The sequence below is a fragment of the Nocardioides sp. NPDC087217 genome (assembly GCF_044744805.1).
Classification (GTDB): Bacteria; Actinomycetota; Actinomycetes; order Propionibacteriales; family Nocardioidaceae; genus Nocardioides.
In genome coordinates this window covers 1-56,797 of record NZ_JBIUZB010000014.1, presented here as the reverse complement: position 1 = coordinate 56,797, position 56,797 = coordinate 1, and the positions used below count along the sequence as shown (strand labels likewise).

At 69.5% G+C, this 56,797-nt stretch carries 49 protein-coding genes and 2 tRNA genes (1 of these 51 cut by a window edge); 19 read left to right on the top strand and 32 right to left on the bottom strand.

The genetic code is table 11. The annotated features are described in order from the left end of the window. On the top strand, positions 1-510 hold the 3' portion of the coding sequence (locus ACIO3S_RS29445) for an LLM class flavin-dependent oxidoreductase (protein ID WP_400470452.1). 345 nt of this gene lie to the left of the window's left edge; the window shows 510 of its 855 coding nt (coding positions 346-855); the start codon falls outside the window, past its left edge; its stop codon occupies positions 508-510. Between the two features lie 66 nt (positions 511-576). Here the strand turns inward: ACIO3S_RS29445 and rpmA are convergent, their stop codons facing one another. Together rpmA and rplU are read right to left on the bottom strand one after the other, a co-directional pair. Next, on the bottom strand, positions 577-834 hold the full coding sequence (gene rpmA, locus ACIO3S_RS29440) for a 50S ribosomal protein L27 (RefSeq protein WP_141803598.1): 258 nt from the start codon (positions 832-834) through the stop codon (positions 577-579). A gap of 36 nt (positions 835-870) precedes the next feature. Next, complete coding sequence (gene rplU, locus ACIO3S_RS29435) at positions 871-1,173, bottom strand: 50S ribosomal protein L21 (protein WP_160024636.1); 303 nt, start codon at positions 1,171-1,173, stop codon at positions 871-873. A gap of 298 nt (positions 1,174-1,471) precedes the next feature. Here rplU and ACIO3S_RS29430 point away from each other — a divergent pair, with 298 nt between their 5' ends. From ACIO3S_RS29430 to ACIO3S_RS29405, 6 genes are all read left to right on the top strand, one after another. Continuing rightward, entirely contained in the window at positions 1,472-2,254 is a 783-nt protein-coding gene (locus ACIO3S_RS29430) for a DeoR/GlpR family DNA-binding transcription regulator (RefSeq protein ID WP_350716332.1), read from the top strand. Between the two features lie 109 nt (positions 2,255-2,363). After that, positions 2,364-3,740 carry an ABC transporter substrate-binding protein gene (locus ACIO3S_RS29425; RefSeq protein WP_400470447.1) on the top strand — a complete coding sequence of 459 codons (1,377 nt, stop codon included), beginning with the start codon at positions 2,364-2,366 and terminating at the stop codon, positions 3,738-3,740. Continuing rightward, positions 3,740-4,699: a carbohydrate ABC transporter permease gene (locus ACIO3S_RS29420; protein ID WP_160024639.1), complete on the top strand. Its 960-nt coding sequence runs from the start codon at positions 3,740-3,742 to the stop codon at positions 4,697-4,699. The genes ACIO3S_RS29425 and ACIO3S_RS29420 overlap by 1 nt, the downstream gene beginning before the upstream one ends. Further along, entirely contained in the window at positions 4,696-5,532 is an 837-nt protein-coding gene (locus tag ACIO3S_RS29415; protein WP_400470443.1) for a carbohydrate ABC transporter permease, read from the top strand. Before ACIO3S_RS29420 ends, ACIO3S_RS29415 begins: the two co-directional genes overlap by 4 nt. Beyond that, entirely contained in the window at positions 5,529-7,004 is a 1,476-nt protein-coding gene (locus ACIO3S_RS29410) for a mannitol dehydrogenase family protein (RefSeq protein ID WP_400470440.1), read from the top strand. Before ACIO3S_RS29415 ends, ACIO3S_RS29410 begins: the two co-directional genes overlap by 4 nt. Before the next feature lie 126 nt (positions 7,005-7,130). Beyond that, positions 7,131-8,033, top strand: a complete 903-nt coding sequence (locus tag ACIO3S_RS29405) for a DUF559 domain-containing protein (protein ID WP_400470437.1) — start codon at positions 7,131-7,133, stop codon at positions 8,031-8,033. A gap of 98 nt (positions 8,034-8,131) precedes the next feature. Here ACIO3S_RS29405 and ACIO3S_RS29400 read toward each other — a convergent pair whose 3' ends face one another. Further along, a complete protein-coding gene (locus tag ACIO3S_RS29400; RefSeq protein WP_400470434.1) occupies positions 8,132-11,692 on the bottom strand; it encodes an Rne/Rng family ribonuclease in 3,561 nt (1,186 codons plus the stop codon). Positions 11,693-12,171: 479 nt separating this feature from the next. Here ACIO3S_RS29400 and ACIO3S_RS29395 point away from each other — a divergent pair, with 479 nt between their 5' ends. Both ACIO3S_RS29395 and ACIO3S_RS29390 read left to right on the top strand, forming a co-directional pair. Beyond that, positions 12,172-13,068, top strand: coding sequence for an ABC transporter ATP-binding protein (locus ACIO3S_RS29395; RefSeq protein WP_400470430.1), 897 nt, complete (start codon positions 12,172-12,174; stop codon positions 13,066-13,068). Further along, a complete protein-coding gene (locus ACIO3S_RS29390) occupies positions 13,065-13,790 on the top strand; it encodes a hypothetical protein (RefSeq protein ID WP_400470427.1) in 726 nt (241 codons plus the stop codon). Before ACIO3S_RS29395 ends, ACIO3S_RS29390 begins: the two co-directional genes overlap by 4 nt. Before the next feature lie 26 nt (positions 13,791-13,816). Here ACIO3S_RS29390 and ACIO3S_RS29385 read toward each other — a convergent pair whose 3' ends face one another. Next, a complete protein-coding gene (locus ACIO3S_RS29385) occupies positions 13,817-15,013 on the bottom strand; it encodes a winged helix DNA-binding domain-containing protein (protein ID WP_400470424.1) in 1,197 nt (398 codons plus the stop codon). Positions 15,014-15,037: 24 nt separating this feature from the next. Beyond that, positions 15,038-15,766: a TIGR03936 family radical SAM-associated protein gene (locus ACIO3S_RS29380; protein ID WP_400470421.1), complete on the bottom strand. Its 729-nt coding sequence runs from the start codon at positions 15,764-15,766 to the stop codon at positions 15,038-15,040. A 100-nt stretch (positions 15,767-15,866) separates the two neighbouring features. On the opposite strand from ACIO3S_RS29380, the gene ACIO3S_RS29375 reads away from it, so the two are divergent. Beyond that, positions 15,867-16,856 carry an endonuclease/exonuclease/phosphatase family protein gene (locus ACIO3S_RS29375; RefSeq protein ID WP_400470418.1) on the top strand — a complete coding sequence of 330 codons (990 nt, stop codon included), beginning with the start codon at positions 15,867-15,869 and terminating at the stop codon, positions 16,854-16,856. A 1-nt stretch (position 16,857) separates the two neighbouring features. On the opposite strand, the gene ACIO3S_RS29370 is transcribed toward ACIO3S_RS29375, so the two are convergent. Continuing rightward, positions 16,858-17,226, bottom strand: a complete 369-nt coding sequence (locus ACIO3S_RS29370; protein ID WP_400470415.1) for a nuclear transport factor 2 family protein — start codon at positions 17,224-17,226, stop codon at positions 16,858-16,860. 48 nt (positions 17,227-17,274) lie between these two features. Here ACIO3S_RS29370 and ACIO3S_RS29365 point away from each other — a divergent pair, with 48 nt between their 5' ends. The 3 genes from ACIO3S_RS29365 (at position 17,275) to ACIO3S_RS29355 (ending at position 18,853) form a co-directional block, all read left to right on the top strand. After that, positions 17,275-17,697 (top strand): GNAT family N-acetyltransferase, encoded by a 423-nt coding sequence (locus ACIO3S_RS29365; RefSeq protein WP_400470412.1) that lies wholly within the window; start codon positions 17,275-17,277, stop codon positions 17,695-17,697. A gap of 51 nt (positions 17,698-17,748) precedes the next feature. Continuing rightward, entirely contained in the window at positions 17,749-18,132 is a 384-nt protein-coding gene (locus tag ACIO3S_RS29360; RefSeq protein ID WP_160024650.1) for a RidA family protein, read from the top strand. Between the two features lie 73 nt (positions 18,133-18,205). Then, positions 18,206-18,853: a hypothetical protein gene (locus ACIO3S_RS29355; protein ID WP_400470409.1), complete on the top strand. Its 648-nt coding sequence runs from the start codon at positions 18,206-18,208 to the stop codon at positions 18,851-18,853. A 118-nt stretch (positions 18,854-18,971) separates the two neighbouring features. Here the strand turns inward: ACIO3S_RS29355 and ACIO3S_RS29350 are convergent, their stop codons facing one another. After that, positions 18,972-20,942: a TIGR03960 family B12-binding radical SAM protein gene (locus tag ACIO3S_RS29350; RefSeq protein WP_400470406.1), complete on the bottom strand. Its 1,971-nt coding sequence runs from the start codon at positions 20,940-20,942 to the stop codon at positions 18,972-18,974. A 97-nt stretch (positions 20,943-21,039) separates the two neighbouring features. Here ACIO3S_RS29350 and ACIO3S_RS29345 point away from each other — a divergent pair, with 97 nt between their 5' ends. Beyond that, the gene (locus ACIO3S_RS29345; RefSeq protein ID WP_400470403.1) at positions 21,040-21,714 is read left to right on the top strand and encodes a class I SAM-dependent methyltransferase; all 675 of its coding nucleotides are present in this window, start codon (positions 21,040-21,042) and stop codon (positions 21,712-21,714) included. Between the two features lie 70 nt (positions 21,715-21,784). On the opposite strand, the gene ACIO3S_RS29340 is transcribed toward ACIO3S_RS29345, so the two are convergent. From ACIO3S_RS29340 to ndk, 8 genes are all read right to left on the bottom strand, one after another. Then, positions 21,785-23,002, bottom strand: coding sequence for a S8 family peptidase (locus ACIO3S_RS29340; protein ID WP_400470400.1), 1,218 nt, complete (start codon positions 23,000-23,002; stop codon positions 21,785-21,787). Between the two features lie 355 nt (positions 23,003-23,357). Continuing rightward, the gene (locus ACIO3S_RS29335) at positions 23,358-25,040 is read right to left on the bottom strand and encodes a S8 family peptidase (protein ID WP_350837412.1); all 1,683 of its coding nucleotides are present in this window, start codon (positions 25,038-25,040) and stop codon (positions 23,358-23,360) included. A gap of 93 nt (positions 25,041-25,133) precedes the next feature. Continuing rightward, complete coding sequence (rodA, locus tag ACIO3S_RS29330; protein WP_378837080.1) at positions 25,134-26,357, bottom strand: rod shape-determining protein RodA; 1,224 nt, start codon at positions 26,355-26,357, stop codon at positions 25,134-25,136. 18 nt (positions 26,358-26,375) lie between these two features. Further along, positions 26,376-28,478 carry a penicillin-binding protein 2 gene (gene mrdA / locus ACIO3S_RS29325; RefSeq protein ID WP_400470395.1) on the bottom strand — a complete coding sequence of 701 codons (2,103 nt, stop codon included), beginning with the start codon at positions 28,476-28,478 and terminating at the stop codon, positions 26,376-26,378. Position 28,479: 1 nt separating this feature from the next. Further along, positions 28,480-29,034: a rod shape-determining protein MreD gene (mreD, locus tag ACIO3S_RS29320; protein ID WP_400470392.1), complete on the bottom strand. Its 555-nt coding sequence runs from the start codon at positions 29,032-29,034 to the stop codon at positions 28,480-28,482. After that, positions 29,031-29,984: a rod shape-determining protein MreC gene (gene mreC, locus ACIO3S_RS29315; protein ID WP_400470389.1), complete on the bottom strand. Its 954-nt coding sequence runs from the start codon at positions 29,982-29,984 to the stop codon at positions 29,031-29,033. The genes mreD and mreC overlap by 4 nt, the downstream gene beginning before the upstream one ends. A gap of 73 nt (positions 29,985-30,057) precedes the next feature. After that, positions 30,058-31,083 (bottom strand): rod shape-determining protein, encoded by a 1,026-nt coding sequence (locus ACIO3S_RS29310; protein WP_160024659.1) that lies wholly within the window; start codon positions 31,081-31,083, stop codon positions 30,058-30,060. 317 nt (positions 31,084-31,400) lie between these two features. Beyond that, positions 31,401-31,805, bottom strand: a complete 405-nt coding sequence (gene ndk / locus ACIO3S_RS29305; protein WP_008358543.1) for a nucleoside-diphosphate kinase — start codon at positions 31,803-31,805, stop codon at positions 31,401-31,403. 102 nt (positions 31,806-31,907) lie between these two features. Here ndk and ACIO3S_RS29300 point away from each other — a divergent pair, with 102 nt between their 5' ends. Beyond that, entirely contained in the window at positions 31,908-34,346 is a 2,439-nt protein-coding gene (locus tag ACIO3S_RS29300; protein ID WP_400470384.1) for a Tex family protein, read from the top strand. A gap of 138 nt (positions 34,347-34,484) precedes the next feature. Here ACIO3S_RS29300 and ACIO3S_RS29295 read toward each other — a convergent pair whose 3' ends face one another. Next, complete coding sequence (locus ACIO3S_RS29295; protein ID WP_400470381.1) at positions 34,485-35,192, bottom strand: pyridoxamine 5'-phosphate oxidase family protein; 708 nt, start codon at positions 35,190-35,192, stop codon at positions 34,485-34,487. A 73-nt stretch (positions 35,193-35,265) separates the two neighbouring features. Here ACIO3S_RS29295 and ACIO3S_RS29290 point away from each other — a divergent pair, with 73 nt between their 5' ends. Continuing rightward, positions 35,266-36,615: a PLP-dependent aminotransferase family protein gene (locus ACIO3S_RS29290; protein ID WP_400470377.1), complete on the top strand. Its 1,350-nt coding sequence runs from the start codon at positions 35,266-35,268 to the stop codon at positions 36,613-36,615. Here the strand turns inward: ACIO3S_RS29290 and ACIO3S_RS29285 are convergent. The 3 genes from ACIO3S_RS29285 to ACIO3S_RS29275 are packed head-to-tail and all read right to left on the bottom strand — an operon-like array spanning position 36,612 to position 38,755. Beyond that, on the bottom strand, positions 36,612-36,881 hold the full coding sequence (locus tag ACIO3S_RS29285; protein WP_160024663.1) for a competence protein CoiA family protein: 270 nt from the start codon (positions 36,879-36,881) through the stop codon (positions 36,612-36,614). The genes ACIO3S_RS29290 and ACIO3S_RS29285 overlap by 4 nt on opposite strands. Positions 36,882-36,891: 10 nt before the next feature. Then, positions 36,892-37,323, bottom strand: coding sequence for a DUF4233 domain-containing protein (locus tag ACIO3S_RS29280; RefSeq protein ID WP_400470373.1), 432 nt, complete (start codon positions 37,321-37,323; stop codon positions 36,892-36,894). Next, complete coding sequence (locus tag ACIO3S_RS29275) at positions 37,313-38,755, bottom strand: bifunctional folylpolyglutamate synthase/dihydrofolate synthase (protein ID WP_400470370.1); 1,443 nt, start codon at positions 38,753-38,755, stop codon at positions 37,313-37,315. The genes ACIO3S_RS29280 and ACIO3S_RS29275 overlap by 11 nt, the downstream gene beginning before the upstream one ends. Before the next feature lie 103 nt (positions 38,756-38,858). Here ACIO3S_RS29275 and ACIO3S_RS29270 point away from each other — a divergent pair, with 103 nt between their 5' ends. Beyond that, positions 38,859-40,661: a M48 family metallopeptidase gene (locus ACIO3S_RS29270; RefSeq protein WP_400470368.1), complete on the top strand. Its 1,803-nt coding sequence runs from the start codon at positions 38,859-38,861 to the stop codon at positions 40,659-40,661. Between the two features lie 102 nt (positions 40,662-40,763). Here the strand turns inward: ACIO3S_RS29270 and ACIO3S_RS29265 are convergent, their stop codons facing one another. Beyond that, entirely contained in the window at positions 40,764-41,633 is an 870-nt protein-coding gene (locus ACIO3S_RS29265; protein ID WP_400470365.1) for a GNAT family N-acetyltransferase, read from the bottom strand. Positions 41,634-41,712: 79 nt separating this feature from the next. Here ACIO3S_RS29265 and valS point away from each other — a divergent pair, with 79 nt between their 5' ends. Then, a complete protein-coding gene (valS, locus tag ACIO3S_RS29260; RefSeq protein WP_400470362.1) occupies positions 41,713-44,340 on the top strand; it encodes a valine--tRNA ligase in 2,628 nt (875 codons plus the stop codon). A gap of 150 nt (positions 44,341-44,490) precedes the next feature. Here valS and ACIO3S_RS29255 read toward each other — a convergent pair whose 3' ends face one another. The 5 genes from ACIO3S_RS29255 to ACIO3S_RS29235 all read right to left on the bottom strand — a co-directional run bounded on the left by ACIO3S_RS29255 (position 44,491) and on the right by ACIO3S_RS29235 (position 49,307). Beyond that, positions 44,491-45,417, bottom strand: coding sequence for a hypothetical protein (locus ACIO3S_RS29255; protein ID WP_400470360.1), 927 nt, complete (start codon positions 45,415-45,417; stop codon positions 44,491-44,493). Positions 45,418-45,533: 116 nt separating this feature from the next. Continuing rightward, positions 45,534-46,826 carry an ATP-dependent Clp protease ATP-binding subunit ClpX gene (clpX, locus tag ACIO3S_RS29250; protein ID WP_160024669.1) on the bottom strand — a complete coding sequence of 431 codons (1,293 nt, stop codon included), beginning with the start codon at positions 46,824-46,826 and terminating at the stop codon, positions 45,534-45,536. 100 nt (positions 46,827-46,926) lie between these two features. After that, the gene (locus tag ACIO3S_RS29245; protein ID WP_091049270.1) at positions 46,927-47,532 is read right to left on the bottom strand and encodes an ATP-dependent Clp protease proteolytic subunit; all 606 of its coding nucleotides are present in this window, start codon (positions 47,530-47,532) and stop codon (positions 46,927-46,929) included. A gap of 4 nt (positions 47,533-47,536) precedes the next feature. Next, positions 47,537-48,199 carry an ATP-dependent Clp protease proteolytic subunit gene (locus ACIO3S_RS29240; protein WP_396982905.1) on the bottom strand — a complete coding sequence of 221 codons (663 nt, stop codon included), beginning with the start codon at positions 48,197-48,199 and terminating at the stop codon, positions 47,537-47,539. 121 nt (positions 48,200-48,320) lie between these two features. Next, on the bottom strand, positions 48,321-49,307 hold the full coding sequence (locus ACIO3S_RS29235) for a hypothetical protein (RefSeq protein ID WP_400470356.1): 987 nt from the start codon (positions 49,305-49,307) through the stop codon (positions 48,321-48,323). Between the two features lie 209 nt (positions 49,308-49,516). On the opposite strand from ACIO3S_RS29235, the gene ACIO3S_RS29230 reads away from it, so the two are divergent. Then, positions 49,517-50,275, top strand: a complete 759-nt coding sequence (locus tag ACIO3S_RS29230; RefSeq protein ID WP_400470353.1) for a hypothetical protein — start codon at positions 49,517-49,519, stop codon at positions 50,273-50,275. 71 nt (positions 50,276-50,346) lie between these two features. Here ACIO3S_RS29230 and tig read toward each other — a convergent pair whose 3' ends face one another. The 7 genes from tig to ACIO3S_RS29195 form a co-directional block, all read right to left on the bottom strand. Next, a complete protein-coding gene (gene tig / locus ACIO3S_RS29225) occupies positions 50,347-51,735 on the bottom strand; it encodes a trigger factor (protein ID WP_400470350.1) in 1,389 nt (462 codons plus the stop codon). Between the two features lie 57 nt (positions 51,736-51,792). Beyond that, positions 51,793-51,865, bottom strand: a tRNA-Pro gene (locus ACIO3S_RS29220). A 35-nt stretch (positions 51,866-51,900) separates the two neighbouring features. Beyond that, positions 51,901-51,974, bottom strand: a tRNA-Gly gene (locus tag ACIO3S_RS29215). Between the two features lie 105 nt (positions 51,975-52,079). Next, complete coding sequence (locus ACIO3S_RS29210; protein ID WP_400470347.1) at positions 52,080-53,156, bottom strand: PP2C family protein-serine/threonine phosphatase; 1,077 nt, start codon at positions 53,154-53,156, stop codon at positions 52,080-52,082. 66 nt (positions 53,157-53,222) lie between these two features. Then, on the bottom strand, positions 53,223-54,065 hold the full coding sequence (locus tag ACIO3S_RS29205; RefSeq protein WP_400470344.1) for an Fpg/Nei family DNA glycosylase: 843 nt from the start codon (positions 54,063-54,065) through the stop codon (positions 53,223-53,225). A 7-nt stretch (positions 54,066-54,072) separates the two neighbouring features. Further along, positions 54,073-54,591, bottom strand: a complete 519-nt coding sequence (locus tag ACIO3S_RS29200; protein WP_141792457.1) for a ribose-5-phosphate isomerase — start codon at positions 54,589-54,591, stop codon at positions 54,073-54,075. A 645-nt stretch (positions 54,592-55,236) separates the two neighbouring features. Further along, complete coding sequence (locus tag ACIO3S_RS29195; RefSeq protein WP_400470340.1) at positions 55,237-56,508, bottom strand: DUF222 domain-containing protein; 1,272 nt, start codon at positions 56,506-56,508, stop codon at positions 55,237-55,239. Positions 56,509-56,797 lie beyond the last annotated feature (289 nt).

Here is a 56,797-nt window from a genome sequence, read left to right as displayed (position 1 = left end):
TTCACGCCTCGCGAGCGCGCCGACCGGTTCGCGGAGTGGACCCGCACCGTCGACCAGCTCCTGCGCGACTCGCCGGTGACGATCGACGGCGAGCACTGGCAGACCCACGAGGTGACCGTCTCTCCCGGTCAGGTGCAGCAGCCTCGCACCCCGCTGTGGCTGGCCGGCAACGGCCCGCGCGGGATCCGGCTCGCGGCCGAGGTCGGCGACGGGTGGATCGCCAATCCGCAGAGCGACGACCCGAAGGCGTACGTCACCCAGCGGCTCGACATGCTCCGTACCGCCTGCGAGAAGGCCGGGCGGGACTACGACGCGATGCCGAAGCTCTTCATGTCCGGCTTCACCGACGAGCCGTGGACCGAGTCGGCCGACGCGTTCGAGGACCTCGCCGGCTCCTACGCCGAGATCGGGATCACCGACATCGCCATCCACTGGCCGCGTGCCGGGACCCGCTGGGAGGTCCCGTGGGACACCTTCGAGGCGATCGCACAGCGCGCGACGGAGCTCTGAGACAAACTAAAACCCGAAAGGGCGCTCCCCCAGCGGGGAGCGCCCTTTCGCAGAAGTGCTATCGAATCAGGCGTCAGCCGGAACGATGTTGATCACGCGGCGGCCGCGGCGCTTGCCGAACTCGACCGCGCCCGGCTGCAGGGCGAACAGGGTGTCGTCGCCGCCACGGCCGACGTTGGTGCCGGGGTGGAAGTGGGTGCCACGCTGGCGGACGATGATCTCGCCGGCGCTGACGACCTGGCCGCCGAAGCGCTTCACGCCGAGGCGCTGTGCGTTGGAGTCGCGACCGTTCTTGGTGCTTGCCGCACCCTTCTTGTGTGCCATCTTCTCAGTCCTTTAAGTGTCTCTAGAACGCCGGAATCAGGCGTTGATCGCGGTGACCTTGACCTGGGTGTACTTCTGACGGTGACCCTGGCGCTTCTTGTAGCCGGTCTTGTTCTTGTACTTCTGGATGATGATCTTCGGGCCCTTGGAGGCACCGACGATCTCAGCAGCAACCGAAGCCTTGTCGAGGCCGGTCGAGGTCACGTTCTCGCCGTCGACCAGGAGGACCACGGGCAGCGAGACGGCCGAGCCGTTCTCACCGTCGAGGCGGTCGATCTCGATGACGTCGCCGACAACGACCTTCTGCTGCTTGCTGCCAGCCTTCACGATCGCGTACACCGCGGTCTCCTTCATTGCTCCGAACTCAAAGTCTTGTGTCGACCCGCGGCAAGGCAGACCGGACCCCGAAGCGATAGGTGCCAGCAGATGCCTGCAGGAACGGCGCACTGCGCACGCCGAGATTCAATCTTACGTACGCGACGAGGTAGCCGCAAAACGCCGCGGCACCGTCGACCCGACACCGTCGCCGTGGGTGCCTGCGACATGGTGCCCCAGAGGGCCCCGATCGCACCAACCGGGCGCCCGATTCAGCCTCAACCCCTACGAACCGGGCACGATTCCGGGCATGATGGCGCCCATGACGTCGACCGAACCGTCGCTCGCGAACCAGGCCCGGCAGGAGGAGATCCTGGCGCGCGCACGCACGACCGGCCGGGTGTCGGTGACCGATCTCGCGCCCGATCTCGGGGTGAGCGTCGAGACGATCCGGCGCGACCTCAAGGTGCTCGCCGACCGCGGCGTCGTGGAGCGGGTCTACGGTGGCGCGGTCGCCCTGGAGAGCGGCAGCTTCGAGACCTCGCTCGAGTTCCGCGCGGGCCGCGACGTCGACGAGAAGCACCGGATCGCCCGGGCCGCCCTCCAGCACCGGCACGGCGCGGAGACGATCTACATCGACGAGGGCACGATGCCGCAGTTCCTCGCCGAGGAGCTGCTCGGCCAGGGGCCCGCGACGATCATCACCCCCTCGCTCCCGGTGGCCACTCGTCTCTCCGCCGATCCGGACCTCACCGTGATCATCCTGGGCGGCCGGGTCCGCACCATCACCCGGGGCGTCGTGGACCAGTGGGCGACCCGGATGCTCGCCGATCTGGTGATCGACCTGGCCTACATCGGCGCCAACGGGATCTCCCGCGAACAGGGTCTGACCACCCAGGACCCCTCCGTCGCCGCGGTCAAGCGCACCGCCATCGAACGCTCCAGGCGGCGGATCTTCTTCGGCGCCCACACCAAGTTCGGGGCCTCCAGCCTGTGCCGATTCGCCGGCGTACGCGACTTCGAGCTGCTCATCACCGGCACCGAGCTGCCGGCCTCCGAGGCCCGCCGTTTCTCGGCACTCGGACCCCGGGTCATCCGGGCCTGAGATCGGGCGGCAACCGGGCGCTTCGGGCGCAGCGACCGGGCTAGGGGGTCCGGCGAGAATTACGCCATCGTGGTCCGTGACGACAGTCACACTGCGAGGAGGCAGATCGATGCGGGTACGGAGACGGACCTCCGCAGCGCTGACAGCGCTCTCATTGACCACCGTGTTGTTGACGGCATGCGGCACCGGCGGCCTGGGCGCCGGCGGGACGAGCGCGGGCGAGCACAGCATCACGGTGCTGATGGTCAACAACCCCCAGATGCTCGAGCTCCAGGAGCTCACCGCGGAGCACTTCACGAAGGAGACCGGGATCGAGGTGAACTTCGTGGTCAAGGTCGAGCAGGACATGCGCGACACCGCGAGCACCGAGTTCGCCAACCAGTCCGGGATCTATGACGTGGCGACGCTGTCCAACTTCGAGATCCCCTACTACGCCGAGGCCGGCTGGATCTCGGACATGGAGAGCATCGCGAACGACCCCGAGTTCGACCAGGACGACATCCTGCCGCCGATGACCGAGGCGCTCTCGGCCAACGGCAAGGTCTACGGCCAGCCGTTCTACGGCGAGTCCTCGTTCCTGATGTACCGCAAGGACCTGTTCCAGAAGCACGGCATCGAGATGCCGTCGAACCCGACCTGGGAGCAGGTCGCCGGCTTCGCCGCCCAGATCGACGAGGCCGAGGCCGACATGCGCGGCATCTGCCTGCGTGGCCTGGCCGGCTGGGGCGACAACCTCGCCTCGATCACGACGGTGGTCAACACCATGGGCGGCACCTGGTTCGACGAGGACTGGAACGCCCAGGTCAACAAGGGCGGCTTCAAGAAGGCGGCCAACTTCTACGTCGACCTCGTCCGCGAGCACGGCGAGGCCGGCGCCGCGACCTTCAGCTTCCCGCAGTGCCTCAACGCCATGCAGCAGGGCAAGGTCGCGATGTGGTACGACGCCACCTCAGGTGCCGGGTCGCTGGAGGCCGAGGAGTCACCGGTCAAGGGCAAGGTCGGCTACGTCGCCGCCCCGCACGACCAGACCGAGAACGCCGGCTGGCTCTACACCTGGGCATGGGCGATCCAGAAGGCGTCGCGGCACCAGGAGGACGCCAAGAAGTTCGTCGCCTGGGCCTCCAGCAAGGAGTACGAGCAGCTGGTGATGGCCGATACCGAGAACGACACCGGCGGGCCGACCAACGTCCCCGCGGGCAAGCGGGCCTCGACCTATGAGGACCCCGAGTACCTCGAGGTGGCCGGCTCCTTCGCGACCCCGACCATGAACGCGATCAAGAACGCCCAGGCCGACAACCCCGGCGTCCAGAAGCGGCCCTACAACGGCATCCAGTTCGTCGGGGTTCCGAGCTTCACCGACTTCGGCACCGAGTGCGCCAAGCAGCTCAGCAGCGCCATCTCGGGCTCGAAGACCACCGACGCGGCACTCGACCGCTGTCAGTCGCTCGCCCAGGCGTACGGCGACGTCCAGAAGGAGAAGCAGTGATGGCCACCGTGACCGCACCACTCCCCGAAACGACCGAGCCGACGGCGACTCGGCCGCCCGCGGCGTACCGGAAATGGGGGCGGGAGTCGTGGAAGCTGCGCGCGCCGCTGCTGCCCGCCCTGATCTTCCTGATCGTGGTGACGCAGCTGCCGTTCGTGGCGACGCTGGTGATGTCGTTCATGAACTGGAGCGCCCAGCCCGACGCCCCGGAGCGCAGCTTCGCAGGCTTCGACAACTTCAAGACCGTGTTCACGACGCCGGCCTACCGTACGGCCGTCCTGAACACGATCGAGATGACCGTGGTCGTCGTCGGGGTCAGCGCCGTGCTCGCCCTCGGGATCGCGCTGCTCCTCAACCACGCCTTCATCGGCCGCGGTCTGGTGCGCACGATGATGATCGCGCCGTTCCTGATCGTGCCGATCGCGGCCGCGGTCTTCTGGGGCAACGGCATCCTGATGACCGGGTTCGGTCTGGTCGACGGTGTGCTCGGTCAGCTCGGGGTGCCAGGTGCCCAGGACATCGCGTTCCTCACCGACCATCCGAAGCTCGCCATCGAGATCGAGCTGATCTGGCAGTGGACGCCGTTCATGATGCTGATCCTGCTCGCCGGCCTGCAGTCGCAGGACCCCGAGGTGCTGGAGGCGGCGAGCATCGACGGCTGCAACGGATGGCAGACGTTCGTGCACATGACGCTCCCCCACGTACGCCGCTATCTCGAGCTCTCGATCGTGCTCGGCACGATCTTCATCGTCCAGAACTTCGACTCGGTCCTGGGCATGACCGGTGGGCTGAACTCCACCAACATCCCGTACGCCGTCTACGAGACGTTCTACTCGGCCAAGGACTACGGGGTCGCCTCCGCGCTGGGCGTCGTCGTGGTCATCGGCTCACTGATCATCGCGACCTTCGCGCTCCGCGTCGTGTCGTCCCTGCTGACCGACGAGGAGGCAAGCCGATGAGAACCTGGAACCGGCAACGGGTGGCGAAGATCGTCATCCCGATCGCAGCGTGGCTGGTCGGCATCATCTTCGTGATCCCGATCCTCTACATGGTCCTGACCTCGCTGCACGCACCGCAGGACGCCCAGACGTACCCGCCGAGCTGGGGTGCCCCGCTGACGCTGGACAACTACACCGGCCTGTTCACCTCCGCGAACCCGATCACCCCGGCGCTGATCAACTCAGTCATCACCAGCGTGATCTCGACGCTGCTGGTGCTCGCCCTGGCCATCCCGGCGGCGTACGCCCTGGCGATCAAGCCGGTGAAGAAGTGGTCGGACGCGATGTTCTTCTTCCTGTCGACGAAGATGCTGCCGATGGTCGCGGGGATCCTGCCGATCTACCTGTTCACGACCCAGGTCATCAAGATGCCCGACAACGTGGTCATCCTGATCCTGCTCTACACCGCCATGAACCTGCCGATCGCGGTCTGGATGATGCGCTCGTTCCTGGCCGAGGTGCCGCCCGCGATCATCGAGGCGGCCTCGATCGACGGCGCTTCGACGTTCCGGATCCTGACCCGGATCGTGGCGCCGATCTCGATGCCGGGGGTCGCGGCCACGTCGCTGATCTGCTTCATCTTCGCCTGGAACGAGCAGCTCTACGCCAAGGTGCTGACGTCGGTCGCCGCGCAGACGGGTCCGGTCTTCGTGAACACGCTGATCCAGACCGAGCACGCCTACCTCGCCGAGCTGGCCGCCGGGGCGACGCTGATCTCGCTGCCCGTGCTCATCGCCGGGTTCGCAGCTCAGGACAAGCTGGTGCAGGGGCTCTCCCTCGGGGCGGTCAAATGACTCACGCTCGACTCACGTCGGCTCGGCTCGGCGAGCTGTCTGCGGCCGTCGCCGTCCCCGCCTACGACCGCTCCGCCGTCACCCCCGGGATCGTGCATCTCGGGGTCGGTGGCTTCCACCGCGCCCACCAGGCACGCTACGTCGACGACCTGCTCGCCTCGGGCGTCCGCGACTGGGGCATCGTCGGGGTGGGGCTGATGCCCCAGGACGTACGCATGCGGGACGCTCTCGCCGCGCAGGACCATCTCTACACGCTCGTCGAGCGGGCGCCGGACGGGGGCGTGCGGGGCCGGGTGATCGGCTCGATCATCGACTACCTCTTCGCCCCCGACTCCCCCGCGGACGTACTGGAGCTGCTCACCGACCCGCGGATCCGGATCGTGTCGCTGACCATCACCGAGGGCGGCTATCACGTCAACCAGGCGACCGGCGGCTTCGACGCCTCCGACCCCGCCATCCAGGCGGACCTGCGGCCGGGTGCTGTGCCTTCGACGGCGTTCGGCTACGTCGTGGAGGCGCTGGCGCGCCGTCGGGCCGAGGGGATCGCGCCGTTCACGGTGATGTCGTGCGACAACATCGCCGGCAACGGAGAGGTCGCCCGGGCGATGCTGTCGGCATTCGCTTCCCTGCGCGACCCGGATCTCGGCGACTGGATCAGGTCCGAGGTGGCCTTCCCGAGCTCGATGGTGGACCGGATCACCCCGGCCACGACCGACGCCGACGTCGAGGAGGTCGGCTGGCGGTTCGGGATCCAGGACGCGTGGCCGGTGGTCAGCGAGCCGTTCTCCCAGTGGGTGCTCGAGGACCATTTCCCGCAGGGACGGCCGCCGTTCGAGCAGGCAGGGGTCGAGATGGTGCCCGATGTGGAGCCGTACGAGCTGATGAAGCTGCGGCTCCTCAATGCCAGCCACCAGGCGCTGTGCTACCTCGGCTACCTCTCCGGATACCGCTACGCCCACGAGGTCTGCACGGACCCGCTGTTCGTCGACTTCCTGCTCGGCTACATGGCACACGAGGGCACCCCGACCCTGCCGCAGGTGCCTGGGGTGGACCTGCCGGGCTACCAGCAGGAACTGATCTCCCGCTTCGCCAACCCCTACATCCGCGACACCCTGGCGCGACTCTGTGCGGAGAGCTCCGACCGGATCCCCAAGTGGCTCGTGCCGGTCATCACCGCTCAGCTGGATCGTGGCGGCTCGGTGCGTCGGTCGGCGCTCGTCGTCGCCTCCTGGGCCCGGTATGCCGAGGGGGTCGACGAGCAGGGCGCGCCTATCGATATCGTCGACCGGCGCCGGGCCGATGTGACGGCCCGCGCGCTCGCACAGCGCGAGGACCCGCTCGCCTTCCTCCGCGACCCCGATCTCTTCGGCGACCTCGTCGACTCCCCTGAGTTCACCGAGCCGTACGCCGAAGCGCTGGCGTCCCTGCACGCGGTCGGTGCGCGGAAGGCTCTCGAGTCCTGGGAGACCTGACACACACAGTTCGTACGGTCCGGGCAGGTCGGCGGGGATATGAGGTTGAACCGTGTGCCTCGATGCACCAGATTGGATCCCACTCGGGCGGCTGACCTGCCCAGACGTCGACCGCTGAGGTGAACTGTGTGCGCCGCTCCCGACCTGACAGATGTCCTCCGCGTACGTGGCGGGGCCGCCACCCGCAAGGAGCTGCTCGACCTGGGACTGCGCGACGAACTCGGCGCGGCCCTGTCTGCCGGGAAGCTCGTCGTGCTCACCGGCGCCCGGGTGGCGCTTCCCGGGCTCGCCGACGACAAGTCGGCGGCACTCGCGCTCGGCGGGGTCGTCTCCGGGCTCAGCGCCGCACGTGTGTGGGGCTGGTCGCTGAAGCACGAGCCGACCGAGATCGAGGTGACCGTGCCGCGCAACAGCTCGCGCAAGGCGCGATCAGGTGTGGTCGTACGTCGCCGCGATCTTCCCAGCGACGCCATCGGTCCGGGCGCGATCACCTCACGTGCCCGGACCGTCGTGGACTGCGCCCGGCAGCTCCCGTTCGACCAGGCACTGTACGTCGCGGACTCGGCGCTGCGAGACGGCTTGGTCACCGGCCTCACCCGCGACGACCTGGTCGCCGAGGCCGAGTCCTTGCCTCGCACCGGGCGGCAGCGCGCCTTGGATGTCATCGCCGTCGCTGATCGGCGGGCAGCAAATGCCTTCGAATCGGCGACGAGGGCGATCGTGCTCCCGATCGCCGGGCTCTCGGTCACGCCCCAGGGTGATCTGGGATTCAGCGAGGCCGGGGCAGAGCAGTACGGAGACCTCGTCGATGCCCGCCTGCGGCTTCTCATCGAGTGCGAGTCGTGGGCCTACCACTCCGGCGAGGAACCGTTCCGGCGCGACATCCGCCGCTACACCGATCTGGTCGCGCGGGGCTGGACCGTCCTCCGCTTCGTCTGGGAGGACGTCATGCAGCGTCCGGACTACGTACGTCGCCAGGCCGAGCGAGTCGTCGAACGCCTCGGTGGTCGTCGGGCCGTCCCGCGTTGACGAGGAGGGCGCAGCGGCAACGCCGAAGCCCCGGCTCCCGCTGGTGCGGTCGCCGGGGCTCCTGAGCGTACGTCAGCTGTCGTCTGCCCTTCGGGCGGTCACTCGGTCGTCTCGGACTGCGCGGTGTTTCGGCTCGCGCCGCCGCGGGTGCGGGTCACGACCTTCGGCGCGGGGGTCGAGGCGGTGCCGTTGCTGACGATCGGCGCCTCGGACTTGGTCGCGGTCATCACCGCGCCCTCGCCGGTGCTCACGACCTCGCGGCGGGCGCCGCGGCGCTGCCGGGTGACCACCTTGGGCTTGGAGTCGACCGGCTCGGCCGCAACCGGCTCGGCCGCGATCGGCTCCGGCTTCGACTCGGGCTCGGTCGCCTCGGGCTCGACGGCCGGGGCCACGGGAGCGGGCTCCTCCTCGGCGACCGGCTCGGACGCGACCGGCTCGGACGGCGCCGGCTTCGACGCGGGCGAGCTGCCGACGACGGCGGCCAGGACCGGGCGGCCGGTGGTGGCGGCACGGCGGGTGCGCGTACGCGTGGTGACCTTCGGGGCCTCCGGCTCGGCCGGGGTCGTCGGCTCGGCCGGAGTCGTCGGCTCGGCCGCAGTCTCGGCGGCCGGGGCCTCGGCGGGCGTCTCGACCGGCTCGGTCACCGGGGTCGACGCCTTGGACCGACGCGAACGGGTGCGGGTCGTGACCTTGGGAGCCTCGACCACCGCTTCCTCGGACGCGGTCTCGACGGGCTCGGCCGCCGGGGACTCCGCGGGGGTCTCGACCGACTCGGCCACCGGGGCCGACGCCTTGGACCGCCGCGAACGCGTACGGGTCGTGACCTTGGGGGCCTCGGCGGGCTCGGCGGGGGTCTCGACGGGCTCGACGGCCTGGGCAGCCGGCTCGTCCGTCTTCTCCACGCTGTCGCTCTGTCCGGCCATGGCGGCGAACTCGGCGGGCGTGGGCGTCTTGGCGGACTCCTCGACGGGCTCGGCGCGGTGCTCGGTGCCGATCTCGTCCTTGCCCTTGCCGCGGCCACCGCGACCGCCACGACGGCGCGAACGCGGCTCGTCGGGGGCGACCCCGGAGGACTTGCCGGCCTCGACCGGGTGCTCGTGGATCACGAGGCCACGGCCGCCACAGGCGTCGCAGTTCTCGGAGAAGGCCTCGAGCAGGCCGGTGCCGATCCGCTTACGGGTCATCTGCACCAGGCCCAGCGAGGTGACCTCGGCGACCTGGTGACGGGTCCGGTCGCGGCCCAGGCACTCGACCAGGCGACGAAGCACCAGGTCACGGTTGGACTCGAGAACCATGTCGATGAAGTCGACGACGATGATGCCGCCGATGTCGCGCAGCCTGAGCTGGCGCACGATCTCCTCGGCCGCCTCGAGGTTGTTCTTGGTGACCGTCTCCTCCAGGTTGCCCCCGGAGCCGGTGAACTTGCCGGTGTTGACGTCGACGACGGTCATCGCCTCGGTGCGGTCGATGATCAGCGAGCCACCCGAGGGCAGCCACACCTTGCGGTCCAGGCCCTTCGCGATCTGCTCGTCGATCCGGTACGCGGCGAAGGCGTCGGCCTCGCCGTCGTACTTCTCCACCCGCTCCTCGAGGTCGGGGGCCACCGACTGGACGTAGTCCTTGACGGTCTCCCACGACGAGTCGCCGGAGATGACCAGCTTGGCGAAGTCCTCGGTGAACAGGTCGCGCACGACCTTGAGGGTCAGGTCGGGCTCGCCGTAGAGCAGCTGCGGGGCGTTGCCGTTGGCCTTCTTCTCGATGTCCTCCCAGCGCGCCTTGAGCCGCTCGACGTCACGCGTGAGCTCGTCCTCGGCGGCGCCCTCGGCAGCGGTGCGTACGATCACGCCGGCCGTGTCGGGGACGATCTCCTTCAGGAGGGTCTTGAGGCGGTTGCGCTCGGTGTCGGGCAGCTTGCGGGAGATGCCGGAGGTGGTGCCGTCGGGCACGTAGACCAGGAAGCGGCCGGCCAGCGAGATCTGCGAGGTCAGGCGGGCGCCCTTGTGGCCGATCGGGTCCTTCGTCACCTGGACGAGCACCTTCTGGCCGGAGGTCAGCACCGACTCGATCTTGCGGGGCTGGCCCTCCTTCCAGCCGAGCGAGGCCCAGTTGACCTCACCGGCGTAGAGCACCGCGTTGCGGCCCTTGCCGATGTCGATGAACGCGGCCTCCATGGAGGGCAGCACGTTCTGGACGCGGCCGAGGTAGACGTTGCCGATCAGGCTGGTCTGGCTCTCGCGGGCGACGTAGTGCTCCACGAGCACCTTGTCCTCGAGCACCGCGATCTGGGTGAGGTCCTCACGCTCGCGGATCACCATGACGCGCTCGACCGACTCGCGGCGGGCCAGGAACTCGGCCTCGCTCACGATCGGGGCGCGACGGCGACCGGCCTCGCGGCCCTCGCGGCGGCGCTGCTTCTTGGCCTCCAGGCGGGTCGAGCCCGCCAGCGCGGTGATCTGGTCGTCACCGGTGCGGCTCTGGCGAACCTTGGTGACGGTGTTCTCCGGGTCGTCCCCGGCGGCGGCGTCGCCCGAGGCCTCGCCGGCCCGGCGGCGGCGACGGCGACGGCGCGAGGAGGTGCTGCCCTCGCCCTGCTCGGCGTCGGTGTCCTTGCCGGCGTCGTCGCTCTCGTCGGAGTCCTCGGACCGGTCCTCGGTGTCGGACGCGTCGGAGCCGTCGGCGTCGCCGTTGGCACCCTTGCGACGGCGGCGGCCGCCACGGCGGCGACGACGACGGCCGTTGCCGCCACCCTCACCGTCGTCGGCCGAGCTCTCGTCGGACTCGTTGCCGGTCTCAGACTCGGTCTCGGGCTCGGTTTCGGTCGCCTCGGGCTCCTCGTCGGCGGCCTTCTCCTCGACCGGCGCCGCGTTGCGCGAACCGCGCTTACGCGTCCGGGTCGGGGCCTCCTCCTTCGCCACCTCAGCGGCAGGCTCGACGGCGGGCTCGGTGGCCTGCGGCTCGTCCTCGGCGGGCGTCTCGACAGCGGCCTCGACCGGCTCCTCGGCGGGCTTCGGCTCGGCGACCTTGCGCGTACGCCGGCGGGTGGTCGTCTTGGTCGGCGCCTGGAACAGCACCGCGGGGGCCGGCGGACCGGCCTGTTCGGCGGTCTCCTCGAGAGTCTCGTCGGCGACCTCCTCGGCGGGGGTTTCGACGGGCTCTACGGGCCCGACGACGGGCGCGGCGGCCTTCTTGGCGGCCGTCTTCTTCGCAGTGGTCCGCTTGGCGGCGGTCTTCTTCGCCGCCGTCTTCTTGGCCGGAGCCTCGACGGTCTCGGCGGGAGTCTCGGGAGTCTCGGAGGTCTCGGCCTCCGGCGTGGCGGTGGCCTCGGTGATCTCGGTGGTCTCGACCTCGGCCGGAGCCGGAGCGGCAGCCTTCTTGGTCGTACGCTTCCGGGTCGTCTTCTTCGCCGCCGTCTTCTTGGCGGGGGCCTCGGCTGCCTCAGCGGCCTCGGCGGTCTCGTCGGCGGGGGCCTCGGGAGCCTCAGCCGGGGCCGCGGCGGCCTTCTTGGTGGTGCGCTTGCGCGTGGTCTTCTTCGCCGCGGTCTTCTTCGCGGGGGTGGTCTCGCCGGTCGCTTCCGCGTCGGTCGTGGGGGTGTCGGTCACCGGAGCCTGCGCTGTTTCAGCGTCGTTCTCGGTGTTCTCGACAGTGGTCTCGTCGGCCATGCCGTTCTCCTCATCCAGGACCTTCACAGGTGCCGGATAGTCAGGTGCCGGGAAACGGGCGCTGCGCAGTATCTAACTTTTCCACGTAGCAGCCGCGTCGCGGCGCAAAGCTTGTCAGGGCGGCGGCATCCTCCGCAGCGGTGCGTCACAGGCAGCGGTTCGTCACCTGCCGCGGTCGCTCGGCCGTCCGGGACCTTCCCGGGCGAGTCGCTCTCACTGACCTGCTAGGCCTGCGTCGCGGTCTGGTGACGCCCTACCTCCTGTGTGCCGGAGTGCGGCCCCGGAGGACCCACGCCGGCGAGGCGTCGTCGGACTGTCCATTCCTCGGGGCGGGCCCGATTGTTTGAGCAGTCGTCTCGGAGTATCGCATACACCCTGTCAACAGATCGATATCCGGGACGACGTACGCCCCTGGACGGACCTGCCAGATCATCCCGCGGGCTGATTCGCGCACCGGGCGGCGCGCCTAGGCTCGGCCCGTGATCCAACTGCGCAACCTCACCAAGAGGTACGGCGACAAGACCGCCGTGGACGACCTCACCCTCGATCTCGAGCCCGGCTCCGTGACCGGCTTCCTGGGCCCCAACGGCGCCGGGAAGTCGACCACGATGCGTCTCATCCTCGGCCTCGACGCCGCGACGTCGGGCACTGCGACCGTCGGCGGCAAGGCGTACGCCGACCTCGACCGTCCCGCGCACACCATCGGCGCGCTCCTGGACGCCAAGGCGGTCCACCCGGGCCGTTCGGGACGGGACCACCTGCGCGCGATGGCTCGCAGCCAGGGCATCGAGGACCGCCGCGTCGACGAGGTCCTGGAGCTGACCGGCATGACCGCTGCCGGCCGCCGCCGTGCCGGGACGTACTCGCTGGGCATGAGCCAGCGCCTCGGCATCGCCGGCGCGCTCCTCGGCGATCCCAAGGTGCTGATGCTCGACGAGCCGGTCAACGGCCTCGATCCCGACGGCGTGCGCTGGATTCGTACGCTGCTGCGCGGCCTCGCCGCCGAGGGCCGCACCGTCTTCGTCTCCTCCCATCTGATGAGCGAGATGGAGCAGACCGCCGACCGGCTCGTCGTCCTGGGCCGCGGGCGCCTGGTCGCCGACGCCCCGATGAGCGAGTTCCTCTCCCCCAGCGGCACCCGCGTACGCGGCCCCGAGCTCGGCCCGCTCGCCGAGCTGCTGGCCGGTCACGAGGTGACCTGGAACGGCGAGAACGAGCTGACCGTGGCGGTGCTGACCACCGAGGAGGTCGGCACGCTCGCCCATCGCGCCGGGGTGCTCCTGCACCTGCTCGAACCCGTCGAACCGACCCTCGAGGAGTCCTACGTGAAGCTGACCGCGGATGCCGTCGAGTACTCCGCCGGAGGTGCCGCATGAGTGCCCTCGCCCGGGTCGTGAGCTCGGAGTGGCTCAAGATCCGGACCGTACGCTCCTCGCTCTGGTTCCTCGGCGGCGCAACCGCGATCATGCTGCTGACCTCGCTGCTCCAGGCCGACGACGGCGACCCGTCGGCCGTCGCCTCCACGGCGTCGGTGATCGGGTCAACGCAGTACTTCGTCCAGTTCCTCGCCGCGGCCTTCGGCATCCTCGCGATCACCGCGGAGTTCGCGTCGCGCTCGATCACCGTCACCTTCGCGTGTACGCCTTCGCGGACCCGGGTGCTGAGCGCCAAGGCGCTGGTCGTGGCGGCGAGCGTGCTGGTGGCCGGGGTGGCCGTGGCCGGGCTCGGCCTGCTGGCCGCGGCGATCCGGCTCGGGGAGCTCGGCGACCTCACCGGCGACGACGTCGCACTCGTCCTGCGGCTCGGCGTATTCCTGGCACTGCTCGCGACCGTCGGCCTCGGTTTCGGCGGCCTGTTCCGCCGCACCGCCGGCGCGCTGTCCTTCGTGCTCTTCCTTCTGCTGCTGATGCCGGAGCTGCTCGGGCTGCTCGCCCAGCGGTTCGGCTGGTCATGGCTGGAGACCGCGATCGACTACACCCCGGCACCGGCCGGGTACGCGCTCGTCCAGGGTGACTGGCTCTTCGGCGGCGTACTCCTGATCTGGGCGGTCGGGCTGGTCGCCGGCTCCGCCTGGGTGCTGCGCCGCCGCGACGTCTGACGCTCTCCTGTGCGAAGCGGTCGTCCTTAGGGGAGCCGCGCGTCCTTCATCTGCCGCGAGGCGTACACGTTGGTGATCACCACACCGTCCAGCCAGGCGGTCAACCGCTCCGCCTCGGCCTCCAGCGCCGCCCGGCCCGCGGCGCCGATGTCGTGGCGGAGGATCACCCGCACCATCGCGTCCGCGTCCTGAACCCAGCAGCCGACGATCCGGCCGTCCCACCAGGCGGTGTTGCCGGCGTTGCCGTTGGAATCGAAGAGGTACGCCACATCTTCGGCGTCCAGATAGAACCCGCGCTCCTTCCATCCCATGACGGTGGGGTCGAGGGTGGGCAGCAGCGCGGCCCAGGGCTCGGTCTCGGGCTCCGGCGAGGTGGCGATCGGGTCGTCGGGAAGGACCCATCCCGTGCCACCGCCCTCGAGCCCGACCTCCGCGGCGCCGACCGCGGCGAGCGCGGCCCGTACGGCCGTCTTCGTGGACCCGAGCCACCAGACCACGTCGGCCTCGGTGCCCGGACCGAAGGTCCACAGCCAGCGGCGGACGAGCTCCGCATAGCCCTCGGCAGACGCGAGCGGGACCGGCACCTCGTCGAGCCACGACTCGGTCAGCGTCCAGGCAGGCTTGTTGAGCCGCCAGTGACCGAGGTTGGTCGCCCGCATCAGCCGGCCCTGCGCGGCGAGGGTGCCGATCACCCAGCGGCCGATCGCGAACTCACCGCCCCACTTCTTGCCGGGCGTGCCCATCCGGAAGCGCGCGTCGAGCTCCGGGACCAGCTCGCGCAGCTGCGTCGTGGTCCGTGGCTCTCCGTCGGCAAGCGCGGCCAGCGTCGCCGCGTACGCCTTCTCGATCCAGCCGTCCTGGTCCTCGTGAATGCCGCCGGAAGTCAGCCACTTGTGGAGGTTCTTCTCCTCCTGGGCGGCCACCCGGGCCGAGGCGCTCCCCAGCGCGGCCGGCAGCAGGTCGCGCGGGAAGGCGAAGAGCGTACGCCGCATCGCCAGCTGTTTGACCAGCGACCGCTCCTCGTAGAGCGCCCGATCGACGTCCTCGACGCCGAGGTCGTGGACCCGCGCGTGCAGAGCGAGATGGACGGTCGCGGCCTCGGTCGCGTGCCAGGCGGTCATCGCCTGCGTCGCGGCCGCGACGTCGGGGTACCTGTGGGCGGGGGCGAGTCCGTGCCGGCGGGCCAGTCTCGCCCGTCGCTCACGGTCGGTGACCATTCTCATCGGCACAGCCTCACCCAGGGCACGTTAGTGGAGCGGGTCGCCGATCGTGCCGGAAGCCTCGTCGAAGACTCCCTGGCTGAGCCGGGTCAGGAGCGGCAGTCCACCGTGCTCGGGGCCGACCTTCAGACCGCCGACGCGCTCCAGACCGGTGACGACGTCGTCGGGACGTACGGTCGGGGTGCCGTGCTTGAGCAGGAGCTCCAGCCGGGAGCCACGCTCGCGGGGCGCCGAGCTGAGGCGTACGACCGCGCTTCGGGCATCGAACTCGCGCAGACCCTTCTTGGTCATCCGGGAGACGATGACCTCGTCGGCCCGGAGGAACGCCTCGACGGCCGCAGCGGCGTCCTCCGGTGCCGTCGGCAGGTCGATGATCCACTCGCTGCCGGTGAGCAGGTCGGCCAGCGCACCCTTGGGCGAGGTGGCGGTGTCCACGACGTCGATCAGGTCGAGACCGTCGGGCATAACCTCGTCCAGGGCAGCCTTGGTCGCGGCCGGGTCGACCGTCTCGCGCAGTCCCAGCTCGACGTACTCGGCCTCGCTCGCCGCTCCCGTCGGAGCCGCACCGGCGTAGGAGATCCGCGGGTGCGGGTTGAAGCCCGAGGAGTAGGCCACCGGGATCCGCGCCCGCGCGACCGCGCGCTCGAAGGCGCGGCTGAAGTCGCGGTGGCTGGTGAACCGGAGCCGGCCGCGCTTGGCATAGCGGATGCGGAGGCGCTGGACCGGCGGGGCCTGCTGTTCGGGCTGTTGACGCACGAGGTCGATTATGTCGGTCCGGGGGCGCGATCACCCATCCGGCGAATGGAAAGCGAACGGTCTGTAACGGTTTGCGCACCAAAAATGGGAGACTCGCGCGGTGACCCACCACAGAAGCAGGAAGTTCTCGGTACGCCTCAAGGAGCTTTTGCCGATCTTCGCGGTGGTCCTCACGGTCGGCGCCATCGCCGCCCTGACCGTCCTCGCGCCCCGTCTGAGCGACTCGAGGCAGGCCTCGGCCGAGGCCTCCTCCACGCCGAGCGCCGATCCCGAGGCCAGCCCGTCGGCCTCAGCCTCGGCGTCGTCGGAGCCGCTGCCGAAGTTCAAGACGCTCGACGCACCGCCGACGATCGACAAGGCGCCGAAGAAGCCGAAGATCGACCCGTGCGCGGTCCCGCGCAACCTGACTGTGATGACCTTCAACATCAAGGGCGGCCGGGTCTCCCCCGGCGAGCTCGGCGGCATCGCGAGCGTGATCCGGGCGTCGGGCGCCGACGTCGTACTCCTCCAGGAGGTCGACCAGAACCGACGCCGCTCCGGCAACGTCGACCAGCCGGCGATCATCGCCTCGCACCTGGGCATGCAGTCGGTCTTCGGCGCCAACGCCTACATCACCGACCGCGGTGGCTACGGCACCGCGATCCTGTCGCGCTTCCCCATCGCGGAGTCCGGCAACACCCACCTGCCCAACCGCGACGGCAAGGAGCAGCGTGGCGTGCTCCGGGCCAACATCATGGTCGAGGGCCAGCGACTTGTCGTCTTCAACACCCACCTCGACCACACCTCCGACTCGCTGCGGCAGGCCCAGATCGGTGCGGTCATGGCCAAGGTGAACGCCTACGACGGTGCCAAGCTTCTCGGCGGCGACCTCAACGCCGGCGACGGCTCCAGCGTCCTCGGCGCCGCACTGGCCACGCTGTCCGACGCCGGCGCCTCTCTCGGCGCCAGCCACGACGGCGGCGGCCGCGTCGACTACCTGCTCCCCAACTCCTGGCTCTCCGCCGGCGACGGCAACGTCACCCCCACCGGCCTCTCCGACCACCACGCGGTCAGCATCGACTTCGCCATGCGCGGCGCCGCGGACTGCTGAGTCAGTAGCGCTCGACCGACACGGTCCGCTCGGGCGGGTTGTACGCCTCCGGCCAGAAGTCGGTGACACGTGTGATCCGCCCGGCGTCGATCTCGAGGAACGTCTGCGACTCACCCGACTCGTCGCCCATCCGCCAGTCGAACCTGACCACCGCGCGCTCGTCGTCGGCGATCACCACCTTCGGCGTCAGGTGCCACTCTCCGGGGTAGGTCTGATTGAACTCGAGGAACGACGCGCGCCCCTTGATCAGCTCGCGCGTCTGCGGCATGTCGTAGACGACGTCGGTGGCCAGCAGCGCCGTCCAGGCGTCCCAGTCCCGCGCCTCGAGGAGCTCGAGATATCTGCGTCCAAGTGCACTGTTGTCCGACATGGCGGCAACCTACCGGTGGTCGAGCGAGCGCGTGGGAGACTTCCCGCCGTGATCGAGTTGCGCCCAGCGGTAGTTGCTGACGTCCCCTCACTTCTGGAGCTGTGGGAGGTGGCCGCGGAGAACGACTCGCGACCGACGGACTCCGCGGTGAAGGTCGAGACGCTGATCGCGCGCGACCCGGAGGCCTGCACGGTCGCCGTCACCGAGGAGGGCCGCATCGTCGGCTCGTTGATCTCAGGCTGGGACGGCTGGCGCGCCCACCTCTACCGGCTGGCGGTCCACCCCGACGTACGCCGCCAGGGGCTGGCCCGCCGTCTCCTGGACCACGCCGAGACCCGCCTCGTGGCGCTCGGCGCGGGCCGGATCGACGCGATGGTCCTCGAGGGCAACGACCTGGGACAGTCGCTGTGGAAGAGCTCGGGCTACGAGTCACAGGCCGAGTGGCGCCGCTGGGTCCGCCCGGTCGGCTGAGCAGCGGGTAACCGGTCGCCAAAGGGACCGAGTCGGGTCTACCTTCATCGGATGGATTTCCTGACTCCCGAAGACCTTCCCGCACCCGCCGGCTACAGCCACGCGGTGATCACCGACCCCGGCGCCCGGCTGGTCGTGACCTCGGGCCAGGTCGGTGTCACCGACGAGGGCGCCGTGGCCGACGGCTGGGAAGCGCAGACCCGGCAGACCTTCGTCAACCTCGGCGTGGCCCTGGCTGCTGCGGGCGCGAGCTGGGCGGACGTGGTGAAGCTGACCTACTTCGTCGTCTCCACGACCGAGCTGCCGCTGATCCGGTCGGTGCGCGACGAGTTCGTCGACCTCGCGCACCCGCCGGCCAGCTCGCTGGTCCAGGTCGCTGGCCTCTTCCGCCCCGACGTACTCATCGAGATCGAGGCGACCGCCGCCATCAGCTGACCGGTCAGCCAGATCGGGTACGCCGACTCATTCCGAGGGGCTCCGGGCCGTTCGATGCCCTAGCCTCCGCGCCATGGATCACCCGCCCGCGGCGCTCGGCCCACAGGCCGAACGGACGTCGCCCCTGGCCTGGATCGCGCTGGCGCTCACCTTTGCATGGGTCGTTCCACTCGGTCTGGTGCTCGGCATGCTGGATAGCGTCCTGGACCTGGTGTGCACGCTGGTCGGTGCAGCACTCGCTGTCGTGGTGCTCCTGCGCTCACGCCACGGCATCGACCATGGCCGACTGGTCGCATGGATCGCGCTGGGCAGCGTCGCGGTACACCTGGCACTCACTCTCGCCCTCGGGCTGATCACGGTGCTGATCTTCGACGACATGGATCCCAGCGGCGACACCGAGTGGGCGTCCCCTCCGAGCGGGCTAGTCCAGGGCGACTGCCTGCTCAGCGAGTTACGGCCGGTCCCCACATCCTGCGAAGAGCCCCACCTGGCGGAGGTCGTGGGCACCTACAGCCTTCCGGAGGCAGGTTGGTTCGACATCCCCGAAGATGACGCCGACGCGCTCTGCGGCAACGCTGTGGCGGAGTACCTCGACATCACCGAGGACGAGGCCGCGTGGCGATACGGATTCTCGATCTCCGGGGACGGACCCTACGAGGTCTCCTGCTGGGCTCTCTCCGAAGTCTCTGTCACCGGCACGATGCGCGCCAATCGACCCTGACCAGGACCTATGCCGTCACAATCCCCCATGTGCGGGGAAGTGACGGCTGAAGTCGCGCCGGTCCCCGCCACTTCCATGCACATGCGGGAAGGTGACGCATCCAGACGAGTCGTACGACTCAGACCACGCTGAGCGGCAGGAGCTTCTTGCCGGTCGGGCCGATCTGAATGTCGGTGTTCATCTCCGGGCAGACGCCGCAGTCGTAGCACGGGGTCCAGCGGCAGTCCTCGACCTCGATGTCTTCGCCGTCGGCGACGGCGAGGGCGTCTTCCCAGTCGGCCCAGAGCCAGTCCTTGTCGAGGCCGGAGTCGAGGTGGTCCCAGGGGAGGATCTCGTCGTACTCACGCTCACGGGTGGTGTACCAGTCGAGGTCGACGCCGGTGCCGGCGAGACCGGTCTCGGCGGCGGTCATCCAGCGGTCGTAGGAGAAGTGCTCGCTCCAGCCGTCGAAGCGGCCGCCGTCGCGCCAGACGTGCTCGATGATGCGGCCGACCCGACGGTCGCCGCGGGACAGCAGGCCCTCGACGATGCCGGGCTTGCCGTCGTGGTAGCGGAAACCGATCGCGCGGCCGAACTTCTTGTCGGCACGGACCACGTCGCGCAGCTTCTGCAGCCGCTCGTCGGTGGTCTCGTGGTCGAGCTGGGAGGCCCACTGGAAGGGGGTGTGGGGCTTGGGTACGAAGCCACCGATCGAGACGGTGCAGCGGATGTCGTTGCGGCCCGAGACCTCGCGGCCCTTGGCGATGACCTTCCTCGCCAGCTCGGCGATCTGGAGGACGTCCTCGTCGGTCTCGGTCGGCAGGCCGCACATGAAGTAGAGCTTCACCTGGCGCCAGCCGTGGGAGTAGGCGGCACCGACGGTGCGGATCAGGTCCTCCTCGGTGACCATCTTGTTGATCACCTTGCGCATCCGCTCCGAGCCACCCTCGGGGGCGAAGGTCAGGCCGGAGCGACGGCCGTTGCGGGAGAACTCGTTGGCCAGGGTGATGTTGAAGGCGTCGACGCGGGTCGAGGGCAGCGAGAGCGACACGTTGGTGCCCTCGTAGCGGTCGGCCAGGCCGGTCGCGACGTCACCGATCTCGGTGTGGTCCGCCGAGCTCAGCGAGAGCAGGCCGACCTCCTCGAAACCAGACTTCCGGATCCCGTTCTCGACCATGTCGCCGATGGTGGTGATCGAGCGCTCGCGCACCGGGCGGGTGATCATCCCGGCCTGGCAGAAGCGGCAGCCACGGGTGCAGCCGCGGAAGATCTCCACGGAGAACCGCTCGTGGACGGTCTCGGCGAGCGGCACCAGCGGGTTGCGCGGGTAGGGCCAGGCGTCGAGGTCCATCAGGGTGTGCTTGCGCACCCGCCACGGGATGTCGGGGCGGTTGGGGACCACTGCCTCGATCTGGCCGTCGGCGGCGTAGTTCACGTCGTAGAACTTCGGGACGTAGACGGCACCGGAGACGGCGAGTCGCCGCAGCAGCTCGTCGCGGCCGCCGGGGCGACCGTCCTTCTTCCACTCACGCACGACCTCGGAGATCTTGAGCACGACCTCCTCGCCGTCGCCGAGCACGGCAGCGTCGAGGAAGTCGGCGATCGGCTCCGGGTTGAACGCGGCGTGGCCGCCGGCGAGCACCACCGGGTCGTCGTCGCCGCGGTCGACCGCATGCAGCGGGATCCCGGCGAGGTCGAGCGCGTTGAGCATGTTGGTGTAGCCGAGCTCGGTCGAGAACGAGAGCCCGAACACGTCGAACGCCTTCACCGGACGGTGGGCGTCGACGGTGAACTGCGGGATCGGCCCGTGCTCGTCGCCCTCGCGCATGATCTTCTCGAGGTCGGGCCACACGGCGTAGGTGCGCTCGGCGGCGATCCAGTCACGCTCGTTGAGCACCTCGTAGAGGATCTGGACACCCTGGTTGGGCAGGCCGACCTCGTAGGCGTCGGGGTACATCAGCGCCCACCGCACCTCGACCTCGTCCCACTTCTTGACGGTCGAGTTGAGCTCCCCACCGACGTACTGGATCGGCTTGGACACCAGCGCCAGGCGCGGCTCCAGCCGAGGGAAGACAGACTCAGGAACGAGGTCGCTCTGGGCGACGGTCACGATGGGCACCTCAAAGCTCGGGAACGATCAACCCCAAGCGTACGCCGCCTCCTGACTCCCCTACCAAACCTGGCGTCGCGAGGACAGAATGCCGGGCATGGCTTTGCGTACGTGGGCAGGAGAGTTCGCCGGAGGGACCGTGGCAACAGGCATGGCCAGGCTCAACGCACGGCATCCCTGGAGCCACAACGACCACTTCCACAGCTGGATCCTCGCGAACCTGCCGGCGCGGCGCCGCGGCGCGCTGGACGTCGGCTGCGGACGCGGTGAGCTCGTCGCGTCGCTGTCGCCGAGGTTCGAGGCGGTCCGCGGGAACGATCGCGACGAGGAGATGCGGCGACACGCCGCCGCCCGCTGCGCGGCTCTCGCCAATGTCACCGTCGACGGTCGCCCCTGGGCCGAGACCGCCGGGCCGGTCGACCTGGTCACGATGGTCGCCGTTCTGCACCATCTGGACGTCGCCGCTGCACTCGCTGATGTGCGCCGTCTCCTGGAGCCGGGAGGGCGGTTCCTGGCAGTCGGCCTCGCACCGCCGCTCAGCGCGACGGACCACCTCTGGGACCTCGCCTCGGCCGTGACCAACCCGGTGATCGGCTACGTCAAGCATCCGTGGCCGTCGGCCGACGGCACACCCGTCGCGCCGGTCCCGATCAAGGACCCGACGATGCCCTTCGACGAGCTGCGCGAGGCCGTCCGAGGCGTCCTGCCCGGTGCCTCGATCCGCCGCCGCCTCGGGTTCCGGCACACCATCGCATGGACCAAGCCGTCGTAGCGGAGCGGAAATGGGTGTTGGGGCCGCCCCTCCCGGACGGCCCCAACACCCTGACCTCAGAGCCGGTGGCTCAGAACAGCGTGGTGAGCAGCAGGTTCGGCGAACCGGTGCCCGGGTTGGTGACCACGTCGGGGGTGGCGGCACCGGTCAGACCCGTGGCGACGTCGGCCGGGGTGGCCGAGGGGTTCGCCTCGAGGAAGAGCGCGGCGGCGCCGGCGACGTGAGGGGTCGCCATCGACGTACCGGAGATGGTGTTGGTCGCGCCGTCGTTCCAGGCCGAGGTGATGTCGACGCCGGGGGCGAAGATGTCGAGGCACTCACCGGTGTTGGAGAAGTCCGCGGCGGCGTCGGTGTCGTCGGTGGCACCGACGGTGATCGCCTCCGGAACGGCCGCCGGCGAGGAACCGCAGGCGTCGGAGCTCTCGTTGCCGGCCGCGACGGCGTAGGTCACGCCGTCGGCGATCGAGGCCTGGACGGCCGCGTCGAGAGCGGCGTCGTTGCCGCCGCCGAGCGACATGTTGGCGACGGCCGGGCCGTCGGTGTGGTTCTCGGTGACCCACTCGATGCCCGCGACGACGCCCTCGGTGGTGCCGGAGCCCTGGTCGTCGAGAACGCGGACCGGGACGATCGTCGCCTCCTTGGCCAGACCGTAGGTGGTGCCGGCGACGGTGCCCGCGACGTGGGTGCCGTGGCCGTTGCCGTCGGCCGGGTCGGTGTCGCCGTCGACCGCGTCGAAGCCCTCACCGATCCGGCCGCTGAACTCCGAGTGGTCGGTCGCGACACCGGTGTCGATGATGTAGGCGGTCACGCCGGCGCCGGTCTGCTCGTAGTGGTAGTTCTTGTCGAGCGGCAGCGCGGCCTGGTCGACCCGGTCCAGGCCCCAGGTCGGGTCCGCCTGGTCACCCTGGGTGGTGTAGCGGTGGTTGGCCTGCACGTAAGCGACGTCCGGGTTGGAGCGGACCTCTTCGAGCGCCTTCTTGTCGAGCGAGGCCGAGAAGCCGTTGAACGCCGTGTTGAAGACCTTCCGTACGTCTCCACCGGCGTCGCGGGCGTCGCTGCGCACCGACTTGGCCTCGGACCTGGCCGCGTCGCTGCGACCCTGCTTCTCCATCACGACGATGTACTCACCCTCGATTGCGGTCGAGGCGTCCGCGCCGCGCAGCGGTGCCGGACTGTCCGCGGCACCTGCCGGGACGGTGAAGGCGATCGCCGAGGCTGCTGCTCCCACAGCCACGGCGGAGATGACTGCCGGCGCCTTGAAGGCCCGGTTCTTGATGGTTCGGTTCACGAACTGACTCCCGTCATCGTGCGGCCCGATGGGGCCACAACCATTCATTGCACCGGACTTGGGAACCGCCTGTAGGTGGTCCCACGCGCAGACGTCGCACGTGCCGGCCGAACGCCCTGCGCCCTCCCTACGGCCGCAACCCGAAGCGTTCGGTCAACCACGTAATCACGTTACGTAGGGCCCGTAACGACCCAACTCTTCGCATTGCAGCAACGTGCAGATACCAAAGGTGAACACCTATAAACAGCCCATAAACAGGGCGGGAAAAATGGCCTGTAACCCAACACACCGGGTCGCCCGCGTTACGCGAGCGACCCGGTGCGGTCAAGCCGAGATCAGGCCCTCAGGGCTCGAATCAGGCGATGGAGGTGTCGTCGATCAGGAAGCTGGTCCCGAGCGAGGAGTCCTCGGTGCCGGTGAACGTCAGCGTGACGGTGCTGCCGGCGAAGGACCCGAGCGAGAACGACTTCAACGAGTACGACGAGCTCGCGTTCAGGTTGGAGTACGTCGCCAGCGTCGTCGACCCGACCTTGACGGTCAGCTTGTCGTAGGCCGTCGAGGTGGTCGTCTCGTTGGTGATCACCCGCAGGTAGAACGACAGGGTCTTGCCGGTCGTGGGCAGGGTGACCGACTGCGACAGCGTGTCGGTGCGAGCGGTGCCATAGCCGTTCAGCCACGCCTTGTAAGAGCCCGTACGCGCCGGCGCGCCGCTCGAGTTGTCGATCACGCCGGAGGAGGCGGTCCAGCCGGTCGCGCCCGACTCGAAGCCCGGGTTGGTCAGCAGGTTGCCCGTGGTCGGCGGGTCCGTCGGGTCGGTGCCACCGCTCCACAGCGAGTAGAGGAGGCGGTTGGGTGAACCGGTCCCGGGCGAGGTGACCACGCCGGTGGTGGCGTTGGCGTTGATCGCCGAGGCGACGGCGGAGGCCGACGCCGTCGGGTTCGCCTGCAGGTAGAGCGCTGCCACTCCGGCGACGTGCGGGGTCGCCATCGACGTACCGGAGATGGTGTTGGTCGCCGTGTTGGAGGTGTGCCACGCCGAGGTGATCGAGGAGCCCGGGGCGAACAGGTCGACGCACGAGCCGATGTTGGAGAAGCTCGACCGGGCGTCGGTGTTGGTCGTCGAGCCGACGGTCAGGGCTCCGGCCACCCGGGCGGGCGAGCCGTTGCACGCGTTCGCACCGGAGTCGTTGCCCGCGGCCACGGCGTAGGTGACGCCGTCCGCCATCGAGCTGGAGACCGCGGAGTCGAGGGTCGAGGAGACCCCGCCACCGAGCGACATGTTGGCGACCGCCGGACCGGAGGTGTGGTTGGAGGTCACCCAGTTCACACCCGCGATCACGCCGGCGGTCGTGCCGGACCCGGAGGCGTCGAGCACGCGGACGGGCACGAGCGTGACGTTCTTGGCGACGCCGTACGTGGACCCGCCGACGGTACCGGCGACGTGGGTGCCGTGGCCGTTCTCGTCCTCGGTGCTGGACCCGATGGCGGTGTAGCCAGAGGTCACCCGGCCACCGAAGTCCGCGTGCGCGGACCGGATGCCGGTGTCGATGATGTACGCCTTCACACCAGAGCCGGTGTAGTCGTAGTGGTAGTTCGAGTTCAGCGGCAGGTTGCGCTGGTCGATCCGGTTGAGCCCCCAGGTCGGGTTGGCCTGGTCGCCGCTGGCCTTCACGACCTGGTTGGCCTCGATGTAGTCGACATCGGGGTTGCTGCGGAGCGCGTCGAGCGCGTCGGCGTCGAGCGTGGCAGAGAATCCGGTGATCGCCTTGTCGTAGGCGTACTTCACCGAGCCGCCCTTCTCCTTGGCGAGCGCCCGGGCGTCGGCGGCGTTGGCCTTGGCCGCCGCACCGTTGCCCTTCATCACGACGATGTAGGAGTTGTCGATGGCCGTCGACTTCTCGGCACCGATCAGCGGTGCCGGACTGTCGGCTGCGCCGGCGGGACCGGACATGGCCAGGATGGTGGTGGCGGCACCGACGGCGGTGACCGTCGCTGCTGCCAGTGCGCCGAGGCGCTGGATTCTGTGGGGTCGGTTCACGATTACTGCTCCCGTCGTCAAGCAGCCTCGGGATGAGGGCTGCAAGGGGTCACAGATGCCCTGTAGGGCAACCGGGAGGGAACGTAATCGAGTTTAATTTCGATGAAACGCGACATCTTTTCGCACTGCAGCAACCTGCAGGCGATCACGCGAGCGGAGGTCCTGAAGTGGTCCGGACCGGTCCAGACCGGTGCGCCGCGAACGGGCCGAGATGCCGAGCAGCAGACCCACCGCCAGCAGCGCCGCGATCATCGAGGAACCACCGTAGGAAACCAGGGGCAGCGGGACCCCGGTGACCGGCATGATGCCCAGGCACATGCCGATGTTCTGGAAGCTCTGGATGCCGAGCCAGCACACGATCCCGGCCGCCGCCACCCGCCCGAAGAGGTCGTCGGTACGCGCCGCGATCCGCAGTCCGCGCCACAGGACGACACCGATCAGCCCGATCACCAGCAGCGAGCCGACCAGCCCGAGCTCCTCCCCCACGACCGTGAAGATGAAGTCGGTGTGCTGCTCGGGGACGAAGCCCGCACGGGCCTGCGAGCCCTGGAACAGGCCCTGCCCGAAGATGCCGCCGTCGCCGATCGCGATCCGCGCCTGCTGGACGTTGTAGCCGGCCCCGCGAGGATCCAGCGACGGATCGGTGAACGCCATGAACCGGTTGATCTGGTACTGCTTCAGCACCCCGGTCGCGACCACCGTCGTCGCACCCGCCACGCCGGTCAACGCCAGCAGCGCGAGCCATCGCCGCGGTGTGCCCGCGGCCGCGAGCACGCAGAAGACCGTCACACCGAGAACCAGCGTGGTGCCAAGGTCGGGCTGCAGCAGGACCAGGACGATCGGCACCGCCGCGACCAGGATCATCGCGACCACGTCGCCCAGCGACACCCGTGCCCGCCAGCGGCCCTCGCTGCGCTCGGCCAGGACCAGCGCCATCGCGATGACGACGGCCAGCTTGGCCAGCTCCGAGGGCTGGACCTGCACCGGCCCGAGGACCACCCACGACTTCGACCCGTTGACCGTGGAGCCCATCACGAGCACCAGCACCAGCCCCACCACCGCGCCCAGGTAGACCACCGGCGTCAGGAGCCGGACCCAGCGGTGGTTGGTCGCGACAACGCCCACCATCAACACCAGCCCGGCGGCCACGTTGATCGCCTGTTTGCGCAGGTAGGCGGTGGTGTCACCGCCCGTGATCGCGTCCCGGTGGATGGTCGCGGACCAGACCAGCAACACCGAGAGCGACACCAGGACCAGCACCGCGCCCAGGAGGACCAGGTCGATGCGGCGTACGAAGGCCATCACGTCGTTCTTCATGCTCTGCCCCTCAACCCCTCAGTCCTTCGGGGCGACGATCGAGCCGTCGGCACCGAATGCGGGCAGGTTCCTGGGTGGGTCGATGCCCCGGATCGCGGCCTTGTCGGGCCGCACCTCGGCGCCGCCCTCCTCGATCCCGTAGAGCGTCTCCCACAGCTTGCGTACGGCATCGCCCACCGAGCCCGAGCCGGTGCCACCCTGGGAGATCGTCATGATGACGACGTACTTCTTGTTGTACGTCGCGACCCAGCCGGTCGTCTGCTTGCCGGTGACCTCGGCGGTGCCGGTCTTGCCGCGCACCTTCACCTCGTCGAGCGGGAACCCGCCGAACTTCCAGGCCAGGGAGCCCGACTGGGGAGTGCCGAGCAGCGCCTCGTTGACGTAGTCGATGCTCTTGGCCGACATCTTCACCTTGCCGGCGACCTTGGGATCGATCTTCTCGACCACCGTCCCGTCGCCGCTGACGACCGCCTTCCCGATCCTGGGCTCGTAGAGGGTGCCGCCGTTGGCCAGGGACGCGTAGGCCCGAGCGAGCTGGATCGGGGTGACCATCGTGTCGCCCTGGCCGATGGAGAAGTTCACCGCGTCGCCGGTGCGGTAGTAGTTGCCCTCGATGCAGAACTCGTGGGCGAAGAGCTGCAGGAAGTCGGTGGGGGCGTTCTTCTTCTCGTCCATCCGGCAGTAGTAGCCCTTCATGGCCTGGTAGTACTCGGCCTTCCACTTCCGGTCCGCGATCCGGCCCGTCGACTCCCCCGGCAGGTCGATGCCGGTGCGCTTGCCGAAGCCAAAGGCCTTGGCGGTCTCCACCAGCGGGTCCTTGGCGTTGACGTCGGCGGGGTTGGCGCCGTACTTCTGCCAGTAGTGGACCCCGACCTGGTAGAAGAACGTGTTGCAGGAGACCTGGAGCGCCTTGGCGAAGTCGATGAACCCGTAGGCGCCCGACTCGTAGTTCTTGAACACCCGGTTGCCCACCTGGAGCCCGCTGGAGCAGTTGAGCAGGGTGTCGCGGCTGTAGCCGTTGTTGAGCGCGCCGACCGTCATGAACGGCTTCCACGTCGAACCCGGCGCGAACTGACCCTGCGTCGCCCGTGGCAACAGCGGGTAGCCCGCCTTCTCGGAGTAGAGCCTGTCGAGCTGCTTCTGGGTGATCCCGCCGACCCACTCCTCGGGGTCGTACGTCGGCTGGTTGGCCATCGCGACCAGTCGGCCGGTCTGCGCCTCCATGACCACGACCGAGCCGGAGTCGGCCTCGAAGTTGCGCCCGGAGATCTTGTCGAAGGTGTTGCGCGCGGTCTCGATCGACTCGGCGAGCAGTTTCTCTGCACGGCCCTGCACCTTGGCGTCGATGCTGGTCACCAGCGTGTCGCCGGGCTGGGAGGCGACCGAGTCGCCGCGCCCGATCTCTCGGCCGAGCGAGTCGACGGTGACGGTGTCGTAGCCGGGCATCCCGCGCAGCCACTGGTCGTACTCCTTCTCGACACCGGAGCGACCCACCATCGAGGTGATGTTGAGCGACTCGTCGCCACGCTCCTTGGCGTTGTCGTTCTCGTCCTCGGTGATCGGGGAGAGATAGCCGAGCACGCCGGCGGCGTTGATGCCGAAGGGGCTCGGGTAGGAGCGCAGCGTCTGCTTCTCCGCGACCACCCCGGGGAAGTCCTCGGGCTGCTCGAGGATGCGCAGCGCGGTCGACTCGGAGACGTCGGTGGCGATCGGGACCGGCTGGTAGCGGGTGCCGGACCAGTTGGCGATCGCCTCGTTCTGCTTCTTCGGGGACACGTCGACGGCCTTGGCGACGCGGGCCATCAGCGTCTTCCTGTCGTCGTCGTCGAGCCCGTCGAGCACGCCCTGGTCGAGGCTGACCACCCAGGCGGAGCGGTTGGTCACCATCGGCCGGCCCTGGGCGTCGACGATGATGCCGCGCACCGGCTGGCGCACGATCTCGCGCTTGGACTGCGAGGCCGCGGCGGCCTGATAGGCGTCGCCGTGGCGTACCTGCAGGTAGAAGAGCCTGACCCCGAGCGTGGCCAGCAGCGAGAAGACGAGCGCCTGGATCACGATCAGCCGCAGCCGGCTGACCTGCGCGGTGGAGAGTCGTGCCCCCCGAGACGTGCTCCGCGGCATCTCAGAGATCTCCCTTGCCGATCAGCCACAGCAGCGCCGGGATCAGTAGCGGCGCCAGCAGGAGGTCGTAGCCCACGCTGATCGCCACGGTCGGCAGCAGCGTCAGTGGCGCCTCACCGAGGATCAGGCCGCTGACCGCGAAGATGCTGACCCCGATGAACGCGCAGGTGGCCACCGTGGCCATCACGGTCATCGCGCTGGGACGGCCCAGACCGCCATGGATGCTGCCCTCGCCGATGCTGCCTTCGCGGACGCGGCCGGCGACGTAGCCGACGATCAGCAGGGCCAACGCCCAGCGGCCCGCGGTGTGATCGGCGGGCGGGGCCAGATCGAGGAGTACGCCGGCGGCGAACCCGGTCACCAGGCCGGCCTGCCCGCCACGGGTGAGCGCGACCGCGAGGACGACCAGGAGCGCCAGGTCGGGGGTGATCCCGCGGATGGCGAAGGCCGGCGCGACGCTCAGCTGGAGGACGACGGCGATGACGACCAGCATGCCGACCAGGACGTTGCGCAGCACCGGAGCGGCCCCGGAGGCGCGGCCTTCCATCTCGCTCATCGCAGCTCTCCTTCCGGTGTGACGACGGCGCGGTCGCTCATGGTGTCGCCCGGCACCACCACACCGACGACGTCGAGCGAGCCGAAGTCGACGTACGGCTTGATCCGGACCGTCTGCGAGGAGTCACGCACGCTCTCGAAGCTGTCGGTCACCTCGCCGATCGGCAGCCCGGAGACGTACGGAGCGGCCCGGCCGTCACCCCAGGTGATGACCGTGTCGCCCTTGAGCGGGGTGGTGGACTGGTCGACGAGGTCGAGGGTCAGCAGACCGGCGTTGGCGCCTCCGGCGACCGCGCCGGAACCCCGGACCATGCCGACCTGACCGGACTTCTTGCCGCTGCGGTCCTCACCGCCGACGCGTCCGCCGACGACCGAGGCGGCATCGACGATCAGCAGGACCGTCGCCGAGGTCTTGGTGACCCGCAGCACCCGGCCGACCAGGCCGTCGCCGGTCACGACCGACATGTCGGACCTGATCCCGGCGGCGCTGCCGGCGTCGATGGTGACGGTGCGGTTGAAGGTCTGGGCGGGGCCGTAGGCGGTGACCCGCGCCGGCACCATGGCGTAGCCGAGGTCCTCGGCGGCGCGGGTGATCGACTCGTACTCGGCGAGCTTGGCGCGGCCGTAGTCGGTGACCTCGACCTGGCGGCGCAGCGTGGAGTTCTCGGCCTCGAGCTTGGCGACCCGGTCGCGCAGCTCGTCGCGGGTGTCGAACCACTCCGGGATGTCGGTGAACGGGCGGGCCACCATCGCCGCGCCGGTCTCCAGCGGGGAGATCACCTCGCCGACCGCGGCGCGGGCCGGCTCCAGGACGGGGGTCTGGTCGAGCGTGGCCAGCGTCGCGCAGCACAGGACGAGCGCGATCAGCCAGGAGCGCTTCGGCCCTCCGCCGCCGGCCTTGGTCTCGAGGCTGCCGCGGCGGTTGAGCCTCTCCCGCGGCGTACGGACCATGGGTTTGGGGCCTTTGCGTTGTTCCAGCCCTTTGCGCAGACGTTCGCTGGGGCGGGGGCTCAGCAACGACACGTCACCATCTCCTGTTCTCGTTCACCAGGACGGGGCGGAGCACGTCGTAGTCCTCGACGCAGCGGCCGGCGCCCATCGCGACCGAGGTCAGCGGGGACTCGGCGACGTGGACGGGCATGCCGGTCTCGTGGCGCAGGCGCTCGTCGAGCCCGCGCAGGAGGGCACCACCGCCGGTCAGCACGATGCCGCGGTCCATGATGTCGCCGGCCAGCTCGGGCGGCGTCTGGTCGAGGGTGGAGCGGACCGCGTCGAAGATGTCGTGCAGCGGCTCCTCGATCGCCTTGCGCACCTCGGCGCTCGAGACGGTCACGGTGCGCGGCAGGCCGCTGACCAGGTCGCGTCCCCTGATCTCGGCCTCGGGCTCGTTGGGCAGGGGCCAGACCGAGCCGAGGGTCATCTTGACCTCCTCGGCGGTGCGCTCGCCCAGGAGCAGCGCGTGCTCCTTCTTCAGCCAGGTCATGATCGCGTTGTCGAGCTGGTGGCCGGCGGTCCTGATCGACTGCGAGGTGACGATGCCGCCGAGGCTGATCACCGCGACCTCGGTGGTGCCGCCGCCGATGTCGACGACCATGTTGCCGGTCGGCAGGTGCACCGGGAGTCCGGCGCCGATCGCGGCCGCCATCGGCTCCTCGATGATGTTCACCATCCGGGCGCCGGACTGGTAGCCGGCCTCCTTCACCGCGCGGATCTCGACCGCGGTGATCCCGGACGGGACGCAGATGACCATCCGCGGCTTGGCGAAGTAGCGGCGGCGGTGGACCTGATGGATGAAGTAGCGGAGCATCTGCTCGGTCGCCTCGAAGTCGGCGATCACGCCGTCCTTCAGCGGTCGCAGCGCGACGATGTCGTCAGGCGTACGTCCCAGCATCTTCTTGGCCTCATGGCCGACGGCGACCATCTCGCCGGTGTTCTTGTTGAGCGCGACCACACTCGGCTCATCGACAAGGACACCCTTGCCGCGGACGTAGACGAGTGTGTTTGCGGTGCCGAGGTCCACCGCCATGTCACGTCCAATGATGCTCGCCATACGTCCTCGCGTTCCCGGGGCGCCGCGTCGGGGATCTGTGCTGCAGGATGCGGGCCTGCCGACGAGGCTACGAAGGTCCGAGCCCCAAACCGGAGAGGCTCGCCGAAACCGCAACGATACGGGGTGCATCCACGCCGCCGAAGCCGGGGATACCTGGTTCCGGACACCGTCGAAAGACCGGTGGAACGAGAGATCGCGCCGGTGGATTCACCGGCGCGATCGTTCACTTCCTCGGGCGTCTCCGCGCTTCGCGCGGTTACTCCCTCGCTCGGCACGAGCGGACGAGCAAGCTCGCCGCTCGACCTCGCTCGGTCGTCTCAGGCGCCGAACCAGAGCTTGATCTCGCGGTCGGCCGACTCGGGCGAGTCGGAGCCGTGGACGAGGTTCTCGCGGTTGGAGAGGGAGAAGTCGCCGCGGATCGTGCCCGGGGCGGCCTTGCGGCCGTCGGTGGCGCCGTTGAGCGCGCGGACGACCTCGATCGCCTCGTCACCCTCGAGGACGGCGGCGACGAGCGGGCCGGAGGTGACGAAGTCACGCAGCGGCGGGTACCACGGCTGCTCGACGTGCTCGGCGTAGTGCTCGTCGGCCATGCCCGCGTCGATGGTGCGGTGCTCCAGTTTCACGATCGAGAGGCCCTTGGCCTCGTAGCGGGACAGGATCTCCCCCACCAGGCCCCGGCGGACGGCGTCGGGCTTCAGGATCACGAACGTGCGCTGCGTCATGGGGCCGAGCGTATCGGGGAGGGTCGGTCCGGGCACGTTCGGGCCCGGCGCCGTCGAGCCACGTTGAGACCATGTCGGTGGGATGGGGCAGGATGGCGCTCCGTGACGACAACCCCATCAGCTCCGACGCTCGCAGACTCGATGGCCGCCATCCCGGCCCGCATCGCCGAAGATCTTGGGGTGCGCCCGGCGCAGGTGACCGCAGCGGTCGCCCTGCTCGACGAGGGCTCGACGGTGCCGTTCATCGCGCGCTACCGCAAGGAGGTGACCGGCGGCCTCGACGACGCCCAGCTGCGTACGTTGGAGGAGCGTCTCGGCTACCTGCGCGACCTGGAGGAGCGGCGTGCGGCGGTGCTCGCCGAGATCGCGAAGCAGGACAAGCTCACCCCCGAGCTGCAGGCCTCGATCCTCGCCGCCGACACCAAGGCGCGGCTGGAGGACATCTACCTGCCGTTCAAGCCGAAGCGGCGTACGAAGGCGATGATCGCCCGCGAGAACGGGCTCGAGCCGCTGGCCGACGGTCTGCTCGGCGACCCGTCGCAGGACCCGAACGTGGTGGCCGAGGGCTTCCTTGGCGAGAACGTTCCCGACGTGAAGGCCGCGCTCGACGGCGCCCGCGCGATCCTGGTCGAGCGGTTCGGTGAGGACGCCGACCTGATCGGCACACTGCGGGAGCGGATGTGGAAGCAGGGCCGTCTGGTGACCCGCGTCCGCGAGGGGCGCGAGAACGACCCGGCTGCGGCGAAGTTCTCCGACTACTTCGAGTTCTCGGAGGCGTACGCCTCGCTGCCCTCGCACCGCACCCTGGCCGTCCTGCGCGCGGAGAAGGAGGAGGTGCTCGACGTCACCCTCTCCCCCTACGCCGAGGAGCCGGAGCCGGGTGAGGTGACCGACTACGAGCGCTCGATCGCTTCTCGTTTCGGGATCACGGACTCCGGCCGTCCTGCGGACAAGTGGCTGGCTGAGACGGTGCGGTGGGCTTGGCGTACGCGGATCCTCTTCCGCCTCGAGCTCGACATGCGCACCCGGATCCGCACCGCCGCCGAGGAGTCCGCGATCGCAGTCTTCGCCGACAACCTGCGCGACCTGCTGCTGGCCGCGCCGGCCGGCACCCGGGCGACGATGGGCCTCGACCCCGGCATCCGGACGGGCGTGAAGGTGGCCGTCGTGGACGCGACCGGCAAGGTGGTCGACACCTCGACGGTCTACCCGCACGAGCCGCGGCGCGACTGGGACGGATCGCTGGCGACGCTGGCGAAGCTGTGCACGAAGCACAAGGTCGACCTGATCGCGATCGGCAACGGCACCGCCTCGCGCGAGACCGACAAGCTCGCCGCCGATCTGCTCAAGCTGCTGCCGGACCTGAAGATGACCAAGGTGATGGTCTCCGAGGCGGGCGCCTCGGTCTACTCCGCCTCGGCCTACGCCTCCGCCGAGCTTCCGGATCTCGACGTGTCCCTGCGTGGGGCCGTGTCGATCGCGCGCCGTCTTCAGGACCCGCTGGCCGAGCTGGTGAAGATCGAGCCGAAGTCGATCGGCGTCGGGCAGTACCAGCACGACCTGCCCGAATACGGCCTCTCCAAGTCCCTGGACGCGGTCGTCGAGGACTGCGTGAACGGCGTCGGCGTCGACCTCAACACCGCCTCGGCTCCCCTGCTGCGCCGGGTCTCGGGGATCACCGAGTCGCTCGCTTCGGCGATCGTCGCCCACCGGGATGCCAACGGCCCCTTCCGCACCCGCCGCGAGCTCACCAAGGTGGCGCGGCTCGGCCCGAAGGCGTTCGAGCAGGCGGCCGGGTTCCTCCGGATCCGCGGCGGCGACGACCCGCTCGACATGTCCGGCGTGCACCCGGAGGCCTATCCGGTGGTCAACCGCATCCTGGACAAGGCGTCGGCGGACATCGGGTCGCTGATCGGCAACACCTCTGCGCTGAAGTCGCTGAAGCCGTCGGAGTTCGTCGACGAGAAGTTCGGTCTGCCGACGGTCACCGACATCCTCGCCGAGCTCGAGAAGCCCGGACGCGACCCGCGGCCGGAGTTCCGCACGGCGACCTTCTCCGAGTCGGTGCACGTGATCGCCGACCTGCGTCCCGGCATGGTCCTGGAAGGCACCGTCACCAACGTGGCCGCCTTCGGCGCCTTCGTCGACATCGGCGTCCACCAGGACGGCCTGGTCCACATCTCCGCGATGTCGGACAAGTTCGTCGAGGACCCGCGCGACGTGGTCCGCTCCGGTGACGTGGTGCGCGTCAAGGTTCTGGAGGTCGACGAGGCCCGCAAGCGGATCTCCCTCACGCTCCGGCTCAACGACGACGCTCCCGCGGATGCTCCCGCCAAGGGTGAGTCCGGCGGCCGCTCGGGTCGCCCCGGCGGTGGCCAGCGTGGCCAGGGCAAGGGCGGACCCAAGGGCGGCGGCAACGGTGGCGGCAAGGGCGGCGGGCGCCCCAGTGGCAACCGTGGTGGGCAGGGTGGCGGGCGTGGCTCGTCCGCGCCCGCCAACAGCGCCATGGCCGACGCGCTCCGACGCGCCGGCCTCAGCTGACCCCGCCGAATCCGCAGTTGTTGCGGCCGAATCCGTAGTTGCGTAGATCGAATCTGCAGTTGTGGGCGACGAAAGTGGAGTTTCGTCGCCCACAGCTGCGTTCTCGGCCCGCAACAACTGCGGACTCGCGCGCCACAACTACCGATTCGCGGGGCTCTGGGCGGCTCCGAGCCCGGCGGCGCGGCGTACGACATCCTCCGGCGCCGGCCCGGTCGCATCCTCGGCGGTGACCGGGGTGCCGGCGACACGGTGGATCGGGATCACGCCGGCCCAGGTGCCGGAGTCGATGTCGGCGGGGTCGTCGACCGGCCCCTCGGCGCGCGCCTTCATGGATGCCTCGGCGAGCGGGAGGGCGAGTACGGCGGTCGCGGCGAGCTCCTTGCGGGTGGCCGGACGCAGGGTCTCCCAGCGGCCAGGGATCATCTGATCGACGACCAGGGCGAGGGCACGCTCGCGCTCATCCGGATCCTCGACCAGGCGCGCGCGGCCGATGACCACGGCTGAGCGGTAGTTCATCGAGTGGTGGAACCCGCTCCGCGCCGCGACCAGACCGTCGAGCTCGGTGATCGTGACGCACACGTCGCGCTCCAGCGCCCGCGCGAGCCAGCCGGCGGCCACCGAGCCGTGCAGGTAGAGCGACCCGCCTGCGTCCGGGCCGTCGAGATCGAAACCGTACGCGGTGGGCAGGACGACCGGATGGGCCTCCTCGCCCGACCCGACGGTGACGCCCAGGTGCGCGATGAGCGCCTCGCCGAGGAACGCGTGCAGGCGCTCGCGGTCGGGGACGGCGCGGTTCTTCCCGCGGCTGATCCGGGTGCGTGGGGTGGGTGACAACGTCGTGCTCATGGCACCATCCTGGTAGCGAAGTGGCCTGCACGCACGGGCCAATTCTGATCTACTCCGACAGGCCATTCGACCGATGCTCCCCGTGACCCTCAACCGCACCTCCGGCGAGCCGCTCCCCGCCCAGCTCGCCGCCCAGGTGCGCGCCCTGGTCCTCGCCGGCACCCTCGGGACCGGGGACCGGCTGCCCTCGAGTCGTGCGCTCGCCGCAGACCTGGGCGTCTCGCGCGCGGTGACCGAGCAGGCCTACGACCAGCTCACCGCCGAGGGCTGGCTCGAGGCGCGCCGCGGATCCGGGACGTACGTCACCGCGACCCGCCCGACGGGCGTGACCTCTCGGCCGACGGGCGTGACGCCTCGGCCGACGCGGGCGACGCCTCGGCCGACGCGGGTGACGTCTCGGCTGGATACGGGCACGCCGTTCTTCGACCCGCGGTTGGAGCCGGGATGGCGGCGGGCGTGGCGGGAGGTCTCGGTGGCCACTCCCCCGCGTGGCTACGACGATCCGCGAGGGGTGCTCGAGCTGCGCGAGGCGCTGGCGGCGAGACTCGGACGCACCCGCGGCCTGGACCTCCACCCCGACGAGATCATCGTGACCGCGGGCACCAGCGACGGGCTCCGCGCGCTCCTGCCGGAGCTGCGCCAAGGGCCGGTCGCCGTGGAGGATCCGGGATACCGGGCGGCGGCCGAGACGGTGCTCACCTACGGTCGCGAGGTCATCGACCTGCCGGCCGTGGACAGGGTCGCCGACCTGGGGCCTGCGGTCGCGGCGTACGTCACTCCGGCGCATCAGCACCCGCTGGGACGCGTCATGCCGGCGGCCGACCGGCTGGCTCTCCTGGAGGCCGCGAGACGGGCGGACGCGGTGGTGATCGAGGACGACTACGACTCGGAGTTCCGCTACGACGTCGCACCGGTGCCCGCGATGGCGACGCTGGACCGCGGCCGCGTGGTCTATCTCGGCACCGCGGCGAAGTCGGTGGTCCCGACGCTTCGTCTCGGCTGGCTGGTCGCGCCGCCCGACCTGCACGAGCTGATCGTGCGCCGCCGCACCATCACCCACGCCGGCGCCGCCTGGCCCTCGCAGCGCGCCCTGCTGACGCTGCTCCGCGACGGCTGGCTGGACAGGGCCGTACGCTCCGCCCGCCGCGTCTACGCCGAACGCGCCCCGCGGGTGGCGGAGGCGATGAGCCCGTACGCCACCCTCGCCGGCCCGCTCGCCGGGATGTACTCCACCTGGCTGCTGCCCGAGACGGATGCGCGCAGAGCCCGCGACGCCGCCCGAACCGCCGGCTTCGAGATCAACCTGCTCTCCACCTACGCGCGCTCCAGCGGCCTGACCGGCCTGGTGATCGGGTTCGGCGGCGTGACCGACGCGGAGCTCGATCAGGCGCTCGCAGCGCTCACCGGGGCCCTCGCGCGCTAGCGGCCCGGTGCGTCGTCCTCGATCAGGTCGAAGAGGTTCTCGAGGCTGTCCGGGTCGTCCTCGCCACCGCCGACGGCCCACCCGGAGCTGGTGCGCCGCAGCTGCGCGCCGACGAGCCGGCACGACTCCCCGGCCTTGTGCGCGTAGTGAGCCGTACGCGTCCGAGGCCGCCGCAGCACCAGCGCGTTGCCGCACGCCGGGCACAGTGCCCAGTCGGTGGCCGTCTCGTCGTCGGTCGCCATCTGCAGCTCGTCGCGCTCCTCCACGGCAGCCAACCTACCTGGGCTCGGCCTCTTCCCCGGCCACTTCCTCGGCGCTTTCCTCAGCGCTCTCCTCGGCGGCGATCCGGTCGAACGCCTCGAAGGCCGCGGCACGCTCGCTCTCGATCTTGCGACCGAGGATGTCGGCCATGCCCCACAGGACCGCGAAGATCACACCGACGACGAACATGATCGAGATCAGGAAGCCCATCCCGATCGCGACGACCTGCAGCGCCCAGCCGAGCCAGTAGGCCCAGGGGCGGCGCAGCAGGCCGGCCACCACGATGCAGGCCACGAAGAACCCGAGGCCCAGCGGGAGCGCCAGCCCGGCGGAGACCCCGCCGATCGAGATCATCACGGGCGCGGCCAGCGCGACCGCGAGTCCCTCCATCGAGACGATCGCGGCACACATCCCGCGCCGCGGCGACTTCTCCCGCTCACTCGCCATCTGCGTCCGCCTCCAGGTAGGCCTCCAGCTCGGGGTCGGCGGTCGGGACGACCCGGGCGGTCGCGGCCGACCGGGCGGCCGGGCCACGCGAGCCCAGCAGCGTACGCGCCTCTCCGGCGGTCACCACGGAGCCGGTCACCAGCACCGCGCCCTCGGAGATCGAGCCGCCACCGGAGGACTCCGACAGGCCGATCGCGGCGTCGATGGCGTCGGCCAGACGCGGCACCACCGAGACCCGCTCCTCGCCGTAGAGGTCGACGGCGACCTTCGCGAGCTCGATGGCCGGGAGGGCACGCTCGGTGGAGTTCTGGGTGACGACGAGGTGCTCCAGCACGGGCTCGAAGGCGGCGAGCAGGCCCTCGACGTCCTTGTCGCCCATCACCCCGATGACGCCGACGACACCGGAGAACGAGAAAGAGTCCTCGAGCGCGGCGACCGTCGCCTCGGCGCCGGCCGGGTTGTGGGCGGCATCCAGCAGGACCGTCGGGGACGACCGCATGATCTCCAGCCGGCCCGGCGAGTCGACCTTGGCGAACGCGTCGCGCACGAGCTCGTCGGCCAGCACGGTGTCTCCCAGGAACGCCTCGACCGCGGCCAGCGCCGTCGCCGCGTTCTGCGCCTGGTGGGCGCCGTAGAGGGGCAGGAAGAGGTCTTCGTACTCCCCCCGCAGCCCGCGCAGCGTGAGGATCTGTCCGCCCACCGCCGGGGTGCGGGAGACGACCCCGAAGTCGGTGCCTTCCCACAGCAGCCGGGCGCCGACCTCCGCCGCGTGCTGATCCAGCACCGCGGCGACCTCGACGGACTGCTCGGCGATCACGGCGACCGCACCCGGCTTGATGATCCCGGCCTTCTCGCGCGCGATGGCGACCGGGTTGTCACCGAGATACTTGGCGTGGTCGACCGCGATCGGGGTGACCACCGCGACATCGGCGTTCGCGACGTTGGTCGCGTCCCAGCCGCCGCCCAGCCCGACCTCGACCACGGCCACGTCGACCGGGGCCTCGGCGAACTTGGCGTAGGCCATCCCCACCATCGACTCGAAGAACGACAGCGGGTGCGGCTGGTCGTCGTCGACCATGCCGAGGTAGTGGGCGACGTCGTTGAACGCGGCCACGAACTCGTCGTCGGTCAGGGGTTCGCCGTCGATCGAGATCCGCTCGTTGATCCGCTCCACGTGGGGCGAGGTGAACCGCCCCACGCGCAGGTCGAGGGACCGCAGCAGCGTGTCGATCATCCGGGAGGTGGAGGTCTTGCCGTTGGTGCCGGTCAGCTGGATGATCCGGAAGGCGTTCTGCGGATCACCGAGGATCTCGAGCAGGGCGCGGATCCGGTCCAGGGAAGGCTCGAGCCGGGTCTCGGGCCAGCGCGACTGCAGCGCTTCCCAGACCTCCTCGATCGTGGCCGCCAGACGCGGCGCGGGAGTCTCACTCATCGGGTCGAGTCTATGGCGTACGCGCTTCCCAGCGAATTGCCAGACCCGCTACCCTCCCACTCATCTCGGACTGAACCCCATCCCCCCACAAGGTCCACCATTCATGCGTACGCTCCGGGCTGCTCTCGCGGTCTCGTTCCTGGCCGTTGCCTACGTCCTGGCTGCCTTCGCGCTGGTCGGTCAGCAGATGGCCCCACGGCGGCGCCCCCGGACCTCGGGCGACCCCGGCGGGCTCGTCCTCACCGAGCAGGAACAGCCCGGGCTGTGGGCGGAGGTCCGCGCGCTGGCCGCCACCGCCGGGACCCGCGCCCCCGACGAGATCCGGCTGGTGCCGGAGGTCAACGCGGCGGTCAGCGAGGAGACCAGCCTGCTCGGGCTCAGGACCGGGACCCGGCGGATGTTCCTCGGCGTACCTCTCCTCCAGGGCCTCTCCCGCAACCAGCTCCACGCGGTGCTCGCCCACGAGCTCGGCCACCACAGCACCAGCCACACCCGGCTCGGCGCTCTCATCCACCGGAGCCGCCTGGCGATCGCCGAGGTCGCCGCGGGCCTCTCCAACCCGCTGGTGAAGCGACCGTTCCGGACGTACGCCCGTCTCTTCTTCTCCCTGACCCGCCCGCTCGCGCACGCCCATGAGATCGACGCCGACCGGCTCAGCGCGACCGTCGCCGGGCCACGGACCGCGGCCACCACGCTGCGGACCCTCCCCGCGCTCGACGCCGCCTGGCACATCTATCTGGAGCAGTACGTCGAGGCCGGCACCCACTACGGTCTGCGGCCCACGCGCTTCTTCGACAACTTCACGAACCTGATGAGCGACCCCGAGCGGCTCGAGGAGCTCGCCAGGATCAGCGCGGCGCCGCTCGAGGCGAAGACGTCGGCCTACGACTCCCACCCTCCCCTGTCGGAGCGCATCGAGCGGTTGGAGTCGATGGCCTCCGCGGACGAGGCGGACAAGTCCGGCAACGCCGCCAGCATCCTGCGCTACCCGTCCCAGAACTTCCTCGCCCTCGAGGACAAGACGTTCGCCGGCTCGGGTCTGACGCCGGCGCCGATGGCCGAGATCGTGAGCGTCGCCGGCGCCCGCGCGGCGGCGATCAACGCCGAGACGCTCCTGAACGCGATGCAGGACAACCAGATCGTGCCGGCCACCGTCCGCGGTGCCCTCGACCTGATCGCCTCCGGCAACCTCGACACGCTCCTGGACCTGGTCGAGGTCGAAGACGCCGAGGCGAAGCGGAAGGTCATCGCCCGGCTCCTCGGTGCCGCCATCGCCCACGAACTGGTCGGCGAGGACAAGGCGCGCTACGAGCTCAGCTGGGCCGGCCCCTGGCGGCTGGTCGACATCGCCGGCCAGGAGGTCGACCCCGAGGAGCTCGCCTACGAGGCCCTCGGCTCCCCCGGCTACGCCGCCGCGCTACGCGCCTGGGTGCACCAGCTCGACGCGCAGGTCGACGCCGAGACGCCGGCGCTCACTGACGCCGAGACGTCGGCTCCGACGACGCCCGACGGCTACATCGGTGCCTTGGCCCCGATCTCCGGCGACGGCTTCCGTACGCTCCTGGTGACCGAAACCGGCCTGATGCTGCTCAAGCCCTCCGGCTCCGACCGGCTCGCCACAGGCCTGGCCTCGGTGACCTCCGGATCACCCGGCAGGAAGCTGATCCAGCGCGCCCTGGACAGGTCTCCCGCCGAGCTGGCTACCGCTTCCAACGCCGCCTACCTCCCCTGGGACCAGATCCGCGCCCTCCACCTCAAGCAGAGCAGCAGCGGCCGCCGTTCCGCCGACATCACCACCGCCACCGGCGGAGGCTGGTCCCTGCGCTGGACCAACGCCGCCGAGTCGGAGGGCCACATCTGGCCGGCCGTCGACCACTACCTCGGCCGCCGCTTCACCGTCGACTGAGACGCCGAGTCGGCTCATCCTGACCGCAACTCGCGCCGAGTCGGCTCGTTCGAACGAGCCGACTCGGCGCGGAATCTCGTAAGTTCGAGCCGACTCGGCGAGTCAGTCGACGATCGTGTGGTTGGCCATGTCGACGACGGGGCGGTAGCCGATCTTGGCGTAGACGTGGTTGGAGACGGGGTTGTCGGCGTCGGTGAACAGGCACAGCCGAGTGCCGTCGGCGCCGAGGAGGCGTGAGGCCTCGGCGGTCACCGCGGTGCCGTAGCCGTGGCCCCGCTGCTCCTTCGGCGTGTAGACCGGCGCGATCCGGACCACGCCGTGCGCCGGCGGCGTCGCGCCGACCAGGGACACGACCTCACCATCGACCTCCCACAGCAGCAGGAACTCCTCGATCCGGCGCCGCACCTCGTCCTCGCCGACCGCTGCGTGCTCGTGGGCGTAGGCCTTGTTCGTGGACTGCTCCCGGGCCGCGTGCCCGAAGTCGGCCAGCCACTCCCGGCACAGCTCGAGGTCGTCGTACGTCGCCGGGCGGGCGTTCCCGGGCACTCCGGACGGCAGCACCAGCGTGCCGAGCTCGTGCAGACGCGACGCCATCGCGACGCTCACCCGCCCACCCGCGAGCCGGGCGGTCTCCTCGGCGACCGTCCGGGCCGCCGGGAGCGCGCCGTTGGCCCCACCGGCGTACTCGCCTCTCGCGTGCAGGGCACGCGCCAGCTCGAGCGCCGCCGGCTCGGGCATCGGGCAGACGTAGAGCGGGTACGGCTCGAAGTTGGCCGTCCGCATCGCCGCACCGACGACCCGGCCACCCTCGCGAGCGACCGCGAACCAGCGGTACGGCCCCTCCTGCTCCACCCGGGTCGCCTTCTCCGCGTTGGTGGCGACGACGTTGGCGGTCACCGGCTCCGCGGCGAGATAGTCCTTCGCAACGGCGAGGAACTCGGCTGCGTCGGTGAAGAAGTCGATGGTGCCCATGACCGAAGCATGGCGAGTGTGCAACGCCGGTCTCAACCGGTTTCGCGCCAGCCCCCGCGCGCCCATAGGATTTGGTCCCATGACTGAGACCACGCCCACGCAGACCGCACCGGAGACGACTACGCCCGCTGAGCAGCGCGTAGTCGCCGTACCGGACAAGCCGGTCCTCGAGGGCCTGGAGGCCAAGTGGGCCGAGCAGTGGAAGAACGAGAAGACGTACGCCTTCGACCGCACCCAGCCGCGGGAGAACGTCTACTCGATCGACACCCCGCCGCCGACCGTCTCCGGCAGCCTGCACGTCGGCCACGTCTTCTCCTACACCCACCCCGACCTGATCGCCCGCTTCCAGCGGATGAACGGCAAGTCGGTCTTCTACCCGATCGGCTGGGACGACAACGGCCTGCCGACCGAGCGCCGGGTCCAGAACTACTTCGGCGTCCGCTGCGACCCGAGCCTCCCCTACGACCCCGACTTCACCCCGCCGGAGAAGCCGGACCCGAAGCGCCAGATCTCGATCAGCCGACCCAACTTCGTCGAGCTGTGCAACCAGCTGGTCGTCGAGGACGAGAAGGTCTTCGAGGACCTGTGGCGCACCCTGGGTCTCTCCTTCGACTGGGACCAGCAGTACACCACCATCGGCAAGGTCTCCCAGACCGCCTCGCAGAAGGCGTTCCTGCGCAACCTGGCCCGCGGCGAGGCCTACCTGCAGGAGGCGCCGACCCTGTGGGACGTCACCTTCCAGACCGCCGTCGCCCAGGCCGAGCTGGAGGCGAAGGACTACCCCGGCTTCTTCCACCGTGTCGCCTTCCACCGCGCTGACGGCACCCCGGTCCACATCGAGACCACCCGCCCCGAGCTGATCCCGAGCGTCGTCGCCCTGATCGCGCACCCCGACGACGACCGCTACAAGGACCTGTTCGGCAGCACCGTCACCAGCCCGATTTTCGGCGTCGAGATCCCCGTCCTGCCTCACGAGGCCGCGGAGATGGACAAGGGCGCCGGCATCGCGATGTGCTGCACCTGGGGTGACCTCACCGACGTCCAGTGGTGGCGTGAGCTCAACCTTCCCGCACGTGCCTTGATCGGCCGCGACGGCCGCTTCTCCCGCGAGACCCCGGAGTGGATCACCGCCGAGGCCGGGGTCGCGGCGTACGAGGAGCTGAAGGGCAAGACCGTCCATTCGGCCCGCGAGGCCGTCGTCGCGATGATCCGCGAGTCCGGTGACCTCGACGGCGAGCCGAAGAAGACCCAGCGGATGGCCAACTTCTACGAGCGTGGCGACAAGCCGCTCGAGATCGTCGCCAGCCGACAGTGGTACATCACCAACGGCGGCCGCAACCCGGAGCTGCGTGAGCAGCTGCTGTCCCGCGGCGGTGACGTGACCTGGCTGCCCGAGCACATGCGCCACCGCTACGACAACTGGGTCGGCGGCCTCAACGGTGACTGGCTGATCTCCCGCCAGCGCTTCTTCGGCATCCCGTTCCCGGTCTGGTACGCACTCGACGCCGAGGGCAACCCCGACTACGACAAGCCGCTGCTGTCGAGCGAGGACCAGCTCCCGATCGACCCGTCCACGGACGTCCCGGCCGGCTACGAGGAGGCACAGCGCGGCAAGCCCGGCGGCTTCCAGGGCGACCCGGACGTCATGGACACCTGGGCGACCTCGTCGCTGACCCCGCAGATCGCCGGCGGCTGGGAGGCCGACCCCGACCTGTTCAGCCGGGTCTACCCGATGGACCTGTGCACCCAGAGCCACGAGATCATCCGCACCTGGCTCTTCGGCCGCATCGTCCGCGCCCACCTCGAGGACGGCACCGTCCCGTGGAGCCACGCGATGATCGCCGGCTGGATCCTCGACCCCGACCGCAAGAAGATGTCGAAGTCGAAGGGCAACGTCGTCGTCCCGACCGAGATCCTCGAGAAGTTCGGCGCCGACGCGGTTCGCTGGCGTGCCGCGCTGACCCGCCCGGGCATGGACTCGCCGTTCGACGAGACCCAGATGAAGGTCGGTCGCCGCTTGGCGATGAAGATCCTCAACGCCTCCAAGTTCGTCCTCGGCAACGTCGGCGCGACCACGCTGAACCCGGTCGCGATCACCCAGCCGGTCGACTGCGCGCTGATGGCCCGTCTCAAGGAGACGATCACCAAGGCGACCGACGCCTTCACGGCCTACGACTACTCCACGGCGCTGGAGACCTCGGAGAAGTTCTTCTGGGAGTTCTGCGACGACTACCTCGAGCTGGTCAAGGAGCGTGCCTACGACGAGGACGGCGGTCTCGCCACCGAGTCCGCTCGCGCGACTCTCGCCACGGCTCTCCACGTCCAGCTGCGCCTGCTGGCGCCGTTCCTGCCGTACGTCACCGAGGAGGTCTGGTCGTGGTGGCAGACCGGTTCCATCCACACCTCCTCGTGGCCGCGTGAGCTCGAGCTCGGCACCGCTGCCGCCGCCGACCCGGCGGCGCTGGATGCCGTCGCGGCGACCCTGACCGGGATCCGCGGAGCGAAGTCGACCGCGAAGGTGAAGATGCGTCACCCGCTGGCCAAGGCCGAGGTCACCGGCCCGGCCAAGCTGGTCAAGGACGCCGAGGCCGCCGCGCCGGACCTCAAGCGGGTCGGCAACATCGTCGGCGACCTCTTCTTCACCGTCGACGAGAACGCGACGGAGATCTCCGTCACCGCTGAGCTGGCAGAGGTCCCCGAGGACTGAGCCTCAGACCGACGGAGCCCAACGACGGAGCAGGCCCCGGACCGCGGATGCGGTTCCGGGGCCTGCTTCGTCCCTCACTCCAGCCAAGCGCCCGGGGGGACTCGCTCGGCCGGTCACTCTGGCGTGGTGCGGTCGCCATCGGAGTGATCCCTACTGCACCGACTTCTCGGCACAAGTCTGGTCGTCCTTGCTGCCTTCCTTCGGCTCCTCCGGCTCCGGTGTGTCCGTCGTCTCAGCGTCGGACGGCTCGGTGTCGGACGGCTCAGCGGATTCGGTGGTGGCCTCGGGTTCGGCTGCGGGCGACGACCCTACCGGTGTCTTCGACTCAGCGCACGCCTCGTCGCACTCCGGCGTGGCCTCGGGTTCGGGAGCGTCGTTCGCTCCTGGCAACGTCTTGACGTCCTCGGCGATCGCGGCGGTGAGCTCGCAGGCGTCCTCGAGGACCCGTTCGGCCTCGGACTCCTGCTTGGTCGACTCCGCGTCGGGCTCCTTCGACTCCGCGGTCGCCTCATCGGTCTCCCGGTCGTCCTTGGGCTCTTCCAGCGGAAGATCCTCGACCGGGACGCCGGCGTCGGCAGCGATCAGCTGCCGCAGGAACATCGGCACGGCCTCGTCGACGGGGCGGGCGTCCTCCTCGGCCACGAACGGCCACAGCAGCGGCGCCATGATCCCCGGGATCGGCCCCACGGACGGGACCAGCGTGGGCGGCTTGCCGTTGCCGTTGCCCTCACCGGGGTCGGCGGGCGTCGTCGGCTCCTCGGAGGGCGGTGCTTCGGGCTGCTCAGCGGGCGCGGACGGCGTCCTGTCCGGCTTCTCTTCCTCGCGGCTCTTCGGCGGGGCGGAGTCCTCCGGGTCGCTCTTCCGGTCCGTATCGGGCGTGTTGCTGGGGATCGTCGACACCCCGGAGACTCCGGGCGACGGCGCCGGCGGGATCACGGTGAAGTCGGCCTGGCCCGAGAGTGTACGCGGCACCCGGTGCAACGCGGAGATGTCCGGGCTGAGGGTCTGGATGACCACGAGCAGGCCGATGAGCACTACGGCGGCGTAGGCCATCACCGGGCCCCTCTGGAACCTCACGTGCCCACTTCCCTACCGAGTGACGGAGCTGGAAAGGTACAGATGATCATCAGTGCGTATTGTGTCCGACCGCCCGGGCCAATACCGACCCGGGCGGGGAAAATGACCCAAACGGGCTACGCGGACTTCTTCTTGGTTTCCTTCTCGCGAGGAACGAGCGTCGGCATCTCGCCGTCGTCGACCACCTCGCGGGTCACGATCACCTTGCCCACGTCGCCGCGGGAGGGCACGTCGTACATCACGTAGAGGAGAACCTCCTCGATGATCGCCCGCAGGCCACGGGCACCGGTGCCACGCTCGAGGGCCTTGTCGGCGATGGCGGTGACCGCGTCCTCGGTGAACTCGAGGTCGACGCCGTCGAGGTCGAAGAGCTTCTGGTACTGCTTCACCAGCGCGTTGCGCGGCTCGGTCAGGATCTGAACGAGCGCGGCCTGGTCGAGCTTCTCGACGCTCGCGATCAGCGGCAGCCGGCCGATGAACTCCGGGATCAGCCCGAACTTGGTCAGGTCCTCGGGACGCACCAGCTTCAGCAGGTCCTCGGACTCCTTCTCGGCCTTGCCGCGCACCTCGGCGGTGAAGCCCAGGGTCTTCTTGCCGACCCGCTGCTCGATGATGTGCTCCAGACCGGCGAACGCGCCACCCACCACGAAGAGGATGTTGGTGGTGTCGATCTGGATGAACTCCTGGTGCGGGTGCTTGCGGCCACCCTGCGGCGGCACCGAGGCGGTCGTGCCCTCGATGATCTTCAGCAGCGCCTGCTGCACGCCTTCACCCGAGACGTCACGCGTGATCGAGGGGTTCTCCGCCTTGCGGGCCACCTTGTCGATCTCGTCGATGTAGATGATGCCGGTCTCGGCCTTCTTGACGTCGTAGTCGGCGGCCTGGATCAGCTTGAGGAGGATGTTCTCGACGTCCTCACCGACATAGCCGGCCTCGGTCAGCGCCGTGGCGTCCGCGATCGCGAACGGAACGTTGAGCATCCGGGCCAGCGTCTGCGCGAGGTAGGTCTTGCCGCAGCCGGTCGGGCCGATCACCAAGATGTTGGACTTGGCGACCTCGACCTGCTCCTCCTTGGCGTGCTTGCCGGGGCCCTGCGGGCCACCGGGCTGCAGGCCGGCCTGGACGCGCTTGTAGTGGTTGTAGACCGCCACCGCGAGCGACTTCTTCGCCTGCTCCTGCCCGATGACGTAGGAGTTGAGGAAGTCGAAGATCTCCTTCGGCTTGGGGAGGTCGGCGATCTCCACCTCGGAGCCCTCGTTGAGCTCCTCCTCGATGATCTCGTTGCAGAGGTCGATGCACTCGTCGCAGATGTAGACGCCGGGACCCGCGATGAGCTTCTTGACCTGCTTCTGGCTCTTCCCGCAGAAGGAGCACTTCAGCAGGTCACCTCCGTCGCCGATGCGTGCCACGAGTGGCCTTCCTTCCCCGACTTGTGCTGCTAGGTCCGAATAGTTACTGACGGTACCCCGCGCCGCGCCTTCAATGTGGGAGCGGCGCGGGGCCCGATGGTCAAACGAGAGCCGGCGTCTTGAGCGACTCGAGCACCGAGTCGATCAGGCCGTACTCGACCGCCTGAGCGGCGGTGAGGATCTTGTCTCGCTCGATGTCGTGGCTGACCTCGTCCATCGACTTGCCGCTGTGGTCGGCGATCATCTTCTCGAGCAGCTCACGCATCCGCAGGATCTCGTTGGCCTGGATCTCGATGTCAGAGGTCTGGCCGAAGGTGCCCTCGGTGTAGGGCTGGTGGATCAGGATGCGGCTGTTGGGCAGCGCCATCCGCTTGCCGTGCGCACCAGCGCCGAGCAGGATCGCGGCGGCCGAGGCGGCCTGACCGATGCAGACGGTCTGCACGTCCGGCTTGATGAACTGCATCGTGTCGTAGATCGCGGTGCAGGCCGTGAACGAGCCACCGGGGCTGTTGATGTAGATCGAGATGTCCTGGTCCGGGTTCATCGACTGCAGGCAGAGCAGCTGGGCGATGACCGCGTTGGCGACATCGTCGCTGATCGGGGTGCCCAGGTAGATGATCCGGTCCTCGAAGAGCTTGGCGTAGGGGTCGATCCGGCGGACGCCGTACGACGTACGCTCCTCCCACTGCGGGATGTAGTAGTTCATGTCCTCAGTCCTTCTTGTGGGCGGGGCGGCCTTCGTCGGAGGCTTCCTTGGCACTCCTGATGACCTGGTCGACCAGGCCGTAGTCGAGTGCCTCGGCAGCGGTGAACCAGCGGTCGCGGTCGGCGTCCGTGGTGACCTGCTCGACGCTCTGGCCGGTGTGCTCGCTGATCAGCTCGAGCAGCACCTTCTTGATGTGCAGGGACTGCTGGGCCTGGATCTTGATGTCGGAGGCCGAGCCACCCATGCCCGAGGAGGGCTGGTGCATCATGATCCGCGCGTGCGGCAGCGCGTAGCGCTTGCCCTTCGCGCCGGCGCAGAGCAGGAACTGGCCCATCGAGGCGGCCAGGCCCATGCCGACGGTCGCCACGTCGTTGGGGATGTAGTGCATCGTGTCGTAGATGGCCATACCGGCATCCACCGAACCACCGGGCGAGTTGATGTGAAGGAAGATGTCGGCCTCGGGGTCCTCCGCGGAGAGCAGCAGGAGCTGCGCGCAGATCGCGTTGGCGTTCTGGTCGCGGACCTCGGAGCCGAGGAAGACGATGCGCTCCCGCAGCAGTCGGTTGTAGATGTTGTCGTCGAGAAGGCTCAGACCGCCGCCGTTGCCGCCCAGGCTCGGGGAGAGCCCTGGGGCACCGGCATGAGCGTCAGCCGCGCTGGAGTCGATGTTCACAGGATCGACACTAGCCGCCACATCCAGTTGTTCCACGGCTGGTGTGCCATTGTTCGCCGACGGCAGAACTATTGGCGATCGCGTCGCAATCCGCGCGGCGCCGCGATCCCCACGGCTATGCCAGCCAGCGCAGCAGGGCGTCGTGAACCGCCGGATGGTTCGACAGCGGCGTCTCGGCGGTCGAGAGCGTGAAGCGCTCCGCCGTCGGGAACAGGTCGCGCACCCGCCGCGACCTCAGCGGCGTCTTGTGCCGCCACCACAGCATCTCCCCGAAGAGTCGCCCGACCCGGTTGGGGCGCGAGGTCGCCTTGTCGGTGACCAGCAGATAGTCCACATCCGGGCGCGGCGGCAGCATCGCCTCGTCGGCCCCGACGACCGCGATCCCGGCGAGGTGCTCGTCGAGCTGTTTGCCGACCCCACCCGAGATCGGGGCCGAGGTGACCGCGTAGGGCGTCGTGCCGAGCGCGATCAGCTCGGAGACGTACGTCGTCCACGGGCGCGTCCCGGCGGTCGCCACGCCGAGCGCGTTGCGGGCGATCAGACCACCACCGGCGTAGCCGACCAGGACGATGCGCGGCTCCGCCGCGAGGGCGTCGACGCACGCCTGGATCCGGCTGCTGAGCGCCACCGCGGCGGGCACCGACTTGCTGCCGGCCGACACGTGCATGTGCAGCGGCATCCAGCCGAGCAGCTCGGCGAGCCGGTCGGCGTACGTCGCCCCGGTCGCCTGCGAACCCTCGTCCCAGACGGTCTCGTCCTTGCCCGCCGGCGGGATCAGGACCAGGATCCGAGGGCTCGTCCCTACCTGGCGCTGGGCGGCGGCCCACTCCTTCGGGCTGACCATGCGACCCTGGTGCCGGACCGCGACGGCGGGTCCGGAGTCGGTGTTGACGACTCCGCGGATGATCGGGGTCGCGAGCGCGAACGGGGCCGCGAACGGTCGACGGGCGAAGGCCGTGATGCGCCAGGCGAGCTTCGCCAGACCGACGAGGCCGGCCACCTTGCCCTGACCGCGGTCGAGCAGCTCCTCGGCGTCGGGGTCCACCGGAGCGTCCTCGACGTTGAGCACCACGGCGCGGACGGTCTCAGGGCTGGAGGTCACGCTGGCAGCGTAGGGCCTCTGCCCCGCCGAGCGGATCACCTGTGCCCACTGTCCGGCCCGCCTGTGTCTCAGATCACACCGTCGCGCCCACATTCAGTACGTTTGCGTTCACTCACACGTATGGTGTCTGTGATGCTGTTGTTGCTGGTGTTGCGTGACTACAGCGGCCTTCGCGGGTTACCGTCGGATAGGGAAGGGGGTGTCCGAGTGTGAGCAAGGAGATGGGATCACACTGCCAGTCGTGCGGCGACGCGCTGCTTCCCGGGGCCGTCTTCTGCATCGGCTGCGGCACCTCGATCCTGGCTCCTCCGGAGCAGCACCGTCCGCTCTTCGTGGACGAGCTCGGCGACGACGCGACCACGAGTCGCAGCACGCGGGGATACTTCTTCGACGACGCCGCCTCGCCACCCCCGGCGCAACGGAAGGGCCGCACCGCGCCGATCCTGGTGATGATCGTGGTGCTGGTGCTCGTCGCCGGAGTGCTCGGATTCATCTTCGGCAAGGACGGGGCCGGCCCTGTGCAGTCCGAAGCGGAGCCGGAACCTTCGACCAGCCCCACGAGCGAGCCGTCGAGCGTGCCCTCCGTGGACCCGAACGCCCCGCCGGAGCATCAGCTGCTCCGCATCTCCCGCCTCGACACCGAAGCGGCCACCAAGCTCATCGGCACCTGGATCCCACAGCTGGCGGCGGTCGGTGCCGGGGACGGCGGCGACGCCGACTGGCACCAGGCGCTGACCCGCTACCAGAAGATCAAGACCGCCCACCCCGAGGCGCTGCTCCTCGACACCGGCGAGTGGCCGAGCTCGTACGTGAAGCCGGGGATGTACGCCGTCGTGGTGCCCCACCCCAGTGACACCTCCACACCCGCACTGGAGTGGTGTGTCGAGCAGGGCCTGTCGAAGACCGACTGCGCGGCCAAGCATCTGGAGGTATCGGGCGACCCGACGGACAACTTCGACGCCCAGTAGCGCCGAGTCGGGTGAAAACGACAGCGCCCCCGCCGCGAGGCAGGGGCGCTGTGACGTACGTCTGAGGGTGATCAGGCGTCAGCCTTCTCGGTCTCCTCGGGGGCCTCGGCGTCAGCCTCGGGCTCGTCCTCACCGATGGTGCCGTCGGGGCGGAGGTTCTTCAGCTCGACGTGGTTGCCGGACTCGTCGGTGACCTTGGCGGCCTCGACGAGCTGGGCGAGCGCCTTGCCGCGCAGGATCTCCTGGACCAGCTCGGGCACGTGGTTGTGCTCGAGCATGTGGTTGACGAACTCCTGCGGGTCCTGACCGGACTGCTGCGCGCGGCGCATCATGTGCTCGGTCAGCTCCTGCTGCTCGACCCCGATCTCCTTCTCCTTGGCGATCTGGTCGAGGATCAGCTGGGCGGCGACGGCGTCACGAACGCGGCGCTCGAGGTCGGCCTCGAACTCCTCGATCGTCTGCTCCTCGTCCTCGAGGTACTTCTCGAAGGTGAGGCCGGCGAAGCCGAGCTGCTGCTCGATGCCCTCGCGGCGCGCGTTGAGCTCGTCGGTGACGATGCTCTCCGGCAGCGGGATCTCGACCTGCTCCAAGAGGGCCTCGAGGACGGCGTCACGGGCGGCGGCGGCCTGCTCGAGGCGCTTGCCGTTGCCGAGGCGGCCGCGGACGTCCTCCTCGAGCTCCTTGACGGTGTCGAACTCGCTGGCGAGCTGGGCGAAGTCGTCGTCGTACGCCGGGAGCTCCTGCTCCTGCACCTGGTTGACGGTGACGTTGACATCGACCTCCTGGCCGATCAGCTCACCGCCCACGAGGGTGCTCTTGAAGTCCTTGGACTCGCCGGCGGACAGACCGACGATGGCCTCGTCCAGTCCGTCGAGCATGCCGCCCTTGCCGACCTGGTAGCTCATCCCGACGGCCTCGGCGCCCTCGACGTCCTCGCCATCCTTGGTCGCCTTCAGGTCGATGACCACGAAGTCGCCGTCGGCGGCGGCGCGCTCGACATCCTTGAGGGTGCCGAAGCGCTCGCGCATCGCCTGGATCTGCTCCTCGACGTCAGCGTCGGTGAGCTCGATGTCCTCGACCTTGGCCTCGATGCCCTCGTAGTCGGGCAGCGTGATCTCGGGCTTGACGTCGACCTCGGCGGTGAACTCCAGGGTCTCGTTGTCCTCGAGCTTGGTGACCTCGATCTCGGGCTGCGCGAGCGGCTCGAGCGAGTTCTCCTGGAGGGCGTCGAAGTACATCTGCGGGAGGACGTTGTTGACCGCCTCGGAGAGCACCGCGCCGCGGCCGACCTGCTTGTCGATCACCTGGGGCGGGACCTTGCCCCGGCGGAAGCCGGGAACGTTGATCTGCTTGGCGATCTGCTTGTACGCCGCGTCGAGGCTCGGCTTGAGCTCCTCGAAGGGCACCTCGACGGTCAGCTTGGCCCGGGTCGGGCTCAACGTCTCGACGGCGCTCTTCACAGGGTGTCTCCTGTCGTTTGTTTCTGAGAATGATGTCGCGTGCAGGGCAATGAAATGTCGGGGCGACAGGACTCGAACCTGCGGTCTCCTGCTCCCAAAGCAGGCGCGCTAGCCACTACGCTACGCCCCGTCAAGGGCCCCTCCCCAATCAGCGGGAATGGCACTTGGAGCGGATGACGGGAATCGAACCCGCGTAATCAGTTTGGAAGACTGAGGCTCTACCATTGAGCTACATCCGCGCACGCGAGAGCCAGCGCCCTCGTGCGACCTGCGAAATCCTGCCATAGATCTGGCTCACACCTGTAACCGGCTCCCCTACCGGTCGGTTCGCAGCGTTGGTTCGGTCACCTTCGCCCGACCGCGACGAGGGCGCGATCGTCGGAGCTGGCGCTCAGTCCTTCGAGCAGACGGCGCGCTCCCCCGCCTCGTCCGGTGACAGCGAGATGGTCGGCGGTGGCGACCAGGTTGCTGATGCCGCGCTCGAGGTCGACACCCCGTGCCTCCACGACGCCGTCGGTGTAGAGCATCACCATGTCGCCCACTCCGAGCACTCCCTCGCAGGCGTCGAACTCGACGTCGTCGATGAGCCCCAGCACCGGGCCGTTGCTCTCGGCCTCCTCCCAGCGGCCGGTGGCTGCGCGGCGTAGGAGCGCGGGCGGGTGGCCGGCCGTGCGGATCTCGTACGCGCCGTTGCCGAGGTCGATCGAGAGGTAGATCGCGGTCGCGAAGCCCTCCTGCCAGTCCTGACGGAGCAGGTAGCGGTTGGCGGCGGGCAGGAACTCGGCAGGCGATACGGCGCCAAGGAGGCCGCCGAACGCACCAGAGAGCTGTAGTGCTCTGGTGCCCGCACGCTCCCCCTTGCCGGAGACGTCGACGACGACGATCTCCAGCCGGTCGGCCTCCCGCGCGGCCACCACGAAGTCGCCGGCGAACCGGGTGCCGCCCGCCGGCAGGACGGCCGAGTCGGCGAGCCATCCGTGAGGCATCGGCGGGATCGCACCCTGGTCGAGCTTGTGGGTCAGGTCGAGCAGCATCAGCTCGTCGCTCAAGCCCCCGACGCCGAGGTAGGTGCGGCGCATCGCGACGAACAGGACGATCGCGCCGAGCAGGAAGTGCACGCCGATGGCGGCGGCGTCCCGGTCGGAGAGTGTCACCTGGCTGGCGGCGACCACGATCATCACCATCACGAAGACCACGAACCAGCTGAGCGTACGGGGCCCGAGCAGCACCGCTCCGAGCAGCAGCGGCACGGTGAGGACCGCCACCGGGACCACCTGCAGCCAGCCCGTCTGAGCCGCCGCGAGGACCGTCAGGACGATGGTCAGCAGCCCGAGCCACAGCACCGCTCGCAGTTCCGGGTCACGGAACCTGCGGCGGATCGCGTTGCTCCGCAGGCGGTCTGCGAAGGCATGGCTCGACATGGCCTCACTCTAGGTCTCGAGGTGGGGGCTGCGTGGTCGTTCTCGCAGGCCGGAGAGTAGTGCGGGCTACTTCTTTACGCTCGTCCGGGGCCGGTACGTGCGCTGGCACTTCGGGCACCAGAACAGGTTGCGCTGCTGCAGCTCGGTGGTCCGTACGCTCGTGCCGCACACCAGGCAGGGCTGGCCGTGGCGGCGGTAGACGTAGACCTCGCCACCGTGGTCGTCCTGACGCGGGGGACGGCCCATCGCCTCGGGGGTGTGCTCATCGCGGACGGTGTCGATGCGGTTCCTCTGGACGCCGAGCTTCATGAGCTCGACCAGGTCGTCCCAGATGGCGTCCCACTGCTGCCTGCGCAGGGTGTTGCCGGGGCGCATCGGGTCGATCCGGTGCCGGAAGAGCACCTCGGCCCGATAGACGTTGCCGACTCCGGCGAGGACATGTTGATCCATCAGCAGCGCACCGATCGTCGTACGGCTCCGGCTGATCCGCACCCACGCGCGGCCCGGGTCGGCGTCGTCGCGCAGCGGGTCCGGCCCGAGCTTCGCGACCACCGCGTCACGCTGGGCCGCGGTGACGAGGTTGCAGGTGTTGGCGCCGCGCAGGTCCGCGTACGTCTCACTGCCGGTCAGCCGGAGTCGGACCTGGCCGACGGGTAGCGGCGGCTCAGTGGCGTACGGCTTCAGGTCGAGCTTGCCGTAGAGGCCGAGGTGGATGTGGACGTACTGCTCCGCCGGGAACTCGAGGAAGAGCTGCTTGCCCCACGCCTCGGCGCCGGTGAAGACCTGGCCGTCCAGCAGCGCGGCGGAGTCGGCGAACCGACCCTGCGGGCTGCTGACCCTGACCTGCTGGCCAGCGAAGGCGTCGCTCAGATCGAGCGCGAGACGGTGGAGGGTGTGCCCCTCGGGCATCCCCGGATCAGTCCTGGTCCTCGGCGGGCCCCAGGCCCTTGGCCGAGTCGGGAAGCGGCGGACGTACGCCGTCGGCGTCGTAGGCGTGGAGCTGGTCGATGCGGCGTACGTGCCGCTCGTCCTCGCTGAACGGCTCGGCCAGGAAGATCTCGACGAACTTCGTCATGTCCTCGAGGCTGTGCATCCGGCCACCCACCGCGACCACCTGGGCATTGTTGTGGTCACGGGCGAGCTTGGCGGTCTCCTCGCTCCACGCGAGCGCGCAGCGGATGCCGGTCACCTTGTTGGCCGCCATCTGCTCACCGTTGCCCGACCCGCCGATCACGACCCCGAGGCTGTCCAGCCCCTGCGCCCGGTCCCGGGCCACTCCCTCGGCCGCCCGGATGCAGAAGACCGGGTAGTCGTCGAGTGCGTCGTAGACGAACGGGCCATGGTCGACAGGCTCGTAGCCGAGTTCCGTCAGACGGTTGATCAGGTGGGACTTCAGTTCGAGACCGGCATGGTCACAGCCGATGTGGACGCGCATGCCGCCCATCCTCTCCTACCTGTTGCTCATCTTCGGACTTGGCGGGGTTGGTGTCCCGTCTCGGGCTGGGCCGCCGACCCGTTATGGATGGTGTTCTCGACGGCTCCCGGAGTCAAGGACGGCCTGCGGCCGCCGGCTTCGCCGGCCGCTTCGCGGTCCTTGACACCGGGCTCCGTCGAGAATTTTGGCTGGCTATCGGGTCGGCGGCGGGGTGTGGCGCGGATTCCATGGGTTGGGTACGGGCTTGGGATCTCGGGCCGGTGAGTCCTGGTGGGTGAAGGGTCTGCTCGGTGCCTATACCAGTTGGCGGCATCTTGTGAATGCTTCACAAGATGCCGCCAGGAGGAGGGGGCGATGACCTGGGCATGGCGGATGCTGCTGCCTCAGGTGGCTCCTGGTCATGGCCGTCTGAGGCGGGTCGCCTGGGCGGACGAGCTGGGTCATCAGGTGGCGATTGATACGCCGCGGACTGCCCGCACCGCCAACTGCAGCGCCGTCCGGATCAGCCCTGCCCGGCGCGGAGCATCGGCAGGTTGGCCACCCGGCAGGAGTGGCACGACACGACTGTATGAGGACGCGGATCAGCGATCGCCCCGTCGTGGGCTCGGATGAGTACGGACACGGCCGCACAGGCCAGCCCGGGGATCAGCTGGTTCGGGTGCGCCGAGTGAACCGGATCCGCCCATCCGGGAGCCGCTCATAGGTGTAGTCGGGATCGTGGATCCGGCGATGGTCACTCGCACACAACAAGACCATGTTGGCCAGATCGGTTCGGCCGCCTGCGGACCATGGTCTCAGGTGATGTGCCTCGGTCCAGGCGGCTGGTGCATCACAGTCTTCGGCCTGGCAACACTTGTCTCGCAGCCGGAGTGCCTTGTGTTGGACCGGATACGCCAACCGGGCGGTGCGCCCGAAGTCGAGGATCTCGGAGTCGGTGCCCAACACCACCGGAACAAGATCTGCGTTGCACGCCATCCGGCGGGCCTCAGCAGCGGTGATCTGCTCCCCATCGAAGCCGAGCGCGGCGGTGCCGAGATCCTTGCGAAGGTCCTCGAGGCTCATCGTGATGAACACCGTGGTCCCGTGCCCACCGTGCCTGGGGAGTTGGTCGACGTCGTAGGTCTCGACCACCCGGGCGAACGCCTGACCCAGCAAGCGGTCGTAGGGGGCTTTGCGGCCCTTGTCCTCGGCGGAGAGCTTCCTCGGCTGGGCCAACGAGTCCAACAGGGTCCGCAGCCGCATCCCGACCGCACGGGAGACGCGGGCGTGGATGTCGATGGTGCCGTCGCCGTTGTCGCGGGTGGAGAAGAACGTACGCCGCTGGGCGTGCTCTTCCTCGCGCTGGAGCGCTTTGGCCTCGGCCTGCTCGAATCGTTCCGGGTCGATCTCGGCCAGGATCCGGCGTCCGACGATCTTCAACTCATTCGCCGTCAACCGGATCGCGTAATCGACCAGGAGCTTCTCGGCCAGGGCCAGGTCCTCCGCGCTGGCGGCGGGGTCGGCCTCGATCTTGTCGAGCGCCTGGGTGATCACCCGGGCCTTGTCCTGGGACACCACACCCTCGGCCAGGCCGTCAGCCACGAGGTCGTACTTCGCGACCGCCGCCGCGAGCTTCATCTGGGAGCGAGCCACGCCCTTATCGACGAGCAACTCGGTCCGCATCCACCCGGAGGCGTCCTTGGCGCCGGTCTCCTCAGCGATGTCACCGGCCGTGGCGAGCACTCTCAGTTTCAGGGCGGCTTGTTGGGCTTGGAGCTTCTCCAACCGTGCCAGCAGGTCCTTCTTCTGCTCCGTGCGCCAGTAGGCGGGATCGGTGGCGAGAAGGTCGTGGAGGGCGGTCTCGATGGCGGTCAAGGCAGCGTCGATCGCATCCCCGGGGTTGGTGCCCCAGTGGTCGATGTCGCGGCCGAGACTCATCGCTGTCCTCTCCTTCAGAGGTGTGCTGTGATGTGCCCGATTCTACGCTCCCCACCCCTGTATGACCACCTATTTTCCCTGGTCAGAGACCAGTTTCGCGGTGAGCGAACGACCTCGTTTCTGTGGATGGTAAGTGGCCCGAAGGGCCACCCTCACACCTCTCAACGCCAACCCAAACGCGTAAGAATCTCTCCGCGCCACACCCGGGCCGCCGCCCCGATAGCCAGCCAAATCTTTTCTCGACGGGCCCCGGTGTCAAGGACCGCGAAGCGGCCGGCGAAGCCGGCGG

Excerpts from the sequence above, each read along its gene's own strand:
- rpmA (WP_141803598.1), bottom strand. The coding sequence starts at position 834 with ATGGCACACAAGAAGGGTGCGGCAAGCACCAAGAACGGTCGCGACTCC.
- ACIO3S_RS29430 (WP_350716332.1), top strand. The coding sequence starts at position 1,472 with ATGACGTCGACCGAACCGTCGCTCGCGAACCAGGCCCGGCAGGAGGAG.
- ACIO3S_RS29425 (WP_400470447.1), top strand. The coding sequence starts at position 2,364 with ATGCGGGTACGGAGACGGACCTCCGCAGCGCTGACAGCGCTCTCATTG.
- ACIO3S_RS29420 (WP_160024639.1), top strand. The coding sequence starts at position 3,740 with ATGGCCACCGTGACCGCACCACTCCCCGAAACGACCGAGCCGACGGCG.
- ACIO3S_RS29415 (WP_400470443.1), top strand. The coding sequence starts at position 4,696 with ATGAGAACCTGGAACCGGCAACGGGTGGCGAAGATCGTCATCCCGATC.
- ACIO3S_RS29410 (WP_400470440.1), top strand. The coding sequence starts at position 5,529 with ATGACTCACGCTCGACTCACGTCGGCTCGGCTCGGCGAGCTGTCTGCG.
- ACIO3S_RS29400 (WP_400470434.1), bottom strand. The coding sequence starts at position 11,692 with ATGGCCGACGAGACCACTGTCGAGAACACCGAGAACGACGCTGAAACA.
- ACIO3S_RS29390 (WP_400470427.1), top strand. The coding sequence starts at position 13,065 with ATGAGTGCCCTCGCCCGGGTCGTGAGCTCGGAGTGGCTCAAGATCCGG.
- ACIO3S_RS29385 (WP_400470424.1), bottom strand. The coding sequence starts at position 15,013 with ATGAGAATGGTCACCGACCGTGAGCGACGGGCGAGACTGGCCCGCCGG.
- ACIO3S_RS29370 (WP_400470415.1), bottom strand. The coding sequence starts at position 17,226 with ATGTCGGACAACAGTGCACTTGGACGCAGATATCTCGAGCTCCTCGAG.
- ACIO3S_RS29360 (WP_160024650.1), top strand. The coding sequence starts at position 17,749 with ATGGATTTCCTGACTCCCGAAGACCTTCCCGCACCCGCCGGCTACAGC.
- ACIO3S_RS29355 (WP_400470409.1), top strand. The coding sequence starts at position 18,206 with ATGGATCACCCGCCCGCGGCGCTCGGCCCACAGGCCGAACGGACGTCG.
- ACIO3S_RS29345 (WP_400470403.1), top strand. The coding sequence starts at position 21,040 with ATGGCTTTGCGTACGTGGGCAGGAGAGTTCGCCGGAGGGACCGTGGCA.
- rodA (WP_378837080.1), bottom strand. The coding sequence starts at position 26,357 with ATGAAGAACGACGTGATGGCCTTCGTACGCCGCATCGACCTGGTCCTC.
- mrdA (WP_400470395.1), bottom strand. The coding sequence starts at position 28,478 with ATGCCGCGGAGCACGTCTCGGGGGGCACGACTCTCCACCGCGCAGGTC.
- mreD (WP_400470392.1), bottom strand. The coding sequence starts at position 29,034 with ATGAGCGAGATGGAAGGCCGCGCCTCCGGGGCCGCTCCGGTGCTGCGC.
- mreC (WP_400470389.1), bottom strand. The coding sequence starts at position 29,984 with ATGGTCCGTACGCCGCGGGAGAGGCTCAACCGCCGCGGCAGCCTCGAG.
- ACIO3S_RS29310 (WP_160024659.1), bottom strand. The coding sequence starts at position 31,083 with ATGGCGAGCATCATTGGACGTGACATGGCGGTGGACCTCGGCACCGCA.
- ndk (WP_008358543.1), bottom strand. The coding sequence starts at position 31,805 with ATGACGCAGCGCACGTTCGTGATCCTGAAGCCCGACGCCGTCCGCCGG.
- ACIO3S_RS29295 (WP_400470381.1), bottom strand. The coding sequence starts at position 35,192 with ATGAGCACGACGTTGTCACCCACCCCACGCACCCGGATCAGCCGCGGG.
- ACIO3S_RS29290 (WP_400470377.1), top strand. The coding sequence starts at position 35,266 with ATGCTCCCCGTGACCCTCAACCGCACCTCCGGCGAGCCGCTCCCCGCC.
- ACIO3S_RS29280 (WP_400470373.1), bottom strand. The coding sequence starts at position 37,323 with ATGGCGAGTGAGCGGGAGAAGTCGCCGCGGCGCGGGATGTGTGCCGCG.
- ACIO3S_RS29275 (WP_400470370.1), bottom strand. The coding sequence starts at position 38,755 with ATGAGTGAGACTCCCGCGCCGCGTCTGGCGGCCACGATCGAGGAGGTC.
- ACIO3S_RS29270 (WP_400470368.1), top strand. The coding sequence starts at position 38,859 with ATGCGTACGCTCCGGGCTGCTCTCGCGGTCTCGTTCCTGGCCGTTGCC.
- ACIO3S_RS29265 (WP_400470365.1), bottom strand. The coding sequence starts at position 41,633 with ATGGGCACCATCGACTTCTTCACCGACGCAGCCGAGTTCCTCGCCGTT.
- valS (WP_400470362.1), top strand. The coding sequence starts at position 41,713 with ATGACTGAGACCACGCCCACGCAGACCGCACCGGAGACGACTACGCCC.
- ACIO3S_RS29245 (WP_091049270.1), bottom strand. The coding sequence starts at position 47,532 with ATGAACTACTACATCCCGCAGTGGGAGGAGCGTACGTCGTACGGCGTC.
- ACIO3S_RS29210 (WP_400470347.1), bottom strand. The coding sequence starts at position 53,156 with ATGTCGAGCCATGCCTTCGCAGACCGCCTGCGGAGCAACGCGATCCGC.
- ACIO3S_RS29205 (WP_400470344.1), bottom strand. The coding sequence starts at position 54,065 with ATGCCCGAGGGGCACACCCTCCACCGTCTCGCGCTCGATCTGAGCGAC.
- ACIO3S_RS29200 (WP_141792457.1), bottom strand. The coding sequence starts at position 54,591 with ATGCGCGTCCACATCGGCTGTGACCATGCCGGTCTCGAACTGAAGTCC.
- ACIO3S_RS29195 (WP_400470340.1), bottom strand. The coding sequence starts at position 56,508 with ATGAGTCTCGGCCGCGACATCGACCACTGGGGCACCAACCCCGGGGAT.